Below are 56,633 nucleotides of genomic sequence, written 5' to 3'. Positions count from 1 at the left end.
CCAAGAGGCCTTATTGGTGACCTCTATTTCCGATTTCTGTTCTTTTAGGTAACCAAGAAGATTTTCTGATCATTTTACCTCGAACCTGCCCCGCCGGAGCCTTGCAATTTCCGCTCAGGTCATGATTTGTTAATAAAATTCATTTCAAAACCACAATCATTTAGAAAAGAGTCCATATATTTTTAGCCTGTCTTCTCCTTCACTTTTTCAACAATTAATTTATTAAGTTTCGGTGCCAATTGGAACAGTATGGTTCCGATAAAGGCAATCACCAAAATATAGATGCTTGCAAACATTTTTAATTCTCCAGTAGCTAGTGCCGCAATAATCACTGAAAATTCTCCCCGCTGTGTCAAAGATAAACCTGCTTTCAAAGAATAGCTCCTTGGCAGGCCATACCATTGGCCGCCAAAATATCCGACAATCAGCTTGTGAACCAATGACCAGAGAATAAGGACTGCAAGTAAACCAGCATGAGGTATATCAGTAGTCAGTTCAATATGGAGCCCGAAATTCAGGAAAAAGAAAGGAAGAAAAATATTCCTTACTGGCAAAGCGACTTTTTCAACCTTATCCTTAATTGATAACTCTGAAAGCATCATTCCTGCAAGGAATGCACCTATTACTTCAGATAACCCCAGAAACATGGCGATACCACCATACGTTAAAGCAATCCCTGTGATTAAAACGATGAAAATATCATCCTGCTTTATCTCCTTCAATAACGGTTCGGCTTTCTTGAACGCTACTCTAGCAAAGAAAACAGCCACTCCAGCTAGCAGAGCAATTTTCAGGATGATGAATAAGAAATCTTTTACTGTAAAACCTTCCCCGGTAAGGCCAATCAGTACAGTAACAAGAATGGGTGCAATCAAATCTTCAAAAACAAGAATAAGGAGCATAAACTCAGATTCCTTATTTTCGGTTCTGTTTTTATCCTCAAGCAGTTTAGCGGTTATAGAAGAACTTGTCGCGTAGACAATCCCTCCTACTATTAATGATGAAATCCAATCAAGGCCGAAAAGGTAACTTATTCCTGCTGTTACAAGGATCCCAAGAACAGCATCAAGCAAACCGCCCTTCCATACTTTCCCGCTGTTACGAACTAGTCTGTTGACGGAGAACTTCATCCCTAACAGAAAAAATAACAGAACCAAACCAATCTCTCCAGCTGCCTCTATAACCTTGGATTCATCAAGAAAAGTGGATAAAACGAGGCCGAGCAAAATATATAATAATATATCAGGGATTTTAATAATTTTGATGCCGATGATGCCAATTAGAAACAAAACCAGCAGGAAGAGGCCGATGGCCAATGTCAGGTTCAAAAAGCAACAACACCTTTTCAATAGTTATATTAATCCTAAGATTAACTTCCCTTTCTTCTACCCTTTTTATTAACATTCAACACTGATAGTTTGCCTGCTCTCAAGCTTTAGTTCGATTAGGAACAAGAAAATATGATAAAATTAATGTAAGATCACGTACTAATTAAGCACATGATTACCAATATAGAAATATTTAAGGGGGAAAAAATGAACAGTATTCCAGAACAAGTTCTTGTCCAATATCAGCATAAGGGCATTTCAAAAACGAAACTGGCTAAAAGAATCTTTTTTATCATACTAGGTGCGATTCTTATGGGAGTTGGAATTGAGGAGTTCCTTGTCCCGAACAGAATTCTTGATGGTGGAATTGTAGGGATTTCAATTATCCTGTCTCATCTGTCTGGATGGAGTCTGGGCCTTTTTATCTTTATCCTGAACATCCCTTTCTTTTTCATCGGTTATAAACAAATTGGAAAGACCTTTGCCTTATCTACCCTTTTAGGAATCACGGTGTTATCCTTGACCACCAGTTTCCTTCACGAGGTACCTGTATTTACCGAAGATCTGCTTTTGGCTACTGTTTTTGGCGGCATCGTCCTTGGTTCAGGTGTAGGGATTGTTATCCGCTATGGAGGGTCTTTAGATGGAACGGAGATATTAGCAATCCTGGCAAATAGAAAATTGCCTTTCTCAGTAGGTGAAATCATTATGTTCTTTAATATCTTCATTTTTGGAACAGCGGGTTTCGTCTTTGGATGGGATCGAGCAATGTATTCCATCCTCACTTATTTTATCGCGTTTAAAACGATTGATGTTGTGATGGCCGGATTGGACGAATCAAAAGCAGCATGGATTATCAGTGAACAGCATAAGGAAATCGGCGAAGCGATCCTGGCACGCCTGGGCCGTGGGGTTACATACTTGAATGGTGAAGGAGCATACACGGGGGATGACAAAAAAGTCATTTTCTGTGTTATTACAAGGCTTGAAGAAGCAAAGTTAAAATCGATTGTTGAAGAGCTTGACGATTCAGCTTTCCTTGCAGTCGGCAACATCGCAGAAGTCCGCGGGGGAAGGTTTAAGAAGAAAAATATTCATTAAAGGAAAAGGAAAGATGCATGAGAGCATCTTTCCTTTCTTTTATCCTCTAACCTTCGAATAAATATATGTATCATATGAAACCCCGTTCTGAATTATGTAGTTCTTTAAAATACCCTCCTTCTGGAAACCCAATTTCACAAGTAATTCATTTGATTGACCATTCTCGAGAAATACAACAGCACCAATTCTCATTAAATCCATTTCATTCAAACCAAATTCTAATGCCCTGCTTATGGACTCCTGAGCATATCCCTTTCCCCAGTAATCAGAATGGAGCTCATAGCCAATTTCAGCCCGCCTATTTTTTGAAGACCAGGCATGAAAACCTACTGTACCAATCAATCGACTTTGACCCTTTATTTGAATTCCCCATCTGAATCCTTTATTTTCAATATAATTCATTTTAAATGAATGAATGAGTCCAACAGTTTCTTCAATCTGAGTCATCTTTTCGGAGCCATAGTGCTGCATAACTCGATCATCTGAGAAATTTTTAAATAGGTCCTCTGCGTCATCCTCCTTAATTTCTCTAAGTATTAGACGGTTTGTTTCTAATTCTGGAAATTCCATACATCCTCCTGTTATGATCACTCTATTTTCTTAATACTTATTTCTTTTCCAGGGAGTAAATATCCTGCTAATTCAAAGAAAAAGTCGCCCTTTAAGGACGACCAATGAATTCATTCTTCTGCTGGCGCAGCATTGACAGCTATTTGATAGGCTTCAAGCAGATAAGTTTTTTCTATGTCGTTATTCAAACCAACCAAATACTGCTCGTCTCCCTTTTCTTCTACCTTCATCAGGACAGTGCCCTCTGGATCTCTGAGCAATGCAAATGATTCGCCTTTCATTTCAAATAGTGCTTCTACTTCATATTGCCTTTGTATTCCATTTTCATCCACGACAGTTACTAGGTCCCTGATTGAATCTTGATCCAATTATTCATCACCTCCAAGTATCATTATAATTTTCCCTTGCATTCTCTTTGTTATGAAAAGAGATTACATTATTGCCATGAAGAATGGTAAACATAAATTGTCTGTTGTTTTTTCTCTCATGCTTGCTAAATCAAAATTGTTCATTAATTTAAAATAAACTTTTAAATTCAATTCTCTTTTTTCATCTATATAATATTCCTAACGAACTTGTTTTTTGGAGGGTACGCTTGTGAAAACAGCAGGAATCGTAATTGGATCTACGATCGTTTCATTCGCATTTAATCTTTTTCTAATTCCTCATAGTATTATGAGCAGCGGCATAAGTGGCCTTTCAATCATTTTATCTATGCTTACCTCCTTTAACACAGGTATATTTAATTTTCTTTTAAATCTGCCATTACTGATCCTTGGCTATTTAAAATTAGGACGTAAATTTATTTTCTATACAATCCTTTCAGTTATAACCATTTCAATAACCCTTTATTTAATTCCGGTTGTTGCTCTTGCGGAAAACGCAATACTATCTTCTATATTTGGTGGTGCAATTGCTGGATTAGGTATAGGAATTATCTTCCGTTCATCGGGATCCTCTGGCGGTTTCGATATAGTCGGAATGCTTCTGGCAAGACGAAAAGATTTCCCTATGGGCACCTTGTTATTCGCGATGAATTCGATCGTTATTCTGTTATCAGGATTTTTATTTAGCTGGGACGCTGCATTAAATACACTTGTTTCGATTTATGTCCTTGGTAAAGTAATAGACAAAGTACATACCCACCATGTTAAACTCACCTTAATGATCATCACCAAAAAAGGTGAAGAAGTAAAACAGCATTTGTTAAAGAACGTTTATCGAGGAGTAACAGTCATCGACTCAGTTGGTGGCTACTCAAACGAAAAAAGCAATGTAATCATTACAGTAATCTCCCGTTATGAGCTTACCGAAGTTAAAACATTGATTGAAGAAATCGATCCGGAAGCCTTTGTGAATATTACTGAAACTTTAGAGGTAATGGGACTTTTCCATAGAAAACAACATTAATCTAAAAACATTCAAGAAGGAGAAATATACTCTTCTTGAATGTTTTTTCATTTTCCACTAAAATTCATCTTGTAATGTTTTTCATTTCATCATATAATAATTGAGTCGTCAAAATTATATCATGTCTCAGTAGCTCAGTAGGATAGAGCAACAGTTTCCTAAACTGTAGGTCGGAGGTTCGAATCCTCTCTGGGACACTAAAAATAAAGCCTTTCTCTTTTTGAGAAAGGCTTTATTTTTTGGGGAATTGGAACTAAAGTGTTTATTTTGTCGTCTATATAGATGAAATATCGTGTTCGCGTTTTATATATCTGAAAAGTGTTATGATCTTCTTTTGGATTAAGATTGATAGTTTGTGGTATTTATACACCATGACCAATTAAGTTAAAGGGGAAATGATATGAGAGCTAAAATGAAAGACATTCCTTATTTATTATTTTTGCTGGTGATGCCAGCATTAGGATTAATATATAAACTTTTAAATGCGAATCCTCGTGATCCGGTAATCCTTTCTACACACATAGATACTATGATTCCTTTTTTACCTGTGTTCATACTGCCCTATATTATCTGGTACGCTTTTATTTTGGGCTACCTGATTTATTTTTGGTATAAAGATATCAGTGTCTATCTCAAGACTTTGAGTGTCATTGTTATTGGTGAATCAGTTTGTTTCCTGATTTACTTTTATTTTCAAACGACAGTGCCTCGTCCAGATGTGTCCGGGGATGGAATGTTAGCGAACCTCGTTCGAATGATTTATAGTCATGACCAGCCTTATAATGCGTTTCCTAGCATCCATGTTTTAACGACATTCGCTATCATTCTTGGCTATATTAACATTCGGAATAAGCATTTATTTCATTCTGTTTTTGTACCGGTGATTGGTTCTTTGATTATTGTTTCTACTCTTTTTGTAAAACAGCATTATATCCTCGACATGTTTGGTTCGATGTTCTTAACCTCATTCATTTATGGAATTGTTTTTGAACTTTATGAACTGAAAATTGCAGAGAAAACCAATACAATATATTTAAAAGAATAGCGAAAGAAGGGCCATCAGGTTTGATGGTCCTTTTTTTACTTTTATACAATGTCAATGTTTACAGCTGATGATCGCATTCTACTGATAAGGATGATGATTTTCCTGAAAGTGGAATTCCTCTATTTATTACCTCTCGAAACCCCTTCCCACATACTTGTAATAATAGTATGTGATATGCTCAACTTTCTTTTATCCATATCTTTTTTTGTAAAACAAAAGAAATTATACCGATTATAACGACCACAAATAAACTAACGAAGAAACCCATCCGGATGGTTTTTTCCATTAGTGTTCCACTTACAGCGGCAAGAATCAATGCAATGCCTATGAAAGAAATGAATTTACCCCAAGCTTTCATTTCCAATAATTTCAGTGCGGAAAGGATGATAAATGCCCAATTGTATAAAATCAAGATTCCGGCTGCAGTAGTGATATACTCATAAATTTTTCCTGGCAGCAGCAGTGCTGTTACAATGGACGCAATTAATCCAACAACCGCAAGTAATAGTGAAGGCAAAGGGAGTTGCTTCCACTTTTCGAGTTTTTTTGAAAAAACATTTGGTGCATCTCCATCTTTCGCAAGTGTAACCAGCAATGTGGTCACTCCGAATAAAGAGGCAGTCATTGTTGAAAAACCAGCAATTATAATGGCTGCATTAAAAACATGTGGGAAGAAGCTGAGATGATATTGGTCAAGTGCTGTAACAAAGGGGCTTTCCTTTTCATTGAATGCACCATGTGAAGCCATGATTACCGCAAGTCCAAGAGCAAGAACATATATGATCATTAATAAAATCAGCATGATGATCCCTGCTTTTGGCGCATCCTCCTTCTTCTTGAGTCTTGTCGCCATTAGGCCAATTACTTCTATTCCGCCGTAAGCGTAGAATGCATAAATCAATGATGACCAAAACCCCTTAAAGCCTTCAATAAATAATTTATTAGGTTCTTTTGGAATGAGCAGTTCTTTCGGTTCTAACTTAAACCAGCCCATGAGCGCCGCAATGGCAATTATAATAAACATGATGATGGCTGCAGTTTTAACAATAGCAAACAAATCCTCTACCTTATCAAATCCTTTATTTCCGGTTAGTACAACTCCTATGGACAATATCGCAAATCCCGATGCAAATATCCATAAAGGCACTCTAGGAAACCAAAATTGAGCTAATATCGAAAGTGCTGTTAATTGGCTTCCCATGATCAGGATATTTGAGCTCCAATAATTCCATCCGCAGCAGAAGCCAGCCCATTTTCCGTAAGCTTGATTGGCATAATAGCAAAAGGAACCTTCTTGCGGATCCACTGCAGTCATTTTAGCTAATAAATTATAGACCACATAAGTTCCGATTGCTGCCAAAATAAAAGAAAGTACGATGGATGGTCCAGTTATTTTGATTCCAATGGCAGACCCTAGAAAAAAACCTGTACCTATCGTACATCCAACTCCAATTAATGAAAGCTGCCACCATTTTAAATCCCCTTCTTTAGGAGCAGACCCTTTGCAAGAGTTACTTGATGGGAAAAAGAAATCCAAGCCCATTACCTCCTTCAACACGTATTATCATTCGAGAATTGAAGTTTATTTATGTACGAAACTTCTATATTTGACTAATGATTAAAAAAAGCCGACTCGTAAAGAATCGACTTTGCAAATTTATTTTTTGCTTTTTTCGGAATCTGAATTATTTTTAAGGCCTGTCATTGTCCTGTACATTTGAGTGTACATGCTTCCTTGGACGATATTTTCCAGGAAGAATTCGCCAATCAGCTTTTTGTATTCTTCATCCTCAAACATCTTTTTATTTTGCAGTTCCATTTCCGCTAATCCTTCATAAGTTGAGATTAATGCATACGTATGATCTTCCCCTGAAATCGGCGATAACAATTCAATCCGATGATCATACTGTTCATTTCGGAAGCTTTGAATCAACCGTAAATTTTTAATTGCAGCAGGAAAATTTTCCTGCTTGATTTCAAATGTTTGAATAACAATAACAGACATAGCCTATCCCCCTGTAGATCATAGATAGGATTAGATTTTTCCATTGTTAGACAAACTATTCATACCTTGTATCGTTTTAAATCTGCTGCTCAAATAATGTATTGCGATCATTGTATTTTGTCATTATTTTTAACAGCACGAGATTTAAAATCAGCAGCACCAAACCAATTAGTGATAGAACGGCCGGTTTCATGACTAAAAATCCAGTTGCCTGGCCAACAAAAAGTCCCATGATCGGAAGGATCAGAAGTCCGCCAAGCTGTTGTGCTTCCTGAAAGCCTTTCGCTCTTGCGGATACAAAGACATTTACTAGAATCGTGAGGATTGTAATCATAGGTACGACCCATAGAATCAAAATCAGCCAGTTTGCGTTCGGGAAAATCAGAAAGCCAAACATATCGAAAGTAAGACTAATCGTGATAATTCCAAACAAAACGAAGCTTAGTAAAGTTATTCCGATGGCAGGAATAAATGCCGACAGTACTTTTCCTAAAAATAAATCCTTTACCGTGATCGGTGAAAACAGCAAGGTTTCCATCGTTCTTCTTTCTTTTTCGCCGACAAAGCTGTGTAAAGCAATCATCATCGCATTTAGACAAGGTATAAGCAAAAAGATGGAGCCGAACATATAATTGATGACCACATAGATGATTTGGTGCTTCATGCTTGGCAGGCTGCTGATGAATTCTCCCGCTTTCGTTTCCTGCAAGCCCTTCAGTACTTTATCGACCAAATCAGTGAACTCAGGTGAAGAAAGAGGAAGATATTTTATAACTAAAATAAATGCTAATGGAATGATGACTGAAAAAATAACAGGTAGTAAAATCAAACCGAGCCATACCTGTACAGAGCTTGTAATTGCTTTTATATCTTTTGTTGCAATAAGCCAAATCAAACGTTTATTCATTTTTGTCACCTCGAATCTTAAAGTAAATCGATTCCAGATCGTTATTTTCGATTTCTACGTGGTGCACCCATGATTTTTGAATGATCTTTTCAAGCAGTGGAGAAATAGATTCCCTCGTTGGTAATAGGAATTGCAGTGTATTCACGCCCACCTTTTTGACAGGATGGCCGCCATATTGAGTTCCGACAGGATTAAGGTTTGTCACAACTTTTAGGGTAATCTGACTTACATGCCGTGATTGTAGTTCAAGTAAACTCCCCGATTCAATGATTTTTCCTTCATTCAGGAATAAATATTGCTGGCATACGTTTTCAAGCTGATGCAAAATATGCGAACAAAGAAAAATCGTCGTTCCTTGCTTCTCATTCAGCTCTTTTATAAATTTCAGGACTAGCTTAATTCCTTCCGGGTCTAATCCATTTGTTGGCTCATCAAGAAAGAGAAGCTTTGGATGATGCAAGATGGCCTTGATAATCCCAAGTCTGCGCTTCATCCCTGTACTATAAGTGCCAACCTTTTTATGCTGATGATCTGAAAGCTCGAACTCCTCCAGCAGGCTTTCAATTTGTTTTTTATCATAAAAACCATAAAGCTTAGCGAAGAAGATCAGGTTATCAATACCAGACATTTCATGATATAAGCCTGCGTTTTCAGTGAGAATCCCACTGATTTTTCGGATTGCATCACCATTTTTTTGAGGGTCCATGCTGCATACAGAGAGACGGCCGCTTGTAGGCGTGATGACACCATTCATTAACCGGATCATGGTGGTCTTTCCGGATCCATTAGGGCCTAATAACCCAACAATTTCCCCTTCCCTAACCTTCATTGTTACATCTTTGAGGACTATTTGTTCAGCAAACTTTTTTGATACAGAATCAAGTTCAATTATATTACCTGCCATTCACTTACCTCCATTGAATAATGCTGTTAAATATAAGACGGATTAAACAAATTTTCGTTCAAATTTATTTAAAAAATAATAGATTATGAGCTTAATTGATTTTATCAATTTCATCGTTAAATTCATATAAAATTTTCCTTCTAAGGGAAATAAAAGAAGAACCAGTATTCATTCACTGGTTCTTGGCAGTTAAAGTTCTCTTCTCATTGCTTGTAATACATCTACTTTTGTTGCACGCTGTGCTGGACGTAAGCCGGAAAGGATGGTCACGATATAGCAGATGATAAAACTGATGATAGGTAGTGATAAAGGAATATAACTGAACATCAGTCCTTCTGGCGGTTTCTCGCCGAATGCTTGCTCGATAATCATAGGAAGTGCGAAATTGACCACAAAACTTATGATATAAGCCACCACGGTACCTATCGCTGCACCTACTAAGCCGATATAACTGCTTTCGAGCAAGAAAATCTTCTTTATCGTTTTTGGGTTTGCCCCAATAGCTTTCATGATTCCAATGTCGGGTGCCCTTTCAGTAACAGCCATAGTCATGGTGTTATATATGCCGATGGAAGCAATCAGGACAGCTATTGTGCCGATGAAAATTAGTCCTGTTTTGACGATTGTGAACATGATATTTACTTCTTTCAATTCATTTACAACGGAGTAAACTCCATAATTCTTATCCTCTATAGTATCAGAGATTCCTTTAACGGACTCTAGGTCCTTTGCATAAACTTTGACCAGATCATATTGGTCATTCGTAATTTCAGGAACTTTCATATCTGGGTTATTTGGATCTTTCAGCATTCCTCGAGGCGTGCCTGTGAAGTTCTCAATTTGTGATAGGATTCCTTCTGATACGAAAACACTATTATCGTACATCCATTCCTTTGTTGGCTTTTTACGAATTCCTGCTACAATAACCTTCAGTTGTTTTTGTACTTCCTTATCTCCCTCAAGTTTGACAACATTCATGGTGATTTCTTTTCCTATTAGACTTTCTTTATAACGGGATTCTTTTTTAACTTCTCCTTTTTCATCATAAAGATTTTCTGGATCTGCATCTTTAGGAACAAGACTCTGAACAAAATGATAACCAACAATTACTTCATTTTCAGTCTCTGGCAGCTTGCCGTCTGAAAGCTCAAGCCCCGCTTTTGTTTCCGATGGCATATGAGCTACAACGGTCTCTGCAGCAATTTGATGCTGTTCTACTTCATACATCGGTGTCTGTGCTAACCTTTTTTGCCTGATGACTGCCTTGACATCTTCAATTTTCTCAAAGGCACTAACATCTTTGTTCGTCAGCTGTCGATATTCCCCATTTTCTTCCTTTTTTCCATGAACTTCTATTTCGGTAACGATTCTGCGTTCCATCGTTTCTTTTACAATCGATTTATGTAATCCAAATCCGACGGATGCCAGCACTATTAGGAATGTAACACTCATGGCAGTAGCAAGGATCGTCATAAAAAGTCGAGTTTTGTTCTTTTTCATATTTTGCTGTACGAATTGAAATTGATCCTTCAGCTTCATGCAAATGCCTCCTCTAAAACACGTCCATCTCTTAATTCGATGGTGCGATGCCCAATCCTGGCGACCCTTTCATCATGAGTTATGATTAAAAATGTGATGCCAAAATCCTCGTTCAGTTTGATGATGAATTCCAATAAATCCTCTTCTGTTTCAGAATCAAGGCTTCCAGTAGGTTCATCTGCCAAAATGATAGGCGGATTTACGACCAGTGCTCGAGCAATGCTCACCCTCTGTTGCTGGCCACCTGATAGTTCCCCAGGGTAATGATCCTGGTAATCTGATAATCCAACCATTTTCAGCATTTCGTTGGTCCGATTCTTTCGCTCATTTTCATTTATACCTTTTAATATAAGAGGCAGTTCTATATTTTGGTAAGCTGTCATGCTGGGAATTAGCTGAAAGCTTTGAAAAATGAAGCCAAGTTTCTCAATTCTGAAGTCGGCAAATTTTGATTCATTCATTGCGGAAGCTTCCACACCATCAATGATGATTTCACCATCTTTTGGTCGAATAAACCCGCTGACCAAATTGAGCAGCGTGGACTTTCCTGAGCCGCTGCGGCCAACGATCGTAACAATTTCACCTTTCCCCACTTCGAAGGTAACATCCCGTAGTACAGGAATGATTGTTTTGTTTCCTCTCTTCCCGATTTCAAAGTCGTGACTTAAATTTTTGATCGAAATCATATGGCACCCCTTTTTATTCTAAAAAATTGAATATTTATAAAGAATTTCCAGTTGCTTTAAAGAAAAAAATAGGCGATTTCTTTAGAAATCGCCTAAATAATTAGGCAGGATATTTTTCTGTCATGACCTTTTTCAGCTGTTTCCTTGCACGATGAAGTCTTGTTTTTACTGTTCCTGATTTTAAGTTCAATTTGGATGCAATCTCTTCCTCTTTTAAGCCATATTGAACTCGTAAGACTAACACCTCTTGATATTCATTTGTCAGCTTGTAAAGCAGATGTTGAATATCTTCCTTAAAAAGAATGATTTCTACTTCTTTTTCGATTGAAGGATTGATATCCTGGTCACTGAAGATTTGCTCCATCAAGGATTGGTCTGAAGGGAGCCACTTTCTTCTCTTTTCAGCCCGTAAATAATCAATGGCAGTACGACCGGCAATTGCAGCAAGCCAGGCGCCAATTTTATTTGTTTCTTCAATCGTTTCAATTTTTTTAAAAGCTTTAATAAAAGTCTCCTGCACGACATCCTCAGCAAGGTGACTGTCTTTTGTTATACTGAAAGCGATATGACGGAGCTTTTTCTGATGTTTTCTATACAGCTCGTCAAAGTCAATGTAAGCCATTTTTCATCCCCCTTGCCTTGCTACTTAAAGTGCTCCCTAATAAAGTCAGGAACGTATTTTTCGTTAAAGCTGCGAATTTCTTTATAATTCCCGTTTTTGTATACAAAGACTGCTGTATATGGTTCTTCATTTAACCAGCCGTAACCAGCATTTTCTATGGCAGCCTGGAGCTGATCGTGTTCGGTTATTTTAAATGCATGATTATTGGATATAATTTTTTCTAAAATTTCTGGCTCAGGGTATTCCTTCAGCTCCTCTTGCTGGATGACTTCATTGGTGACAACGATATAGTCCAGATCATCAGCAGTGACCCAAGCCTGATCAAGCATGTCTTTTTTCTTAAGCCAATCTATAAAATACGAATAGGATTGTTTTAGATCAGTGTGTATATAGTCGTTGTAGCCAATTTTTATTTCTAAAGTTGAGCGATTCCCGCGCATGTAAAAATCAGGTTCATAAGGATCGTTCTCGACTTCCTTTATCAATATTTCCAGAGCTTCTTTTAAATCATCAGGATCTGTTATATTTAAGCTGCTATCTTGGCTGCTATCCATGATTCTGATTGATTGGACTTCATTACTATGAATCTTGAAAATCGGATCCGTTGCGTGCTTATATTCAAGGGATTCATTGATTTTCCTTAGCTTGTCTTCGAAATCCAGTCTGTCAATGCTGTATTGACGAATAACCTTTCTTCCATTTTTCAACTTATAGTTAAACAGAACAACCTCGCTTGATGCCATATCAACTTCGTTAATCTTTTCATTTTTTATAATTTCAGCATGAAGGTCCCTGACTGCTTGTATGTTCACTTCTTGTTTTAATGGTTTAGGGACAAATTCCTCGTCAGAGTAGTAATAAACAGCGTTAGAAAGTGTTACATTCTTTATTTCATTTAAGTCAGGAATGCGTTTTTCATACGGTGCCAGCGATTGGATGATCAGGATGAAAGCCACCATGACAGCTGCGAAAATGGCGAGTCCTCGAATGCTGCCAAAAACCCTCCATGATTTCTGTAACACCATTTCAGCAGCGAAGTATCCTATCGTGCCACCTAAAGCATATCCGAACAACATCCAGCCGAACTGATTTTGCATCGCTTCGAAATACATTCCGCCAAGGAGCATTGAACAAAACGCAACTCCATATTTAAAGATTACCTTTAAACTTTTAAAGGAGATTGCTTCAGTAGCTGATTCAATTTTCCTTTTTTTATAGATAAATAGGGAGAGTATATATAAAAATATTAAAATGACCGTATAAAGCAAAATCGCTTTCACAGAAAGGTTTTGTGATTCCATCCTTACTAGATGTGTGATGGGTGTCAAATTCTCAATATTTCTTGTTTGGATGTAATCACTTGGGAAGCCATAAAGCATCATTCCCAGGTTGTAGACTACTAAGAGTGAAAATCCTGCAGGGAAAAGAAGCAGAATATAAGTTAAGACACCCTGGACTGCAGAAATCCCTGTAACCATTGCTACGAATACTCCAGCCATATAGAAAATGGCGTTAAATAGTGCCACGGTTCCCGCCCAGATGACTATATCTGAGAGCTGGAAATAAATATTTAAGTCATAAAGACTGTGTACAATTATCGTTAAAAAAGCAATTAGTAAGACGGGAGCGAGCAAAAAGGCCAATCCCATCAAGGTATAAAAGTGATAAATTTTCTCGCGTTTTAGCGGCAGGCTGTGCATTAAGTCGGCTGCCTGCTTTACATGCAGGAACCTGTAAAGAAATACGGCAAGGATTACGGGAACTGACAAAAACATAATTAATTGAATGCCGAATTCAAAATTGAATAAGCTTCTTACCGGAGACAAATATCGATGATGATCTTCGGTGTATTCCATCATGATCTTGAGAGGTAAGGCGAAAAACAGTCCGAGGAAATAGATCACTGATATCCATCCTACACTTCTGCTTACCTGAAGAATCATTTCTTTATTAAACAACGATGTTCTTGATGGCATAACCAATATCCCCCATTTCATAAATGAATATTTCCTCTAATGTCAATGGGAGCATATCAAAGATGACTGGCTGAGTATTACGGATTACTGTTTCAATTTCTTCTTCCTGCCCTCTTATGATGCATAAAATAACGCTTCCCCTTTTATCGCAATGCAGCATCCGTAAATTTTCCTGGAGCTGCACAGGCGTTTCCCCTTTATAAGCGATTTGGACCTTATGAATGTCCGATTTAAGATCATCTAGATCCTTTTCAAGCAAGAGAGTACCATTATGTAAAATCCCGATATGATCACAAATATCCTCTATTTCCCTCAAATTATGGGATGAAATCAGAATTGTCATCTCTCTGTCTGCAACTTCCTGAATCAGCAGGTTCTTCACTTTTTTCCTTGCTACTGGATCAAGTCCATCCATAGGTTCATCTAGGATCAAGATATCTGGCATCGTCGACAATGCAAGCCAAAATGCAGCCTGACGCTGTATTCCTTTTGAAAAGGTTTGGATTTTCTTTGTCATGCTAAACTCGAACACTTCTGCCAATTTATTGAAGCGATTTTCATTCCAGGATGGATAAATGCTTTTATAAAACTGGGCCATTTGTTTGACAGTATATTGCGGAAAAAAGTATGGCTGGTCGGAGATATATAAGATTTTTTCTTTCAATGCTTCATTTTCATAAATTTCTTTTCCATCAAGTAAAACCTCTCCGGAATCCTGTTTATAAATCCCAGCCAGCAATTTGATAATGGTCGTCTTCCCTGCACCATTAGAACCAATCAGTCCATAGATGGACCCTTTCTCAACCGTTAAATTGACATCTTTTACAGCTGAATGTTTTTCAAAAGTTTTATTAACATTTATCATTTGAATCATTTACTCGCCTCCCCCTTTTGAAGCGTCTAATTCGTTAATTAAAGCATGAAGCTCATCTGCTGGGACCCCAAGGTATAAAGCTTCCAGCAAGAGCTTTTCCAGTTCCAGCTTCACTTGCATCATTTTATCGGCGTCCCTTCCAAGGTCTATAGGATTCACAAAGCTCCCTTTGCCTTTTTGTGAATAAATAAACCCTTGTAACTCCAGTTCCCTGTACGCCTTTTGTATTGTATTCGGATTAATCGTCAGCTGTTGAGCCAGCTGGCGGACGGATGGCAATTGTTCATCAGGTTTGAGCACTTCATTTATGATCAGCTCTTTCATTTTGTCAACAAGCTGCTCGTATATCGGTTTACGGCTTCTCAGGTCAAGCTCAAACATAATGACCCCCAATCTGTACTAAGTGTACTATTATTGTTAATACAGTTTAATTATATGCCAATCTATTCCAAAAAGAAAGATGGTATTTTCTTAATAATTTCTTAAGAAAAATTAAGAATATGCTGATTGGTGTTTATATATAAAAAGCAGGGTTTCATGTTGGGGTTCGGTCGGCAAAAAAAGTGCTCCTAAAAGGGCTTTAGGAACAACGATCACAAACATTAGCCTTCATCATCACTTCACAGCACATAAAAAGCACTCCACCTTTCGCCAAACTATTTCTATCTCCTTCGATTTTTCCATAAAAAACCACCATTGTTTAAACACATTAAAAACAATCAGCTAATGCATAATAAATTGGGAGGTGAAAACGTTGAAATTTTTACTGATTCTTGGCTTGATGTTTACCACAAGTAATATTAAAAATGATGATAAAATCTCTATTTATTGGGATGGGGAACCTGTAGCGGAAGTGCACCGATCCGATTTCTCTATACCTTGGTTCGGATATCCGATATTAAATAACACAATGCTAGAAACGTTAAATAATCAGCTCGCAAGGCAAGTCACAAAGCAGCCCGTCAATGCAGGTCTGGATGATTACGGGAGAATCATTCCGGAAGAGGTTGGATACATTTTAAATCAAAGAAAGTTTAAAGAACAATTCACTTACAGTTTTTTCGATACTCGAACATCAAAGATTCTTGTTCCAACACTGCCGGTACATCCCAAAGTTGACAGTGAAATAATCGCCAATATCCGTACTAGACTAATTGGGCATTACATAACTTATTTTAACAGCGGAAATATGGAGCGATCTCATAATATTGCTTTGGCATCTGAAGCCATAAACAACCATGTTGTTTTTCCAGGGGAAACATTTTCTTTTAATAAAGTGGTCGGCAAGAGGACAGCATCAAGGGGATACCAGCCTGCACCGATCATAGTTCGAGGAGAACTTTCCGAAGGAATTGGCGGAGGCATTTGCCAGGTTTCCTCAACCTTGTATAATGCAGCTGATCGATCAGGCATGAAAATCCTTGAGCGATATTCGCATTCTAAGCAAGTACCATATGTCCCGCCAGGACGTGATGCAACCGTAAGCTGGTATGGTCCAGACTTTACCTTTAAAAACAGATACAATCAACCTATTTTGATACGAGCAAAGTCCTACCATGGAAAAATGGTAGTAATGATTTATTCGTCGGAAGAAATTAATATTGAAAAACGAAAAGTACCTAGTACAAGCAGCCTAATATCAATCCCTGAAGAAGCTTATTAGAAATACACTGGAATCCTTCTGGAATAGGATTCCTTTTTCTTTACAACTTATGGAAATTTTATATAGACTATTGGTAATGGATGGTAACGAAATATTTTCATAGGATGTGAGATGCTTGCCAAAAAAGAAAAATCTTACCCCGCTCCGGGTAAATATATTATTCTTTTCAGTATTTGTACTTTTTTCGCTCTTAATTCTTAGACTGGGGATTGTTCAGATCGTACATGGAGAAGATTATAAGCGAGAAATAGACCGTAAAGAAGATGTGACTGTCAATAATCCGGTTCCACGCGGCAAAATGATTGATAGAAATCTTAAAGTGATCGTAGACAACAAGCCCATTAATGCGATTACTTATACAAATGAGGGTGCATCACAAACAGATATGCTCATGGTGGCAAAGAATCTTGCTAAGCTTATCAACCAGAAGACGGATAAAATCAGAGAACGCGAGAAAAAAGATTTTTGGATTATTAAAAATCCTGAAGCAGCTCACAAACTGATTACAAAGAAAGAAATGGATTTATTTAAAGATAAAAAACTTAAAAACAAAGACCTATATAACTTACAGCTTGATAGAATTGGAGAGAAACATTTAGCTGAACTAACTTACGAGGATCTTGAGGAATTAGCTATTTTCAGGATCATGAACAGTGGATATAAATTCACGCCCCAGGTTATCAAAAATGAAAATGTAACCCGCGAGGAATTTGCAGCAGTAAATGAAAACCTTGATATGCTTCCGGGAGTGAATGCTACCACAGATTGGGACAGGGAGTATAAATATAATGATACCTTTAAACCAGTCCTCGGCAGAGTTACCACCACTATTGAGGGACTTCCAGCTGATAGAATCGACTATTACATGTCAAGGGGCTATACTCGCAATGACCGAGTAGGAAAAAGCTATTTGGAGCTCGAATATGAGGATGTCCTGCAGGGCAAAAAAGAAAAAGTGATCAACGTGACTGACAAGGCAGGCGAACTGTTGGAAAAGGAGCTTGTATCAAGAGGACAGAGAGGCAAAGATTTAATATTAAGCTTGGATATCAATCTCCAGATTGCTGTAGAGAAAGTAATCGAGAAAGAATTATGGGCGGCAAAAAGTTCGCCAGGAACTAGTTTATTAGACAGAGCTTATGTTGTATTAATGGATCCGCACACTGGAGAAATTTTGACCATGGCGGGTAAAAGAATTGTTAAAGATCAGGAAACCGGAGAAATGTATCTTGAAGATGATGCCTTAGGAAATATACTTAACACTTTTAACGTGGGTTCTGTTGTTAAAGGAGCAACCGTACTGACCGGATACAAAACCGGAGCAATAAATTCAACGACCAGATTTGATGATGGGGCTCTTGAAATTGCAGGTACACCAATTAAGAAATCCTATAATTATTTAGGTGTTCTGAATGATGTTGATGCGCTGAAAAAGTCCTCCAACGTATATATGTTCCACACAGCCATCAGAATCGGCAAGGGAGTATACCAATATAAAAAACCTCTGAATCTTGAGCCAGAGGTTTGGGATACAATCCGTAACTCATTCGCTTCATTTGGCCTTGGGATCCGTACTGGGATTGATCTCCCAAATGAACAAACCGGTGCCAAGGGAGTGAATTATCCTATTGGAAAAGTGCTGGACCTTGTAATTGGACAGTATGATACGTATTCCAATATGCAGCTTGCCCAATATATTTCTACCATTGCCAACGGCGGCTTGCGGATGCAGCCAAGAATTGTGAAAGAAATTCGCGAACCAGCAAGCAATAGCAGCCAGCTTGGACCTGTTTTTATGGCATATCCCCCTGTAGTCCTTAATGAAGTGGGTATGGAGAAAGAATGGTTCAACCGTGTCCATACAGGATTTGAGAAAGTGATGCAGGAACCAGGTGGTACCGCATATCGATTTTTTGGTAACGCCCCCTACTCTCCTGCAGGAAAAACAGGAACTGCTGAAGCGTTTTATGACGGTCCTTTGCGCAAGAAAAATGAACCTCTTGTCCAAACGATGAATTTAAGCCTTGTCGGCTATGCCCCTTCGGAAAATCCCGAAATCGCTATGGCGGTCATGGTTCCATGGGCATATCAGGGAGCAGTAGATCATCGGGCAAATCTGAAGATTGGGAGAGCGGTTCTGGATACGTATTTTAATATGAAGAATTCGAATTCAGCAAGTATAATTAAGGAAAAAGATATAGAAGAAATACCAGAATAAAAAAAGCTGTGCCATAAAAATGGCACAGCTTTTTTTGCAAAGTTAAATTACAGTTCTTTTGACAATACAGGCTTATTCATTCCTACGCTTTCAAATGCAGCGCCAAGTTTTTCTTCACCTTGGGCGAATGTCGCATCAGCAGCTTCCATGTTTGGAGCATCTTTCTTCAGCTCTTCCGCTTTTGCATTGTAAGATGCCGCAATATCCTTAATTGCAGCTTCAAGATCTGCTTTTTGATCCTTCAATTCAGCTGGTACTTCCAAACCTTCAACATTTGAAGCAACTGCTGCTGCAGACGCGCTTGCTGCTGCTTTTAATTCTGCTTGAGCTTTAGGGTCTTCTTCTCCTTCGTATGCACTTAGGTCAGCGTCAGCCTCGTTAATTGCATTTACGACACTCATATAGAATTTGTACATTGCACTCTTAGGATTTGCTTCTGGCTTAGCAGCCTCTTCTGTTTCCTTCTTTTCAGGTTCAGCTTCCTTTTCCTTTTCTGCTGAGCATGCTGTCAAACCGATTGCGAATGTGATCGCTGAAAGTAAAATCCAAAACTTTTTCATCTTTGTTCTCCCCTTCATTCTATATATATTGCTTAATGTGTTTCCAAAACAACTTGGAATTTCACACAGCTTTTTCATTATATAGGGAGTATTTAACATTTTCAAATAATTTGTTAAGCTTTTTGAAAAAAAGTCCCCACTTGCTATAACGCATTACTTTTTTAATTCTTTACCATAGTTATGAACGCGTTTGCACCACTTTGGAATTCTCCTTCTTTAATGAAACCTATATTTTCGTACAATTTTATAGCCCTTTCGTTAAAAGCCGCTACAGTAAGCCGCTTATTCATATCAGGAAATAATTTATGGAGTTCGCGCAAAACAAACGTAAAAAAGAGTTTTCCGTTCCCTTTTCCGGTCAGCTCCGGGTTCATTCCAATACCAACATCTAAGGCAGGCAGCTTATATGCACCTGCAAGTCGCCCGGCAGGCACCTGTGAGGATACACCGTAACAATAAAAACCTGTTAAATATTCTTTTTCATCTAATACTGCCGTATAAGGATTCGCCAGCAGTTCATTTAGTGACTCTTCATTGACTTCATTGTTATACAGTTCATACGGTTTCTCATATTTCCAATTTAATATTTCTAAAGCTAATTCGCGGTCGATTTTTTGGCTTTTTAAATGTTGCATGATTTTTTCCTCCATGTTAAAAATGTATTTTCTTAAGAAATTTTAGTTTGTTTGGATATTAAAATGATACTTTTAAAATTCTATTGTCTGAACCTAAATCCTTTAAATAGTAGTTTGAAAATTCTCCTTTATTACTAAAAGCTGTTTAATTAATTTATTTTGTCATTTTTTTGTAATAAGTGGTTTAATAGATTTCTAATCTGGGAACAATAGAAATAACTAAACAAAATTAATTTTTGACAGGAGCGATTACATAATGATAACTACATTTGTATTACTCGGAGGAGCTTTCGCAATCGCCGCTGGACTTAATTTTTTCGCTATTAACGAAGAAGCATTTATAGATGACGAAGCAATGAACTAAAAGACGCTGAATAGAGCGTCTTTTTTTTGTATATTTATGTTTTACGGGTATTTTTGATAACTTGCAGGAAATACTAGAGTTAAAGAGAATTAATTATGCATAAGATTCTAGGCTCAAAACCTTTAAGGAGGTCCTGGAAAATGCAAAGTCCGGACGTTTTGCCTGGTGAATTAGTTTATTTGTGCAAGCTTACTGAAGAGGATTTGGAAGTATGGTGGGGACTTATACACAAGGACGAACATCCAGAATGGAAAAAATGGGATGCTCCTTACTACCCTCTTAAAAGAATTGAACTTGATAAATTTAAAGAGCAGATGACAAATCTGATCCATCAAGGGTATGACCGTAAATATCTGATTAAAGTCGATGACGATATCATTGGCATGGTAACTTATTATTGGGAGCATGAAACCTCGCAATGGCTCGAGATCGGTATCGTAATTTATCTCCCCGAGTATTGGAATGGTGGATATGGAACGGATGCTTTGCGTGTGTGGATCGAGCACCTGTTTACTACATTTCCTATTCCGAGGATCGGATTTACGACATGGTCGGGAAATGCAAGAATGATAACAGTCGGGAAAAAACTTGGGATGGTAGAAGAAGGCCGTATCCGAAAATGTCGACTTTATAATGGTAAATATTATGATTCAGTTAAAATGGGACTTTTAAGAGAAGAATGGGAAGCCCATCAACCATAAGAAAACCAGCACGTTTTTCCGTGCTGGTTTTCTATGTCTCTATAAAAGCTTTGACATATAATACTCATCGATATATTTTCCATCTACTATAAGGGAATGCCTCTTCGTACCCTCAACTTCAAAACCCATTTTCGTATATAATCTCTTTCCAGCTTCGTTATGGCTCATAACCGTAAGTTCCAGCCTGTGAAGGTTATGTTCTTTTGCCCAGTTAAATAGTTCTTCAAAAAGCTTCGTGCCAATTCCGGTGCCTCTTTGGTTTTCAAGGATACCAATCACGAGATATGCGGTGTGTAAATTCCTTTGTGCACTTCCTCCCTTGGCAATTAAAAAGCCCTGAAGTTCTTCTTCTTTTTCCGCGACAAATATCGCGGAATTATTCTCAGCTATAAAAGCTGTGATCATTTTTTTCTTGCTATCAGGATTAAAGGTTCTCTCCCCTGGTCCATAAAGCATATACTCAGATGTATTTTCTACATCCCGTATGAGTCTGGCGAAATTCTCAGCATCTTTTTCTTCCGCTTGCCGAATTCTCATTAATTAAACTCCCCCATTAAAATTATCTTAATGTTCTAATTCTTACATTATAAATGAAAGCTGAATATAGAAAAATAAAAAACAGAGGATTAGTCCCCTGTTTTATAATTGCGACATTACGCGGATTATAGTGTTGCAATAGCAACTGAGATGCCTAGAGCCTATGAAAAAATATTTTTAATGCTCTCAAATAACTCCTTAAAGAAACTAGATACTGATTGCAGGAATCCTTTATCTCCAACTGTTTCCTCGATCCGCTTTTGAATATCATTCGATAAATCCTCTAATTGGGACTGAACGTTATCAAAGTTGATGTTCAGGTCACGCATTTTATTGAACAGGTCTACAAGCAGCTGCCTATCTTCAGGGCTGAGCTGGATTTCCAGTGTCTTTAATTTTTCATCGATGATTTTCTCGATTTCTTCCTTGGTTGCCGGATTTTGTGCAGCGATTTCTTTTTTGATCTCTGTCAGGAGCTCACTGACTTTATCCTGATCAAGACCTTCCTTTTTCGCTAAATCGGTCGCAAGGTTTAACTCTTCATTCGCTACCTCAGTACGATCTTTATTTAACGCTGTTCCGTCTCCTTCATCATAGGCCTTGTAAATACCTACTAATGCTGAATGTCCGCTAACCTTTACTGGTGAAGCGACATCTACGACTGCATCCTGGATACCCGCTGTCAATAATGCATTCGCATACATTTCATCTGTTACTTCCGTTATGTTTTCAGGGGTTACCTGGTTGATGACCAAGCCCTCGCCTGTATCCTTCCTTGTGATTTTTGCAGAAGAATACATATTGGAATGTTCATCACCTTTTATATAAGTAACTAGGTCCTTACCGGTAACAGTAATTTCTTTAACCTTTGTTGGATCTTTAACACCCAGTAATTCACGTACCTCACCTTTTTGCTTTTCTGATAAAGCTTCTCCATAAACAACGATCGGAAGGCCGTATTTTTCATTGATGCTATCTTCATCACTATCGCTGGAAGCGAAGGCCGGCATGGAAAATCCCAATGCAAGTGAAAATAAGCTCACAATGGCAGTTAGTTTTATTAATCGTTTTAATAACATTTATGAATCTCCTTTTAATATGAAATCTAGATCTTTGCTTAATAACATACACTTTTGTTAATAAAAGAATCTGCAGGTAGTATTCAGCATTTGCATACCATTATGTGGTTGCCATCGGGGTCTCTGAAATTAAACCAATGTTCATGTTCAATTGCTGTAGCCAAATCGACTTGTTTGGCACTTAAATATTCATATGCCTCTTGAATATCAGCTGCGTTTAAATGAAATGCCGGGGTACGAAAAATAGTTTGTGCTGAATAAATCTTGCTGTCTAATACTATGCCTGTACCCTTCATTGGCAGAACATATAGATGACCAAATAATATTTCTCTATCATTCGGAAAACCTAGTATATCACAATACCAATCCCGTGCCTTTTCAATGTCGCTGACTGGAATGAAAATGGTTCCTACTTCATTTAAGATCGGATTCATGCTATGCCCCCCACTTATTTTCATGTTCAGATTGAGATTTTTCAAGTTTATTGACCTTATGCATTAGATTGTATAGTAGAGTAGTAATAAAACTTAATTGGATAAAAAGAAAAATACCGATAAAAAATGATGAGTCAATATTCAAACCTGAAAAAAGGAAACTTAGTGAATAAAATACAATGATTCCGCCTAATATGTTCGCGATAAATACAAATAGCCAATTATCCATGATTCCCCACCTTCTTTTCTTTTCATTGAATAATACGAATTTTAACGCTTAAAGGTTTCAGCAAAAATAAGAGGTCTCCTAGAATGGTGCCTGTATCTGCTCAATCTTGTGAAAATGGATGCTTAAAACTTTTGCCCATTTATATTCACTTACCTCTTTAGTTTCAATATAAATCTTCCTTATCTACATATCTCATAAACTCTATTGAATTATCCCCCGTACCGAACCCGTTATTATTTTTAGGATACGGCGGATAATCCTCAGAACCATTCTTAGACTTCGAGTGCCAGCCAAAGTAGTGTTGAGGAGGCTGGAACCAGTCTATAAAAAGTGGTTCTGTACTTTGACTTTCCATTAGACGGCGTTCTGCTAAGATATAATCTTGCCATGCGTTTGGTATCATAATACTTCCATAGGATGGTTTATCTTCTAAATTAGTATTGAAGTTCATTTCCACTTCCGGCTGGTAGCTTTGTTTTCCGTCTGAAAAAGAATAACCTCTTTCTTTCATTAAGTAGAATGTTAGGTTTTTCAATTGATTATCGGGGTGAAAATTCCAGATGATATAAGTCGACGCAGGATTCTCAGGTTCCATTGTCCATATTCTCGGAGTGGATCCTGTATCGATACTTACAAATTGCCATTCATGCTGCTTCCATTGCCAAAAACTAGATCCATATCCCTCATCATTAGTGATAAATGGTACATAAACATGTTTTGTGTCAAGAAATATGACGTCCTGTATCTCTTTTATATCTGCTTCAGGAAAGGTATTCATCATTGCATCAATAGCCTTTTGCTTGTTTGGAAATTTTCCAGGAGGTGACAGGTAAAACCAGTATCCTAAACAGCCTGCCAAAAAAATCAAAACAAAAAATGATATGAGAATAAGCTTCTTCTTATGATACATCCTACCTCGCCTCCTTTAATATGGGGGCATCAAGACGGAAATATAATTGTTCTTGGCCATGGGAAATTAAGATTCCTTTACCATTCTGTTCTATAAAAATCATGAAAGAGATTCCGCTTCCCTGTTTAGGTCTGACACCAGTAAGCTGATAGGGGAATCGTTCGTCCGTTTTGGTTTTATTTTCTACGTTAACATATGTTTCATAATACCATTTCTCGCTATAGACAGGTTTCCTGGTTGCTTCTTTTAACTGTGAAAGCAGTGCTCCCTGATCCAGGCTAACGTTTTGGCCGGTAGGGTGTATCTTAATAATCGAGGAATCATGTAAATCAGAAATATAAGTGGAAATTTCATCTTTCGGGTAGATCCATCCATGGATAAAAATAATCAATAAACTCATGAGGAGAAAAAAGTAATTCGCAATAAATCCAATCCAGGCATATTGACGGTACCTATTCCAGCTCCTGCCCTCGTTCCTTCTTGAGTAAATCCAATATATTATCCAGACACCAAGCGGCAGGATGGCTAATTTCACCTGCTGCTCCATAACTGAGATATTAATAGAAAATGAGAATAAACCTACAAAAACCACTATGAGCATTTTCCAGATTTCCGGCTTTATTTGCTGCTTTTTATAAACTGTCCAAATCATGATGAGAAGGGCCAGCCAGGTTATAAAATTCATGATGACGGCTATAGCATTTATCAATTCACCTCGTTTAGTTGGAATCTATTCATACTTGTATATGGCAGTATTATCATGAATCTATATGGTTGTGTTCTCTATATTAAGGTCTTTAGATAATATTTTGTTAAGGCTAAGTATTCACGGATGTATGATTTTAATAAGGCCTGTATTGGAGTTTTAGCAGGAAGACCGCCTAAATCAAGACCTTCATTAACAGCAATCATTTTAGCTCTGAAAATGTGGAAATCATTTGTCACTAACACTCCTGACTTCGCATGTTCAGGGATGAGCTTTTTTGAAAAACCGATATTTTCGTATGTGTCGGTTGACTGATCCTCTAATATGATTCTGGATTCATCGATGCCATGAGCAACTAATTCTTTTTTTATTGATTCGGCCTCAGAGATGTCTTCACCAGGTCCTTTGCCCCCAGATGCAATGGCAATGGTGTTTTTATTCTCTTTCAAATACTCTGCAGCACTGTCGATCCTTTCCTGAAGTGCCAATGACGGAACCGTACCCTTCACACGGGCACCAAGCACAATAATATAATCTGCGTTCTTAGGCGCCGCCATATTTCCATGGTGAACTATGTTAATGTGTAAAAATCCAACATATATAAGTCCGCAAATGACTGTAATGATTACTGGCTTGCTAAATAACATTTGAAATTTCATGTTTATCTCACCCTCTTCTCCGTTATAACAATATTACCATCCTTTGCCAGAAAAAGTTTCGCAATTTTCGTTTAAAATTTTTCTAAAGACAAAAAAGATCCGTTAACGTGGTCTGATAATGTACAGAATTAGATAAATTACCCAATTATCTATTTTATAATTTCATGTACATTATTAAATTGGGGTTCAGAAGTTGGCGAGAAAATCCTGTTATATATGCACTTTCTTTGCCGAATAAAAACTAGTTTTGTCACCTGTACAGGATAAAAGAAATCAGCAGCGAAACCTTTTATTAACAAGGAGGGATCAGGATGAATACTAGCGCAGTGGCAAAGATGCTTGGAGTTTCACCGAGTACCATTCAACGGTGGGTAAAGCAGGCGAACCTTCAGATGGAACGGACTGAATTAGGGCATTATCAATTCTCAGAGGAAAGCATTGAGGTACTAAAGGATATTCAGGAGCAGCTGAACAATGGAGTATTGTTGCAGGATTTAAAGTTGAAAGGAAAAAAGCCACGGATAGCGACAGTAGCAGCACCCCAAAGTGATGCTAGAGTTGAACAGCTTTTGCAGAGGATGGATTACCTGGAGAACAAATTAAACGGAAAAGCAGATGATGTAGTTTCCTATCAGATTCTGCAGCATAGACGGGAAATTGAAGATCTGCAGTCTGAGATCGCTAGATTAAACGAGATAATCGATGGCATGCAGCAGGCGGCAGCACATCTTGAAGAACCGGCCAAGGAGGAAAATAAAGCGTTATTTTCTCCAGTATCCTCTTTTAGAAAATTAAAAAAGCGGAGTTTTATAAGTTCCTTTTTTGGATTATAGTTGGGACACATACATGATGTGTTCTTTTTTTTCTGATAAAGATTTTTGACAACAAAAAAACAGACTCAGCAATGTGAGTCTGTTTTAGGGATCCTTAGTTAGGCTTTCTGTACGTTTGTCGCCTGTGGGCCACGCTGACCTTGTTCAACTTCAAAAGTAACTTCTTGACCTTCATCTAAAGATTTGTAGCCTTCGCCCTGGATAGCTGAGAAATGTACGAATACATCCTCGCCGCCTTCACGCTCAATGAAACCAAAACCTTTTTCACTGTTAAACCATTTTACCTTACCACGTTCCACAATTGTTGCCTCCTAGCCTTTTAAAAAAATTGCAATTTAACCTTGCGTGATTATTATATCCGTATAAATGTATTTTAAACTTAATAAGAAATATTTTTTACAATTTAAATAAAAATAAGAACAAATGCCTACCTGCTTATTTTTATATACGTTTCTTCATCACAAATAACAAACATTTTTGTCCCATCCGGAATTTGTTCGTTATGCTTCCTTGCTACATCAAGAGCATGGCCATCTGAAATGAGTGTGGCTCCTAAATCAAAGAGTTCCATAGCGGCTTCTTTATACGTATTCCAATGAGGTCTTTTAACGATTTCGTACAGGTTTTCCCCCTCTGTATTGCTGAGTAATTGTTTAAAAAGCCTGCTTGACCCAGGGAAGATCGCAGCATGTGCCATCAGCTTAGAAACGGATTCGTTGGATAAGATAAATTCATCAACATTTGCATGTTCAAATAGTGCGATATGTTTTTCCTTCATGATTTCAGCAATGGTATATAAATTTTTATGATAGTGCTTAGAAATATGTTCAACTCTTGAGGCAATTAAAAGTGTTTTGCCATCTGCGTATTCAGGCAAATCAATACGATCGTCCGTAAAGACCGCTACGGATTTCGATTCAAGAATATTAGCCTGCATCAACACTTCTTCCTCGGCTGGATTTCCGCTTACAAAATGGACACGATCGTGCTGTACAGGTGATTCATTGCTATGGTCAACGATTACAATATCGCACTTTTTGTTAGCACTAAGTATTTCATCGACGACATTTTTCAATTTATCCCGTGAGGACCCAATGAGAATATAATGCCCATTTCCTTTATAAGCCAACTTCCCTTCCTCCTTCATTTTTTTATATAGGGTTAAGCTTTCGAAAATTTTCCCAATAATGACGCCCATTGCTCCAATGCCAATGGTATAAAGGAGCAGCATTGTAAAAATCCTGCCTAAATCGCTGCTCGGTGAAAAATCCCCATAACCCACGGTGACAACGGTTGTCATTGTCCACCATAAGGCATCCATGAACCTTGGGAAGGTTTCAGGTTCGAGCGTTTTAATGACCAGGCTGCTTAACAATATCACCAAGGCTGTCATCAAGATAACTTTCCATAGGCTGATTTTCATTAATTTAGAAAAAAACTTTTGCAGAATCCACATCTGTGATCCTCCTTACCCTTTGGTCAGCCCTGCCGGCAAATAGCATGAGAGGTTGTTGGTAATCTCACCGCCAACTCGAAAACCAATTGCAGATGGCTTTCCATTTATTAAGAAGCTTCCTATAAGCTGATGGCCAATTTTCCTTCCTTTTTCGCTTTGATAATTGGTTCGAGGGAGTTCAACGTATTTTTGATAAATAGATGGAACTTCTGAATAAGTTTTTTGTTGTTCTTCAGCCAACACATTTCCACCGGGACCAAATATTTGGACTGTGTCTCCTTCCCTTCCGAAAATCGGCTTTTTAACATATGAAGTCTGTTTATTAATGAAGGGATTCGCCTCTAAAAAAGTTGGCAGAAAATATTCCTGAATCCAGGTATGTTCTTCTTCCGTGAAAAAATCATCATTATTTTCATGCAGTCCCCAAATTACGGCCTGGACTGCTTTGTTTTGAAGCAGAAATGCAGAAGGCGGATTAATGATTGCTAGCTTCTTTCCAAGAACAAGCTGAAGCAGCCATTGTCCAATTTTATTCCCCGAACTGTCTTCATCGACTATTAAACTTTCGATTGGGAAGGTTTGGCGATAAACGATATCTATTTTCCTTCCTTTTTCATCATAAAGACCTTTTCCAGGTTCGATTATCAATTTATGTAGAGGAATGAATTTTGCAGGAAGACTATATAATTCCTGAAGGTATAATACGGTGTTTTTATCTTCAATATTGTCCTCATGGGCTGTGAAAACCACATAAGGCTCCACCTCTTGTAGCCATTTTGCTGATTCTGCGATGCTCGTTCGGACAGCCTTTCCTAAGTGCTCCGCCATCCCAGCATTGGGATCATCCAGATTGAATTCTTTCGCAACAAGACCGTTTACGTAAAACAACTCTTTAATAAATGTGGGAGTATCTGAATTAATTTCAATGCATTTATAAGAATTACCGTTCTTTACCAGGTCGAGCCTGGCAATCACGCTTTCAAATGGAATGGTTTTAAGCCTGATGAAAGCAAGCGTTTCTGCTGGAAACCCCATATCTATCAATGTTTCATCATCAACGTTTCTTAACAGTTCAGATGCTTTGAAATAAATCCTGCCTACTCTGTGTGTGCATAGCCTGATCTCTCGGAGATCAGGCTCGTCAATGGTTGAAATATCATAAAGAGCGTATTCTTCTCCATACAAATCAGGCCAGAAATTTTTTATTTCATGATAAAAATGGCTGCGTTCTTTTTTATAGCTATCCATGGAAGACCCTCCTATTCCGCGCTTGTTACATTGAGGTCTTTTACATAAAGCACATATACACCCCGATCCTCATCGATTTCTGTAGAGGTAACCGCCATTTGGCCATAACCAGGAATATCTGTAACATCCTTTAGGAGATATCTGATTACGTCGAGATGTGTTTTGCAGGGTACGGCCGCTAGCAGTCGATAATTCTCACTTTCCTTGTACAACCGGAACTCTACATGAATCCCATGTCCACGGTACGCTTTTTCATCTACGACCGCATTATTCCTTCCTCTTTCCTCCAGGACAAGTATGTCTTCATCCCCATCCATTTCATTGGAAATGAGCTCATACTGGCTGCCTTTTAATATAAAATACGTGCAAAGCTGGCGGGCATATAACTCATCAATCCCGACATTCGTTGCAGAGTATTCATAAAATGGGTCATAATTTCCAGTTCCATCATGGATAAAATAAGTCAGTTTTTTCATAGTTATTGATCCTACTTTCTAGTAAGAGAGGCTTTTTGCAACAATCCAGCCTACTGCCAGGGATAAAGAGAACAGGATCACACCTACTGAACGGTTATCTTCCTCAATCGCTTTTTGAAGACTGTACCGGACAGTCAATAATTCAGCAACGAAGAAGACAATGATTTGAGTGAAAATCCCAATGGAGCCCCAGATTGCCATATCTTTCAGGGAAATAGAATACTCTGCTGCTGCACCTAATACTATTGCAAGTCCTAGCATTTTTCCGCCGAGTGATAACGCTGCAGTAACATTTCTCTGGCCGATTAACGCAAATTCCTTGATTTTTGGAGTGGCAAGCACGAACAAGCCTACCCCAGCTGACAATAAAAGCAATCCTAAGCCTAAATAGGCCGCAAAATTTAAATACAGATTCATGTTAAGCCTCTCCTTTTAACCGCCAGTCGTGCTTCTTGATCCGCTTCCGAATCCAGAGCTTCCACTTGGCGAAGTATTTTTATTTTTGCTGTCAAGTCTTGCGCCTTTAAAGGTTGAACTATTTTTATAATTCATGTAATCATTGCTTTTATATAGCAAGGAACGGTTGGCAAAAAACATCCCGCCAAAAAAGTAATGTCCAAAATACGTTGATCTTGAATCATCACATTCCCAAACACCATCCTCTGTATCCCACTCCCAGTCAGAACAGTTTGTGCCCTCGGGGACAGGGGGGATATCCTGGCTATCACCCGTGCTCCAGTCCTGTTCATCTGATGATGAATCGTCAGGCTCCCAATCACGATCTGGTGCGACTTGCTGATTGTTGTTACAGCCTGCGAGTCCCATCATTAATGCAGTAGCAGATATCCCAGCCATAACCTTCTTCGTTTTGCTCATTTTTTTCACCTCTTTCGATTTGACTTTAGTATTTACGGAAGCAGCAGGGAAAAGTTTCAACTATTATTAATTACTTACCCTGCCCACCTTCAATAATATTCTGCTCCCTTTTAACTTTTCCTTTTTTTGATTTTATTTTGATAAGAAACATGCCTTCGAGATAAGACACAATAAAATTTCGGGTTAGCCTATATGGGGAATTTCTTTTCACGATGGTTGCTATTGAAAAAACGCTGCCAGTAATACAGCAGCGTTCTTCCGCCTGTTCCTTATTTTTTTCCTGCTCGATGAAAATCATAAAATTCGTGGAAATTAAATTCTTCGATTTTGCTATTTCCTAAGGCGATCTCTGCTAAAATAATCTCTAATAAACATAAACCAGCAAGCATTGTTAAACCCGAAAGCATGGAAAATCACTCCTTTTAGTTACTTAAGAGCAACTTTAATCTGTGAAACGCGTTTCAGGTCAAGCAATTTATAAATTGAGTGAGGTTTTGGAAAATGGCTAATATCCGAGAAATTGCACGAATTGCAGGAGTTTCAGTTACGACGGTCTCCAGGGTGCTTAATAACCATCCGTATGTAAGTCCAGCAAAGAGAGAAGTTGTCTTGAAAACAATTGAGGAAATGGGTTATAGCCGCAACTTGAATGCTGTACATTTATCTCAAGGAAAAACAAATATGGTCGGGATCGTGTTGCCTACGATCAACCACCCTTATTTTTCCGGGCTTCTAGAAGGAATTGCCGTAGAAGCAAAGAAGCATAACATCCAGCTGGTGCTTTTTCAAACGGATTATAAGCGTGATAAAGAGTTGGATGCATTAGAACAATTGCGTGGTGGACTGATTGATGGGGTCATTTTTTGCTCACGTGCCATTCCGTTTGATTTTCTATTACAATATAAAGACATTGGGCCAATCATTTTATGTGAGGATGCAGACCAGCAGGAATTCCCTTCCGTGTCGATAGAACATGTAAAAGCCTTTAATCTTGGCTTGGATTACCTGGTTTCAAAAGGGCATCGGAAAATGGCCATATGTCTCGGCCGATTAGAAGGAACAAACAGCCAGAAACGAATAGCTGCATATAAACATAAACTTAAGCAAATAGGTGAGATGCTTCGTAGTGATTGGATTCTGGGTCAGTGTTTGAGGATAGAGGATGGGAATAAAGTGATTACGAAGTATACAGAGTGGGATGAAAAACCCACTGCTTTCCTCGTTGGGAATGATCAGGTGGCTGCGGGATTAATATCTGAAGCAGATAGAATAGGCCTTAGGGTTCCAGATGACATTGCGGTATTAAGTTTTGATAACCATCCAGTCTCGGAAATCTTGAATATCACAACGATTGAAATTCCTGCTAAGCAGTTAGGTATTTCTGCTTTTAATGCATTTATAAAAAAAACCAAACATATAGATTTCGCTGATAAAATAGTGCTCCCGTTTCATTTGATAGAACGGAAATCGGTTTAGTAGGACTTCGTAAGAAAAGAGCATCTGCATCAGATGCTCTAAATTTATAATGATCGTTATTCTGCTTTAACTTTGTTTCTATTTATTATACTAATGGAATCATCCGTCATATAGTAGTCATGGCAATCAATTAAGATATCCTTTAAGGTCTGTGGGACTCGGTTTGCATCATAAGCGCAGAGTGTTGTGAAATCAGTATCCTGAAGCATTTGATCTGCCTCTTGCTCATACTCTCCAAGTGTTTGGAAAATCTCTTTTTGATCTCTCCATTCTACATGTGCCCAGGTCTTGATGGGTAGTTTCTTTTCCTGGTAAGGTGCAATCATATTTTTTAAATATTTTAATATCGTTTCATTATGAAAGTTACCGCGGTAGCAATAGAAGTCATAATTATTAATTGTGTGGATCATGTCTATTTGATCTTCATTAAACTGTTCATTGATTTTTCCCTGAATGATTGGCATGAACCGATCATTCTCAATGATCATTACGTGATTCCCTAACTCCAGTGAAGACGTGACGTATGCCATCACATTATTAATATAGCGATCCTGATCGTGAAAATAATAAAATATTTGTGCACCGGTCGTGTTAACTTCATTGATTAAGCTCTGAATCTCTTTTTGCATTGTTATCAGTCTCCTTTTGAATCCAAGGAAAACAAACAATGAATTCGCGTATTAAATGTTAACCTTAATTGTATCATGGATACACTGTTTTAACGATTTATCTTGTTTCCATTGTGAGTAACAGCCAATAATGTTATATATTTAAACGCTAAACATAGAAAATCTCCTGATTATTTTTCTTCTTGAATGATTCCTTTTTTTGTTTTATTAGTACTAAGATAAATCTATTACATGGACATTAATAAAAAATCATCGGACACATTAGCATCCGATGAGAGCACTTCTATTTTATTGAAAAAGGATTCAATTTATTCGCATTATTGGTTAATTTATTCAGGGCCTCATTATATTCTGTTTCTAATTGCTCAATAATTTCGGCAGCTGACTCGATTTTTTGAATGGCTCCTACACCCTGTCCAGCTGACCATATGTCTTTCCAAGCTTTTGCGTTTGTGTCCTTTTGCATCGCATCAAAATCAACTTTGTCTTTTTTCGCTAGCTTCTCTGGATCCAAGCCCGCCTTTATAATGCTTGGCTTTAGCATATTGGCTTTTACCCCGGAAAAAGCATCAGTCAAGATTAAATCTTCCTGGGTAGAGTCAACTAGCATATTCCGGTATTCATCATTTGCCATGCTTTCAGTCGCAACGATAAATCTTGTTCCCATATAGGAGAGATCTGCCCCTGCAGCCTGGGCAGCTAAAATTCCTCTTCCAGTTGAGATCGAACCTGCCAAGACAATGATTCCATCCCAGAATGTCCGGACAGAGTCAACAAATGCGAAGCTGTTCAGTTCCCCGGCATGTCCGCCTGCCCCGCTGGCTACTAAAATAAGACCATCTACTCCAGTTTCTGCCGCCTTCCTTGCGAACTTTACATCGCTGACATCAGAAAATACGAGTCCGCCATATTCATGCACTATTTCCACTACCCTTTTTGGGCTGCCTAAAGATGTAATGACGAGTTGTGGCTTATGTTTTTTCAACAATTCTAATTCATCCTCAAGCCGGCTATAAGAGCTATGTACTACTATATTCATTGCCCAGGGAGCTACCATCCTGTCAGGCTCCATTTCTCTTGTCTCTTCCAATTCTGAATTCAGTCTGCCCATCCATTCATCAAGGACTTCTATTGGCCGAGCATTAGGAGCTGGAAACGATCCAATCACGCCATTCTTGCAGCAAGTGCTTACAAGATCTGGCCCTGAAACAAGAAACATCGGTGCAGCGATTGCGGGTACTTTAAGCTGGTTCCACCAGTTTTCCGGAATAGCTTTTTTCATAAATTCATCTCCTTTAATTCATTTCTAAATTTTCTGAATATCTTACTTAATCTTAATTTAATCAAGCCTAAAATTCAATAATAAAACCATGCAAATTATATTAAAAAAGAATCCTGCACATTAATGCGAAGGATCCTTCCTGTATTTTCGCCTAAACACTCTAGCTTTTGCCATAAAATCTGACAATCTTGTACTCTTCTTTTCTGTTGGAATTCTTAAATATCTGCGCCAAATAAATTGGCTTAACTCTTCAATTAACAAAAAAGCAGCAAGTATCAAGACCAAGACTGCTATCCAGCTCCACATATTAAGGCTCCTTTCGAATTGGATAATTTATCCTATTCTTTCTTTTACCTCAAAATGTGTCATCGATAAACATTTTGCATATACTTAATTCGGATTTTTATAAGTCATTGCCCGTTCGCTATCCTTTAGCCCTTTAGTAGTGGGGTCTTGAACAATTCCAAGCATTGAGAGAATGATGAAGATACCATTTACCAGCATCAATACATCGTTTTGAACCTGTTCCGATAGGCTGAATGAAGTCCAGCCCAGCATATTCATTCCTTCTAAAACCATCTGCGCCACAATCATAATCTGAGATACAAAGGCGATTACCCAGGTTTTATTCCTTAACCTCACGCTCCAGTTAATCAAAATAACCCTTCCTTCCATTCTTAAAATGTCTGCTTGTTTCACTATATGCAGTCATATGAAATGGTTGTCAGCGTTTGTCCTGCCTATGACGGAAATTATTTAGGATTGTTATCTAATCTTTCTTTAATATCTTCCAGATGTACGTACAATATAAGTAAAACTAGTATTCCTGACATGAGAAAAATTCCCCAGCTGCTTTCAAGGAAAAACAAAGTGAATGGAATAAGAATGAACGCCCCTAAGCCTGCGAAAGTAAAGCTTTTTACTAAAGGGTACAGCAAAAGAAAGCCTGCAATAAGGACGATTGCTACTAATGGTTCAAAGGCAAGCATACCTCCAATAAATGTTGAAATTCCCATACCGCCTTTATACTTTAGCGTGATTGGCTTGATATGGCCTAAAAGAGCAAATCCTAACCCTGCCAGGACCATTTCATCAGTAAAGTCAAAGTATCTACCTGCAAGAATGACAATTGCTCCTTTTAAGGCATCTCCTAGGAAAGTTAGGACAAAAGATGTCTTGCCATGCACTCTTCCTGCATTCCTGGCACCTACATTCCCGCTTCCCTCCACTCTGATATCCTTATTGCCAAGAATTTTTATAACAAAAAATCCGGCCATCAAGCTGCCAATCAAATAAGCAAGGAGAAAATATATTATCAACATATCTCTGCACAACCTGTCCAATTTAATTATTTTAGGTTTATTCGCCAATGAACGAATTAATTCCTTTAATTACTATCTCCTTTTGACTTCATGTCATTAAAAAATTCCCGGCCTGAGGATTAGGCCGGGAATTTTTTTAATTCTTTCCAATCATGATTGCCTGTGCCAGTAATTCTTTGTCAAATTCCTTTTCAAGCAGTTCAATATTCTTCCTGAAATGATCAAGGTTTTTCGTTCCGATTAAAACAGAGCTAATGCCCTTGTTTTCATACAGGAAATTTAATGCCAGCGTTGAGAGAAGCTCTCCATCATTATGGACAAGTTCAAGCATTTGTCCAAGCTTTGCTGGTTTGAACTCTGCCTGTAACGCCTTGGATGTCAGCAGTCCTCTGCCAAGTCCTGTCCGGATTAAGACTCCCAGTCCTTTTTCTTCACAAAGCTTGATGTTATCTTCATTTTCCTGGTTCAATAAATGATATTCCATCTGCATAACATCAAAATCCCCAGACAAGATGCATTGCTTTGCGAGTTCGCCATCAATCGAGGCTCCAAGATAGCGGATTTTCCCTTCTTTTTGGGCATCCTTCATCGCTCTGACTGTCTCACCCTCAGCAATCACTTTTTCAGGTTCTGGTCCAAAGTGGATTTGCATCAAATCAATGACATCCGTTTTCAATAAGGTTAAACTTCGATCAATAGATTCCTTGATTGCCTTATAGGAAAAATCGTAGAAGGTAGAAGGTTCATCATTATGTTCACCGCATTTTGAAGCTAGAATATATTCACTACGCCTGTTTGAAATCGAATTGCCGATACGCTCCTCGCTCCGGTGGTAAGCACTGGCTGTATCAACAAGGTTGATTCCAAGATCGAGCACCGAATTCAATACGATGCCTGCTTCTTTTTCATCCGGACGCTCTTTATCCGCCAATCCCCAGTCTCGTCCAATCGATAATGCGCCAAACCCAATGAATGTTACTTCCTCATTCATGGTGTTAATCTTACGTTTTTCATGTGCTTTTCTCATTGGTATCACTCCAGTATGTATGTCTTCTTCTGTTTCAATAGATTATAACAAATCCCAACTAATATCCCTAACAAGATGATATCACTAAAATGGACGTTTTTCTGATGGCTCGACCATCCCGACAATATGAACAGAGTCGCTGTTAAGAATTCCCTCTATCACCCCTGAAGAAATCTCCTCATTTGTTAACCATCTTGACTGATTTCCTTCTATTTTAAATCCCAATTGCACTTGTCGATAAATACAATCATCAGGAATGGGCAGCTTTTTTTTCGTCTCGGAAAGATTCCGGCCGCTCCCCAGAATGTGTATTAATTCCCATGTATACCCAGGGACTGTATTTAATTGAATCGTGGTTTCTAGAGCCTTTTCTGCATCTGTGCGCACCCATGCTACGATTAAATCCAACATGCCATTTTTCTGTATGCTCATGGCAATTCTTTTTTCAAGTTCCCCTATATTTCGATAATCTACATTTATCGGAGTAATATCGGTATGACTCGATTTTTCTTTTAATCTTTCAAAACGATTTGGATTCCGACCAATCACTGACACCATATACCCTTGATCCAATAGCCATAAAGAGACTGGTGCAAGCATCCCAGTTCCACCAATCACTAATGCATGTCTCGTGTTCATAACACTCCCCCTTCATAATCCAAATAGCCCACTATGAATTTATTTCGTGATTTAAACCACTACTGTATTTTTAAAATAAATTTATAAAATTAAACAGTGAGTATTTGTACCGGTCAATGCTAACAAAGTAATAGCATATGCAAGCAAAATTCTATCCTATAAATATTATGATGCCAGTTTGAGTCTCTCCTTTGTTTTAAAGATACCGGAAATGGGATTTAAGTTCCCATTGATGGCCTTTCACTGCTCGAAAGCTAACTTATTTAAAAGTGTAAGTTGAATTTGAATTTTCTTCCTATTAAGAACTGAATTTCCTTATTTTATTATATAATATCATTAATACGATTCTCTTCGTTAACGCGAAAAGGTTCATGTTTGTAATTAAAAAATACTTAAATTTCGCGAGGCAGGTCTAAGATGGATAAAAATATACTTTATTTCAAAGATAATTTTTTTTCTGCTGGAAGAACGGATATCTATAATGAAGCAAAGGAAATTGTCGGTGAGCTCGATTTAAGGAGTGCGTTCAGTTCAGGAATAGACGTACTTAATTCTAACGGGGAATTAATGATTAGCGGAAAATTTCCGATGTTGGGCATCAAATGGAGGATATACGACAGTCAGGGAAACGAGTTGGGTTCTCTCGGTTCGAAGTTCTCCCTTTTTTCGAAGAAATTTGAATATGATGCATACGGCCGCGGTGTTTTTACTATAACCTCTGAGGCTTTTTCGAATGAATACGAGATTTTAGAGGGTGATGTCGCTGTTGCAAGATTTGAGTGGTTTAGCGGCTTCTTTGCTTCCCCTGCTTATCAGCTGAAAAACGATACAGATTTGTTATCAAATGAAGAACTGATTGCTGTCGTCATGGGAGTGAATGCCATACAAAAACGACAGAGAAACAATGCAGGCAGCTGATAAAAAAAGATGTTAGATATATACATTTTCATATATAGAAAGAAGGAGCCAGATTTATGGCTCCTTCTTTTATGTTCTTTGTACAGCGATCTTGTTTGTGAAATATTGCTTTTTCATATATAGGAAGAAAAATAGAAAAACACCGCCGCTTAATGCACGCAATCCAGACGCGATGTTCATCGCTGTTTCAACCGAACTAAGGTGGAGCAGGTATACACCAACCTGAGGTGCGATAAAGCCTATTATGGCAAGCAAGATATTGTACTGTGCGATGAAACTCCCACGGTTTTCCTCCCTTGTGACTTCAAGAAGCTGATTAAACAGCAAAAGTACTGTACCAGAAACGAATAACCCTGATGTAAAGTTAACAAAGGTTAAATAATACATATTTGTTGATAGGATGGTCAAGAACGGTGCACTTGCCATTCCAAGCGCTGTAACTGCCAGCATTTTCGCATTGCTGTGCTTGTCAGCCATCCTTCCCCACCATTTAAAACTTATAATTTGGCCAATCTGATTGGCGACCGTGATGATGCTGATCCAGAAACCGGTCATATGAGCTACCTTTATATTGTAAATATTGAACAGCGGCCATGCCAGCTGCCATGCAAAATTAAAAAACAATCCGCAAATCAAAAAGTAGATAAATGGTTTGTACTTGTAGGCATCCCACCCGAAGTTGAATTTACTTTTTTCGGTTTTTAATTCCCTCTGGGGTTCTATATGTCTATTTAAATAAAAAACTTCCACAACACCAAACACGAACGCCATCAAAAATAAAATCTGGTACGGGAGCGGGTTCACTTTATCAAACCATTTCAGAGCAATGCCGATCATTAGTGTCGTGATCATGCCGGCAATTGTCAGGACTCTGTTTCGCTCACTGAAAAATCCGCTTCTTCTGCTGTCGGATACTAAATCTCCTATGAAGGACTGCCAGCTAAGCATTGCGAATGAACCAGGCAAATTCATTAAACCAACCAGCAATACGAACGTCCATGCCCTATATTCGACTGGCAGATAGATAACAAAAAACATGCCAATCAAAAACAAGCGGGTAAAAAAAATGGAACGTCCTGTGAATTTCTTCTTTTCCTGAAGTCTGCTCATGATGGCAGTTCCGAGGATCATGGCGAACATCCCAATTATTTGCGGCAATGAACTGATCAAGCCGACCTGGTAATTCGTAGCTCCAAGGACACCTATTGCAAACAGCGCAAAATAGTTATTACTCATACTCATGACAATAGTGGAGGCTACACCATTAATGATGCTGTTCTTTTCATTCAATTTAATAATCTCAGAAGGACTTTGCATACATTCCTCTTCTTTCAAAATAGTAAAATTATTTTGGATTTCGAAATATCCACCTAATTTTACTCCTTCTGGTTTTGGCTGACAATAGGTATTTTATTGATAATTCAAACTAAGAAAATTCTGAAATTTACACAAAAAAAAGGAGCGTTTCGCCCCTTTGAAGATTTGTTTAAACATTGTTTAAAACTAAGTATAATCTGTTGTTGCGTTCGCTTTTTTCTTCCTCTGTCACAAGGTCATACTTTTTTAGTAAATGAAATACTTCATTCAATATGTCCTGGGTATGTTCCTCTTTAAAAAACTTGTTGAACAAAGTACTCATATCCTGAGGCAGAAATTCCATCTGGGACTCGTATTTCTTCTTTACATCTTCATGGCTGTGATCAATTTTACACTCTCCCATGCCTATTCCCTCCTTTTTGTTTAACATCATTAGAATACCAAACTCCTAAAGTCTTTACCCTAATTTTAATATTTTATCATTATCGTGATTATAGTGAGACTCTGGCTGCACATGATGCAGAGCAATAAATACTGCAAGAAAAAGGAATATCATTCAGAAGGTTCCTTTTTCTTGCTATATCTGTCTTTTCCAATATTCCCATGCATTCAAATATTCATCAAAATCCCCAGGGTGATGTTTAATACAAGTTGCGATGCGAAGGTAAAGTCCTATCAGTACATTTTCATACAAATTCTTGGTATCTTCCAGGAGAGCATTGGCTGCGGCCTCAATCGTTTCTATTTTCAGGTCATCTGTTGAAGAACAGAATGCGTAAATCAGGTCGTAAAGTCTTGGACCGATTACCGGTGTTGGATCAATGACACCGGTCAATTTGCTCTCTTCAAATATAAAATTATGCACACCACAATCGCCATGAAGCAGATTTGGCTGAATATTACTATCGTTTTTTCGATTTTTAATCAAGGTGTAAACAAAATCCCTATCTTCATCTTGAAGGTAGTTTTGGAGTATGTCACTTGCTTCATGGGCTCTCTTGAGTAAAAACTCCGTCCAGGATTTACTTGGATCATCGGCCCAGCCCCAACCTGCAGTAGATTCGACAATTTTATATTGATTGAAGACATTTTGTACAAGTTGAATCAAAACTCCGCTTTTGTTATTTCTCTGGTATGCTGTCTCGCCTTCAACAAAAGAATAGACTATGTAATGATTTAACGGTTGCTGGTATATAAGTGTTGGAAATAAATGAATCTCTGAGTACTCTTTGAGAAATATAGCTTCTGCCTCAAGCACCTGTGGTTCATTTTTTTTAATTACATAGCGAGATTGAACCAAGAATAACTCACTAGTCGTTCCGCCACTTAGCATAGAAAAATCTGTATCACCTTTGACGATTTCTTTGTTTTTTAATTCCAGAATGATGTTTTCAATATTCATCCTTATAACCTCATTTTTATTGTTGAAAATGGTATGGAGCCGAACTCTGAAGCAAGAATTCTACTCCTTCAGGATGGAATGGCATTAATGCATTCGCAGTCTGCAAATCAACCCATTTAATCTCCGAAATTTCAGCTGCATCGTTAATGGCAATATCTCCGCCTATAATCTTTGTATTGAAAGTGAAAAATACTGCATGTACACCTTTATCCTCCTGGAACATTTCATTGATTGCTACAATGTTAACAGCTTCTAAAATCAAGCCTGTTTCCTCGTTTGCTTCTCGTACGACTGCCTGTTCCAGTGTCTCACCAGGCTCAACTGCCCCGCCAGGTAAAGACCAGCCGCTGCCAACATTATTAACCATCAGTATCTTCTTTTCGTCTTCTAAATAAATGAGAGCATATGCTACATCTACTCTTTCCATTGTTATCCTCCGTAATTGGTATCTATTGATGACCTCTCAGTATTCTATCTCCCGTCAGAACTTACTAAAAATCCTTTTCATCTAGCTCCAATTGTGCAAGGAATTTTTCTAGATTGTCTTTATTAATCCAATTGGTACCCCAAACATCATCGTTCCTTAATAAGGTTCCAAGAAACCAGATTCGTCTTAAGGCAACGAACTGTGGCAAAAGCTTAAGTCCAGAATTGTTTATGTTTCTTTCGCTTAGATATCCTTCTAAGAATGCTTTCCAGCAATCGGGTTCCAAATGAGGATAGTTCTGTTTTAGATTCCACCAAAACACGGCAAGGTCATAAGAACGATACCCATTTCCACAGCAATCAAAATCGAAGGCCTCAATCCTATCGTTATCTATATGCATATTGAAATTATGGAAATCTCCATGGCAAAAACCAATTTCTAGATTTTCACTTAACAGATCCGATTCAATCCGATCAGTTATTTGCTGTAAAAATCGTAACCTATCTTCCCCTGCGAATTTTTCTATAATTGGTGCAATCAAGAACATAGGCTGATACAGTAAATGTTCAAGGTTTATTTCATAGGTTCTATTATAGCCTGAGTCAAATGGTGTACCATCTGAAGCTTTATGTATATTCCCTAGTGCCTTTCCAATCAAAGTGCAATTTTTTTGATTTATTTCTGGTCTGTCCCCGTTTGAATAAGTAAACAACGCACCATATCTGATTCCTTCCGGAGCGGGTACTTCAATCAGCCACTCACCAGCTTTATTTGGTTGAGGTACTGACACCGGGCATCCGAATTCGGAAAGATGGCTAATTGCATGTAATTCAAACAGGATATCTGATTTTGTTCTCCAACCGTTTCGATAAAGCCGGAAAATGTATTTTTTATTATCAGCAACAACCTTATAAGTATCATTCAATCCTCTTGTTAAAAACGAACAACTTGTCACTGTCCCAAATTCATATTCTTGCAAAAGGCCCTGAATGTACTTATTGCTCACTAATGAATGTCTCACTGTTAAAGGCATCATTTGCTATATCCTTTCAACGATAAATTATCTAACCTCTAATTCTTTATATATTCTTTTGAAAAAGCTCATTTCCTTCCCATATTGCCAAATAAAAAACGGCCACTTTAGATGGGCCGCAATTATATTGAAGTCTTTTTCATGAAATATATGATTACACCGCTGATGAAACTACCAAGCGTTGCCGTTCCCAACAGCATGGTATAGATGATTTCGCCCAACACAGCCATTTCAGCGGCTGGAAAAAGTAAAACTTTTACCCCCATCCCCAATGTACAAATAAAAAATATCACTCCGGGCAGCCATTTGAGCCATTTTGCTTTTGCTTTAATGAAAATGAAAGGAAAAGCCATGCCAATAAGAAAAACAATTGAAAACACCATCTTCTTCATTCCAATCCCGTAATTTGACTTGCTCAATGTATTTAAGTAGACGAAATATTTAGTTGTGCGTTACTTGTCTATAAAAAAGTAATAATGAGTATATTCTTTTTATACAAATGAAAAGAGCTTTATTCTTGTTTACTGGATTGTACTTTGTTTTAAAGCTCCTGGATTAAGTACTTCATTGCCATCGTCTCCGAAAAACGGTTTATTATCTGGTATCTGCTTATGCAATCCTCAGGATTTAAAAGTATTTTTGCCCATTTGCCAGCCTTCCAGACAAACTGTCCTATTTCCACATCCGTGCCATTTGTCAGTTCCACAAAAACAATCATATAGTACTCGCCATCGTTACCAAGAAAGCGAAAGTATTTCATAAAGTCTTTTTCTACCATCGGATAACTTTGTTTAATCATGTGACACCATTCACCATACCTAATATTGACATTAGCCTCGGCATCATGAGCCCACCCATGGTAAGCAGCGCACAGGAAGTCCTCACCTGTACGAGTTATCTCCTCAATTTTGAAGCCATCCAAATCCTTCACTGTTTTAATAAAACCATAATAATAACCAAAATAGGTGATTTGTTTGTCTGACCCCTCTATGGTTTCGATTTCATAAAAAAGCTGGTTATCGGCTATAGGGATCAATTTCAGTAAGTTAATATGGCCTATTCCCTCGAAAAGTTTAAGGAAGTCACTATAACTTAACTTTGTCTGGAAATCTTTTGATAAAAATTGATACGCGATTGGAAAAGGCTCTTTTGCCATTCCCACCGTACCGCACCCACCTATTTTCCCTGGAAGCAAATTTTCTGCTTCACGGATCACACTGAAGAAATGGATTACTGTCTCGTAAGGGCTTTTTATCAGTTCCTGCAACTGTAAAGGTGAACTTGTTTGCACAAATCTTCTTATATTAAGTGCTGGACTTTTTGATGGCCTAAAATACTTTTCATTCACATTCATTGTGATCCCTCCTCTCTATTGTAAGATGGAGCGATTAAAAATGTGCAGGCTAGGGAATGAAATATAAATTTTAATACACAATAACAAATGTTTATTTTAACCATAAAGGAGACGAGATCGTGAGAAAACTATTTTTGCAAATGATAGTGATTATTTTGGCCATTGGTATTGGGTTTCCCCAGATTACAGCGAATGCTGAGGGAAACGAAAGAGCACACCAACATTGCAACTGGCACGCAGTTGCACAATTAAAGGGCGGAATGAGAAAGCTTTGGATTGACCATGTCATGTGGACGAGGGATTATATTAAAAGCAACCTGGCTGGCCTGGAGGATCAGGATCAAGTTCTTGCTAGGCTGATGAAAAATCAAGAGGACATCGGAAATGCCATTAAGCCATACTACGGTGATGAAGCGGGAAATAAGTTAGGAGCTCTATTAAAGGACCATATTGCCATTGCTGGAAAATTGGTTGAAGCCGCGAAAACTGGTGATCAGGCAAATTTTAAAAAGTTTAATACTGAATGGTACAAAAATGCTGATGATATAGTTCAATTCCTTAGCAGTGCAAACCCAAATTATAACGAAAAAGAACTAAAAGAAGATTTGTACATCCATCTGCAATTTGTTACTGATCAAGTAACTGCACGATTGAAGAAAGACTGGGCTGCAGATATTAGTGCGTATGACCAGGGTGAAGATCACATGGTAAAATTTGCTGATACTTTATCAATAGGGATTAAAAAGCAGTTTCCGGAAAAATTTCAATGCCAGCGGAAGCATGGGATGAAGAAAAAATAGTAAAAAGAGATTTGTGATGGTTTCGTTTAAAGGGGCACGAAATGGTAAATATCCGTGCCCTTTTCCTATAGGAAATGATTACGTGATCTGTTAGTACTTTTCGAACTTGAATTTTGAAAGTAAAACCCGACGAGTGAGTGCACTTACTTTTTATTTTTCCAGTCGACTGCTAATAAACTGTATGTAACAAGATCCTCATAGTGGTCATATAGCCATTGTCCATCCTTTGTGATCCCTTCATTGCAAAAACCTAATTTTTCTGGTATCGCTATACTTTTGGCATTATTGACGGCGCATTGAATTTGAACCCGATTAAGATTCATATTAGTGAATAAGTAATCCAATAAGGAAGATACCGATCTTGTGATGATCCCATTCCCTTGTGCATTTTCTGATAAAAAGTAGCCAATGCTCGTGCTCTTGTTTTTCCAATCGATGTAGTGAAGTCCTAACATCCCTACTAAATCTCCATTGTACCGAATACCCGCATCAAAGCCATTATTATCAGCGTAATTTCTTATCCAAATTGGGATGATCGGTTCGAGGTCTTCAGCAGCTTTTCTTTTATCCACCCACAACAGCCATTTCCTAAGATGTTCACGATTAGTATCGATCAATGCATACAATTCTTCCTTGTGATGCTGCTGCATTAATTCAATCTCGATTTCTTCATCGACTTTAAATGAAAACATCGCTTTTCCCCATTTCGATTTTTTTATAGGATTATACAATAATATGTAAGAGTTTAGTATTGTATTTTTGAAAGAAAGTCTCTGATAAAATGGATGTCTACATATTGATTTAACAGAAGAACAAAGTGCTCATGTAAGGGCTCTACTTTTCCCGTATGTTAGAGTTATACACTTAGATTGATAGAATGATCCGTTTATTTTAAGGAGCAACCAGCTCCACTTTTATACGATCTGGATCTTCAAAAAATACCGCATAGTAATTCTCGCCACCTGCGTAGGGATGCTTGTCCATATAAAGAATAGGAACACCCATATCTTTCAGTTTCAGTGTTATTTCGTCCACTTGCTCCCTTGATTGCGCATGGAATGCCAGGTGATTCAACCCTATTTTTGACCTGTGATAACCTGATTCAAGAAATCGGTCTTCTGTTTGTACGAATACAAGGTATGTATGCTCAAATATCCAGCTTATCCCTCTATCCCACTTTTGAAATTTTTTATAATTCAAATCAGATAAAAACCATTCCCAAAATTCTATCGTTTTGCTTAAGTCCGAAACATTTATTTCTATGTGATGCAGCATCTTTCTTCCTCCTTAATTGGTCACTCAGTTGCATTGATAAGTGATTTACTGGAAAAAATATCGTGATAAATAAAAAAGTCTTTATAGCTGAACCATACAATAATTGATTTGATTTTCATTTATAATCATATCAGCTATTCTTGATTTTAAATAGATAGTAATAAACTATGAGAATAATTTCATTTCCGCAGGAAAACTGATTGGGAGATGAAACCTTAAGGGCTCTTGCTGTTCATTATTCGCCAATTTTTATAAGATAAAAGAAAAAAAGCTAATCAGGAGACGATATGATTCGAACTATTGCATTTAGCCAATCACATGAAATAAGGACTGGCATGAGTATACCTGAATTGATATCAGGTGATTATCGGTGGTACTGGATTGATTTTAATGAGCCCACTCCAGATGAAATAGAATTTCTGAAGGAGCCGCTCAGGTTCCACCCCTTGGCAATCGAGGATTGCATACACACGCTTCAACGGCCAAAGCTCGATTATTACGATGATTATAACTTTTTTGTTGTCCAGGCGCTTAATGCTGATTCAATGGATAAGGAAGAGGTCGATTTATTTTTGGGCACAAATTACATCATTACCTTTCATATGGAAATGAATCGTGAAATCGATGATGTATGGAGCCGTCTTGAACTGACTAAAACGCCTGGTAACTGGGACCCTTCGCTTGTCCTTTATCATGTTATAGATAAAATTGTAGATAATTATTTTCCGCTTGTATATAAGATCGAGGATTTATTAAATGAGATAGATGAAAATTCAACTGGACGATCCATGGAAGAATTACTCGAAGATTTATTTGATACGAGGCATGAGCTGCTATCATTAAGGCATACGATTACTCCGATGCGTGACCTTGTTTATCGGATGATCAATTCTCACAGGCTGGCAGATATTTTGGCCAGAAAGGAATACTTTGCTGATATTCATGATCATTTATTAAGGCTGGGAGAAAAAGTTGAGGCCAGCCGCGAACTTACCACTGATATTCGGGACAGCTACCTTTCCATGAATTCTCATGAAACAAATAGGGTTATGAAGGTTCTTACCGTAATCACAACGATTTTCATGCCTCTTACCTTCATTGCTGGAATCTATGGAATGAATTTTGAAAATATGCCTGAACTCGGCTGGCAATATGGCTATTTCGGTGCTTTGTTCACGATGTCTTTCATTGGTCTCACAATGTTTTTATGGTTCAGGAAAAAGGGCTGGTTTAAATAGCGAGAGAGCTTTTGAAATGAAAAACCATTGTAGGTGCGCCAAAAGCACCTCAATGGTTTTTGGTTTTTATTCTCTCGTTCCATCCTCGTTCACTTCTAAATAGTCATCAATCAGGCTTTTACAGACCAAGGCAAGGCCTGCCAGGAAAAAAGCAATCGTAACTGTCAGTGACAAAAATAAATAGGATATGAATGTAGTTGAACTCATCCAAATCAGCCATAAATACTTCTCAAGGTTATTAGCCATTTACTTTTTCAGCCTTCCAATAGAGTTGGCTGATCGCTTCTGCTAATGCTTCTACTGTATTTTTTAACTCCTTCATATTATTATCTACACCGCCTACTTCGACAACTAATGAGTTTCCGCTTAGGTCCTGATTGTACACTCCGTCTACGCCTATCCCTTTTTTAGGCAAAACTCCCTTGCTTATACCAGGATAATTTTTATTCAGAAACTGATGCAGTTCATTGGCAAATTTTACGTTTCGCTGAAAGTTTTTATTTTCTTCCCCTATGACAAAAACAAGTTTTGCATATGGTTTATTGTTGATTATTGCCGTTGTGGAGTCTTTTCTGAAAGAGTCACGGTGCAGGTCGATGAAATATTCTAGGTGATCGTTACCAGCCATCGCGCTTTTAACTAAAGTTCGTGAGACATCATAAGATTTCGGGGAAAGCCATCCCCTTTTATTAAGCTCCTGGCCAATATTTGTCTTATCAACAGTTGCACCTATTCCCCTTCTCTCCAACTCCTTACCAAGTAACTCACCTACTATGGTGATATTTGTTTTTCCATCCACCGCATTGTTCTCATTCTCTGCCCCATCTAGCCCGAGTAAGGGCAAATATGATTCCCAGCTATGTGTGTGATAGATGAAGACGGATTTTTCAGAAGGGGGAGCTCCAGTTGGTCCATTGCCGCTGTTCAGCTCCTTCAGTTCATTAGCCGCCATATTTCTTTCCTGCAGCAAAACATCCATCGGTGGAGCCGATTCTATCGGTATATCTGTAAAATCTACACCTTCATCTGCAATCAGGAAGTTCGAATCAAAAGCCATGAACCCAGGAATTTCACTTCTTACCAGGCTCCTCAGGTCATTCATCTCTATATTCGTTATAAGCTTGAAACCTGTTGAAATGACAGAAAAATCGGGAGTGGATCCTGTTAACGCATGTCCAATCAATGGGTTTTCATAGCTGATGATCCTAAGGAAAATATCGGCTCCGATATTTCCATTTACCTTGAATTTAAAAAAAGTAATATTTGAAGATGAAATAAATCCAGCTAGAAGAAATAAACTCAAGGTACAAACAATGATGATTATACCGCTCAACATCTTCTTATAAATATTCAATAAAATGGCACTCATCGCATCACCCTAATCATTTTGCTTACCAAATTAATATGTTAATAGAGAGGTTTTTAGACTAAAAAACGCCTGGACAAGGATGTCCAAGCGCTGCTCAGTGTTAAAAATATTTCTTCTTCCAAAACACGAATGCAGTTAAGCCAGCAAGAAAAACCGCAAGGCTCAAGGCAAAAAAGAATGCCATGGGGTGGTGTTGGAATGGCAAGTCAACGTTCATGCCAAAAAAGCTGGCTACCATGGTAGGGAAGGAAAGAATAATCGTAATGGAGGTCAAAAATTTCATGACCATGTTGAGATTGTTTGAAATGATAGAAGCAAACGCATCCATCATCCCGCTTAAAATGGAGCTGTAAGTTTCAGCCATTTCAATCGCCTGTGTATTTTCGATAATGACATCTTCAAGCAAATCCTTATCTTCTTCATACATCTTTAAGTAATTGAAACGCATGATTTTCGCCAATACAACTTTATTGGACTTCAAGGAAGTCGTAAAGTACACAAGACTTTTTTCCAGTGCGAGGAACGCATACAGTTCTTTATTCTTCATTGACTGATGGAGCTCTCGCTCTATTTCATTGGTCTTTTTATTGATTTGTTTCAAATAGCGTAAATAATAGATGGAAATGACATATAGAATCTGCAGCGCAAACCTTGTCTTTTTGAATGTGAAGAATTCCTTCATTCTATTGCTTCTAAATTCATTCAATACCGGAGTCTCTTTTAAAGACACTGTAATAATGCAGCCTGTAGTCAGGACGATTCCGACTGGGATCGTTTCGTAAATTGGAAATCCAGATTCATCGTGTGTAATGTATGGATAGTCGACAATGATGTAAACATTGCCATCTTCCTTTTCGATCCTCGGCCGCTCTTCATCATCAAGTGCGTCACGGATGAAATCAATGGCAATACCAGTTTCATTAGCTACCCTTGTGATTTCTTCTTCAATAGGGTGTACCATGTTCACCCAGCAGCCTTTTGAGATTTCCTCTACCGATTCCAGCTGCCTCTCTTCATTGCTTTTAAAAATCTCGAGCATTCTACAAACCTCCTCATTTCTTATTGAGGAAGCCAACTACCTTTTACAAGAGTTGATAGTTTTGCAGCATTCAATAATATCAATTCTAAGAGATGATCGACTTCCCCGCGCCTCTCGGGATCAGGCTCTATTGAATAACCCAACAATACCAACTCCTCTCTTTTTTCACCTCTTACATCTTACCCCTGCTTGCTAAAAAGCACAATCCTAATTTTCTTTAAACATATTGCAAAAAAAGTCAGGAACTGGACATCCGTCTTGTCTCTAATTAGCTTATGTAATGGATTAAATGAATGCCACCTTCCGATGGGAAATATCACCTTCGAGTAGAATTTTGGGCTCTTCGCTGATTTCAATCACAGTAAGGCTTGTATCATGAATGTACGGTGGCTCCCATAACTTTTCCAGCGGGAGATTTTTATAAAAGGCAAGCAAGCATTTGATGACCACTGTATGGGTAACCAATAAAATATTACCAGTTTGATGTAAATTCTTGATTTCATTGATTGCTTCCACTACCCTATGCTGAACCTCCAGAAAGCTTTCACCTTTTTCAGCAATATACAAATGAGGAGTATTCCAAAAGGAGTGGAACGAATCTGTATCCAATTCAGCAACCTCAGCGTGGGTACGGCCTTCCCAATTACCCATATGAATCTCTCTTAACTTTTGCTCCAAATGAAATGGGATCTCCTGGTCACCCATAATCAATTTTGCTGTATGGACAGTTCGTTCACTTGGGCTTGAATACACCGATTCAAATACGGTCGTCTTTAGAGCTTGTCCAAGGGCGATAGCATTTTGAACTCCACTTTCCGTTAATGATGAATCCTTCCATCCCTGTAGCCGTTTTTCAACATTCCATACCGTTTCTCCGTGCCTTGTTATATATAGTTTCAGCATAAGATTGCCCTCCTCTTTTTAGTGAATTTCTCATTCTATTAAATATTTAATTGCTATGGGACTTCCACAGCAAAAGGCAGATGCAGTATCTACAGCTGCAGACGTTGTTGTAAAAGTTGGCCAAATTGGCGCGGATTCATACACAGAGCCTGAACGGCGTCTTATATACAGTAGATCAAATTGGCGGGATGGCAGACAGAATTCTTTGGACTGAAGATCAGATTGGCATCATGGCTGACAGAATCGTGTATGTCACGGAATTTTCACAGGACAATACCATTAAGGTCATCTAAATGGTTACATCATTTTGGCCAACAGGTACAAAGGATGGCGGTTATACTTACAAAGTGTTCTTGACACCAGTAGCAATGCTTCCTGCAGGCTGGTAAAGGTGGAAAAAAGGATGAATCATTCAGGTTTCATCCTTTTTACATTTGATTAAATCACAGACTGAACATCTATTTTTTTGGTAATATTATTAATTTCAAACTCTTCCTTCAGGATAGAATACATCTTCAAATCCCAATGTTTCCCTTTGATGAGCATCCCTTTCCTAATAATGCCCTCAAAGCTCATTCCAGCCTTCTCCATTACTCGCTCGGATCCGATGTTTTCCAAGAAGCATTTTGCCTGTATCCTGACTAAATCCATTTTTTCGAAACCGAATTGGATCAGTTCCTTCGCTGCTTCTGTTGTAACACCTTTTCCCCAAAAATCCCGGGCAATTACGTAGCCAATTTCAGCAAATTGATGATTTGTATTCCATGAGACGAAGTCAATCGTACCAATTAATCTTCCTGTTTCTTTATACTCGATACCCCAAGGGGCAATTCTTCCAGCCTCATACTGGTTTAAGATAAAATCGATAAACTCTTTCGTATCCGACAATGTTTGATGCGGGCTCCAAGTTACATAAGTTGATACCTCTAGATCTGAACCATATACAAACATGTCCTCTGCATCTTCATCAGTTATTTTTCTCAGTAAAAGTCTTTCGGTTTCTAAAATCGGTAAGTCACTATAAATCTCTGAGACTTCCAAATGAATGCACCCCCAATGATTTTTAAACTATAATAGCTTAATAAACAGCTAACATGCAATAATTTCCATTGGGGTTTGCCGAAATAGTCAATGATTCGTATTTTTCGACAGTTAACATAATATTATAATGTTAACTGTCGATTATTTCGTCAAATATTATTAGGGGTATCCTTAGCTATAGATAATAGCTTAGAAAAAGAAAGAGTAAGAATAAGCACTACAGCCATGCTTATGAGACTTGCAATGAATAAATCATCATTGTATTCTTTGAGTTTGAAAATAAGTGATAATGGTGCCCCGTCTTCGTAACCAGTTGGCAAGAAGTAAAGAAAGTGGTCAATCGCAATGTCTGCAGCACCGAAAATCCAGCATAGCCCTATTACCGCTGTGCTCACCACTTCTTAATAAGACCATTGTGATTCGTAAAATAACTAAATGTTACTGATATGCAGGTTATAGCAGCGATAATCACTATGAGCTCTGCCCCTTCAACATACAGCGATTTTGTGCCTGCCAGCAGAACAACCAAGACCAATCCAAGCCCACTGATGAGTATTTTTTTCATTCGCTTCCTCCTAATTTTTTATTGGATTGCCATGAAGGCGACCTTCCATATACCATCTGGGTCTTTTATCATCCTAAACCCTTGAGAACCATTTGCATTTTCAAAGCTTATATACCCTTCAAAATCGCTTGTTTCAACAAACTTTCCATCCTGGATGCCACCAAGAGCAGACAGCTTTTGTGCAGCAGTTGTTCGATCACTATCGCTGAATTTAATATGCTCTTCCTTTGACCACATAACATATTCTGGTCTTGTCGTATATAATGCATATTCCGTTTCTGCATCTCCATCAATGCCTGATTGAACGTACAGCTTTGCTATACTTATTGGAGAGAGTTTTTTTAAGCTATCGAAATCATGATCGAGTTTAAACCAGTTATAAGCAGTTTTTTCTGCTTCAGTCAGCTGGAATGCTGTCGTGTCATAAATGATTTCGCCTGCTTTTTGTTCCATTTCAGTCAACGTTCCGTCGGGTCTTAAAGTTTTTATCATCACCTTCCCTTTCTGAGTATAGAAGATGGACATTTTCAAAGCTTTATTATCTGGTGACCAGCCAATTGAAAATAGTACACCGATTTTTTGGTTTACAAGGCTTGGAAAGTCTACCATAAAATCATGTTCCAGGTTGCTGATTGTCCCTGGCTCGACCAAATATTGATAAGTCCAATACTTTTTTGTGCCATCCTCAGCATCCGCGTTTTCAAACTCGTTGAATTTTGAACCAAATACCTCTTTAGCTGCATCCTCTGATAAGCCTATTTTGAAAGCTTTCTCTATAAATTCCACCTTTTCTTTCACCAATTGATCTTTTTCCTCGTTGATATCAGCTGGAGAGACAGCATCACTAATTTTTAGGTCCTTTGAGTCCCAGTTGTGAATTAACAAACGTCTTCGTACTTTTTTGCCTGTTTCTGAATCAGTATAGGAGTAACTAACATTTAAGATATCGCTGTCGTCTGGATAAATGGTTTCTAATGCGAGAGTCGAAAAATCTGCATTTTGATAATACTTAATTACTTCCTCAATCGGCTGGTCATAAATTTCAAAGGTTAATTTTTCTTTAAGATAATCCTGATCTCCCTTTTTCAAAGCATCGAAATAATAAATGAGCTCCTTTCCTGGTGTTTGCCCGCCAACAATTTTGAACACCTGTTGATAGATGGTTTGGTAAGCATCATTATTGGCAAATAATTTATCAATATTTCGTTCCTTTTCATTAGCACTTTTGTCTTTATCGTTATCTTCGCTAATTACTTCTGCTTTATCAGCGATTTTAGATTTTTCTTGATTTGAATTTACCCCTATGAATGATGCAGCCAAAACGGAGAATACCATTACAGCCATTGCCATTGGCACAAGAATCGGCCATTGCCATTTAGGTTTGATGTTCAGTTTTTCCTGATTTTGTCCCTCTGTAATTTCAGCCCTGAGCTTTTCTACAAAGTTTTCATCTGGCTCAATGTCTTGCCGGTTCTTTAAGGGCGCGAGGAATCTTTGGTCAAACGACGCATGTTTACGATTGTCCATCCTTCAGTTCCCACCCTTCCTCATCTTTTAAAACCTGTTTTTTCAATTGCTCTAGCGCCCGATGATAATCCACCCGGACCTTGGTCTCACTGCAGCCAAGAATATCAGCAGTTTCCTTAATGCTAAGTTCCTTTAACCCTCGTAAAATAACAACTGTCCTGTAATGCTGTTTTAATTTCAACAAAGCGTTCTGAAGCTCAGTCCATTCTCCTTTTCGAATAAGCTTTTCTTCAGGGGTGACACTGTCTTTCTCATTATCAAATATCCATTCAGGAAAGAGGCTCACAAACTTCCTTTTACGGTGTAAATCCATTGCCGTATTTCTGGCGATGGAAAGAATCCAAGTCTTCAGCTTTTCTGGATCCTTCAGACTTGAAATCGACTTCATGATTTTAATGAATGTTTCTTGTGTAATATCTTCTGCTTCCTGTTTGTTGTTTGTAAAATATAGCGCGAAATGATAGACATCCCGATGATAAAGATCATAAATTTCATTTATAGTAAGCCTGCTGTCTTCCACATATCACTCCCCCATTCCGTAATAAGTCGCCCAAATTCAATTTTTGTTTCAGTTTTACTTAAATTTTTTTCGTTTTTTACAAATACTAAATATCAAAGCAGTATTTGGTAGAAAGGCTTCCGCTTTTGCTGAAACGGGAAAATCATTTATAATAAAGAGATAAATTCGGTTTATAACCTTATTTTACCAGCAGAGAAGGCTACACAAAAGCTTCATATTAAAAGGAGATCGACTATGCATTTATTGAAACGATTTTGGGAGGCTGTTGTCCGATTTTGGAAAAGACGCCACCTTACACAAATTTTGTTATTAATCTTATTAGTTTTTATACTACTTTCCATTCTTTGGTTTGCATTCATTGCAAGCAGAGCCAATGTCCAATCATTAAAGGATGGTCTTAGCCAGGCAACAGTCATTTATGACAAGGATGGCGATGAAGCAAGCAAGCTTGCGACAAATAGGACTGGTGGAATTTCAATTAATGAAATTCCAGAATATGTACCTAATGCCGTCGTAGCGATTGAAGATGAACGCTTTTATAAGCATGGTGGGTTTGATATTAAAGGTATTGCACGAGCCTTCTTTGGGAATTTATTTGCAGGCAGGATCACTGGAGGCGGCAGTACGCTTACACAGCAGTTAACTAAAAACGCACTACTGTCACCTGAACGGACGTACAAGCGAAAGGTAGAAGAATTATTTTTAGCTGTAGAGCTTGAAAAGGTATATACTAAGGAAGAAATCATTGAAATGTATCTTAACCAGGTATATTTCGGCAGCGGTGCTTTCGGGATTAATAACGCAAGTAAAAAGTACTTCGCCAAGGATGTTGAGGATGTGACGATCAGTGAGGCGGCGATGCTTGCCGGCCTGCTTCATGCCCCTTCAGCATTAGATCCATATAATAATTATGATGGTGCAATGAAACGAAGGAACGTCGTTTTGGCAAAGATGAAAGAACAAAATATGATTTCTGATGAAGAATATAAAAAGGCTAAAAAAGAGAAAATCGAACTTGAAGATGGCGGTGGCAGCCTTGCGGACCGCAAGTTTCCATCTTATGTTGACGCGGTTCTCGATGAAGCGACAAGCAGATACGGCCTTACGCAGGATGAAATTATGACGAGGGCCTACCGTATCCATACAGAATTGGATCAAAACCTTCAAATAAGTCTTGAAAAGGTGTATACACAGGACTATCTGTTTCCTGACCGTGCAAGCGACGTACTCGTACAAAGCGGCTCGGTCCTGCTTGACCCAGGTAACGGCGGTGTACGCGCATTGGTTGGCGGCCGAGGTGAAAAAGTGTTTCGAGGTTTCAACAGGGCCACCCACTTAAAGGCACAGCCTGGCTCCACAATGAAGCCGCTGGCTGTTTATACACCTGCACTTGAGGAAGGCTACGATTACGATTCAATGCTTGTAGATAAGAAGATGGACTTTAAAAACTACAGTCCAAAAAACTTCTCTGACACCTACCAGGGGGAAGTCCCGATGTATGAGGCGATTGAGAAGTCAATCAATCTGCCGGCAGTCTGGCTGTTAAATGAAATCGGCCTCGAAAAGGGAATCGATTCAGTGCGAAGGTTTGGCATCAAGGTTGAAAAGGAGGACCAAAATCTTGCACTGGCTTTAGGCGGAATGCATAATGGTGTCTCCCCTCTTCAAATGGCGGAAGCCTATTCTGTTTTTCCTAACGGCGGCAAGCGGCATGATGCTCATATAATTACAAAGATAGTTGGTCCTACTGGCAAAATTATTGCTGAGCATGACGGAGCTACCACACGGGTCACATCAAAGGGAGTTGCAAATGAAATGACTTCAATGCTGCTGAATGTCGTTGAGACTGGTACTGGGAAAGGTACAAAGTTAAAGGATGCCCAAATCGCAGGAAAAACGGGTTCTACGCAGCTTCCTTACTCAGACGTTGACGGAACGAAGGATCAATGGTTTGTTGGCTATACGCCAAACCTGGTTGGTGCAGTCTGGCTCGGTTATGATAAGACAGATCGCGAACATTATCTGTCAAGCAGCAGTTCCAAGGATGTTGTTCCGATTTTTCGTGCGATTATGGAAGAATCTGTTCCCCATATCAAGCCTGAGGAATTCGATGTCGAATCGGTAAATACTCGCATATCTGGCAAAACGATCGATTATAAAGAAACAGAACAAGCAATCAGAGAAAAAGCGACTGTGCTTGAGAAGGAATTGAAGGAGCGGGCAGGCCAGGTTGAAGAAAGATTAAAAGAGCAAGCTCCAAAATGGAAGAAGGTCTTAGACCAAATGCAGGAAGACGCCGGCAGAGTTGGCGATAAGGTCATAGACAAACTAAGGGATTGGCAAGGGCAGTAAACATGATAAAGAGCAGCCAAAAATGGCTGCTCTCAGACTGTAGACAAACTAAGGGATTGGCAAGGGCAGTAAACAGATAAAGAGCAGCCAAAAATGGCTGCTCTTAGACTGTAGACAAACTCGATAAAAATCGGGCTTGTTTACAGTCTTTCTTTTGTTTGGAGGAGAAATGGGGCTGTTGCTTTCCGTTCCAGGCGCTTCGCTTACCGCGGAAGAATTATGGAAAAACCCAACTGCCAGCTTTAAATGTGTTAGCATTTTCGGCGGAGTCTATGCGCCTTCCACTCCAAGTAACAGGCCCCTTTTTTAGGTAGCTAAAAGCACTAATTGGTGACCTCTTTTTCCAATATTTGTTCGTTCAGGTAATCAATAGAGCTTATTGGTGACCTCTTTTCCTAATGGTTCTTTCAGGTAACCAAGAGGACTTATTGGTGCTCTCTTTTTCCAATATTTGTTCGTTCAGATAACCAAGAGAGCTTATTGGTGACTTCTTTTCCAATATTTGGTTATTTCAGGTAACAAAGAGGTCTTATTGGTGCCCTCTTTTTCCAACATTTGTTCTTTCAGGTAATCAAGAGAGCTTATTGGTGCCCTCTTTTCCCAATATTTGGTTCTTTCAGGTAACCA

The 56,633-nt window shown here is 38.3% G+C and carries 67 protein-coding genes and 1 tRNA gene; 14 read left to right on the top strand and 54 right to left on the bottom strand.

All coding sequences use genetic code 11. From position 1 onward, the window contains the following. Positions 1–182: 182 nt before the first annotated feature. Positions 183–1,328, bottom strand: a complete 1,146-nt coding sequence (locus V7654_RS15635; RefSeq protein WP_335431495.1) for a cation:proton antiporter — start codon at positions 1,326–1,328, stop codon at positions 183–185. Positions 1,329–1,535: 207 nt separating this feature from the next. Between V7654_RS15635 and V7654_RS15630 the strand changes: the two genes are divergently transcribed. Beyond that, a complete protein-coding gene (locus tag V7654_RS15630; protein WP_335431493.1) occupies positions 1,536–2,429 on the top strand; it encodes a YitT family protein in 894 nt (297 codons plus the stop codon). A gap of 39 nt (positions 2,430–2,468) precedes the next feature. Here the strand turns inward: V7654_RS15630 and V7654_RS15625 are convergent, their stop codons facing one another. Both V7654_RS15625 and V7654_RS15620 read right to left on the bottom strand, forming a co-directional pair. Continuing rightward, the gene (locus tag V7654_RS15625; RefSeq protein WP_335431492.1) at positions 2,469–2,999 is read right to left on the bottom strand and encodes a GNAT family N-acetyltransferase; all 531 of its coding nucleotides are present in this window, start codon (positions 2,997–2,999) and stop codon (positions 2,469–2,471) included. Positions 3,000–3,109: 110 nt separating this feature from the next. Beyond that, a complete protein-coding gene (locus V7654_RS15620) occupies positions 3,110–3,367 on the bottom strand; it encodes a DUF1292 domain-containing protein (RefSeq protein WP_335431490.1) in 258 nt (85 codons plus the stop codon). 229 nt (positions 3,368–3,596) lie between these two features. On the opposite strand from V7654_RS15620, the gene V7654_RS15615 reads away from it, so the two are divergent. The 3 genes from V7654_RS15615 to V7654_RS15605 all read left to right on the top strand — a co-directional run bounded on the left by V7654_RS15615 (position 3,597) and on the right by V7654_RS15605 (position 5,454). Next, positions 3,597–4,409, top strand: a complete 813-nt coding sequence (locus tag V7654_RS15615) for a YitT family protein (RefSeq protein ID WP_335431488.1) — start codon at positions 3,597–3,599, stop codon at positions 4,407–4,409. A gap of 123 nt (positions 4,410–4,532) precedes the next feature. Beyond that, positions 4,533–4,606, top strand: a tRNA-Arg gene (locus V7654_RS15610). A 203-nt stretch (positions 4,607–4,809) separates the two neighbouring features. After that, positions 4,810–5,454 carry a phosphatase PAP2 family protein gene (locus tag V7654_RS15605; RefSeq protein WP_335431487.1) on the top strand — a complete coding sequence of 215 codons (645 nt, stop codon included), beginning with the start codon at positions 4,810–4,812 and terminating at the stop codon, positions 5,452–5,454. Between the two features lie 178 nt (positions 5,455–5,632). On the opposite strand, the gene V7654_RS15600 is transcribed toward V7654_RS15605, so the two are convergent. The 10 genes from V7654_RS15600 to V7654_RS15555 all read right to left on the bottom strand — a co-directional run bounded on the left by V7654_RS15600 (position 5,633) and on the right by V7654_RS15555 (position 15,348). Beyond that, positions 5,633–6,991, bottom strand: coding sequence for an amino acid permease (locus tag V7654_RS15600; RefSeq protein WP_335431486.1), 1,359 nt, complete (start codon positions 6,989–6,991; stop codon positions 5,633–5,635). Positions 6,992–7,111: 120 nt separating this feature from the next. Beyond that, positions 7,112–7,459 (bottom strand): hypothetical protein, encoded by a 348-nt coding sequence (locus V7654_RS15595; protein WP_335431485.1) that lies wholly within the window; start codon positions 7,457–7,459, stop codon positions 7,112–7,114. 76 nt (positions 7,460–7,535) lie between these two features. Beyond that, a complete protein-coding gene (locus V7654_RS15590) occupies positions 7,536–8,366 on the bottom strand; it encodes an ABC transporter permease subunit (RefSeq protein ID WP_335431484.1) in 831 nt (276 codons plus the stop codon). Then, positions 8,359–9,270, bottom strand: a complete 912-nt coding sequence (locus V7654_RS15585) for an ABC transporter ATP-binding protein (RefSeq protein WP_335431483.1) — start codon at positions 9,268–9,270, stop codon at positions 8,359–8,361. The genes V7654_RS15590 and V7654_RS15585 overlap by 8 nt, the downstream gene beginning before the upstream one ends. 189 nt (positions 9,271–9,459) lie before the next feature. Further along, complete coding sequence (locus V7654_RS15580; RefSeq protein WP_335431482.1) at positions 9,460–10,809, bottom strand: ABC transporter permease; 1,350 nt, start codon at positions 10,807–10,809, stop codon at positions 9,460–9,462. Then, positions 10,806–11,495 carry an ABC transporter ATP-binding protein gene (locus tag V7654_RS15575; RefSeq protein ID WP_335431481.1) on the bottom strand — a complete coding sequence of 230 codons (690 nt, stop codon included), beginning with the start codon at positions 11,493–11,495 and terminating at the stop codon, positions 10,806–10,808. The genes V7654_RS15580 and V7654_RS15575 overlap by 4 nt, the downstream gene beginning before the upstream one ends. A 100-nt stretch (positions 11,496–11,595) precedes the next feature. Continuing rightward, on the bottom strand, positions 11,596–12,117 hold the full coding sequence (locus V7654_RS15570; protein ID WP_335431480.1) for an RNA polymerase sigma factor: 522 nt from the start codon (positions 12,115–12,117) through the stop codon (positions 11,596–11,598). A gap of 20 nt (positions 12,118–12,137) precedes the next feature. Beyond that, positions 12,138–14,093, bottom strand: coding sequence for a DUF6449 domain-containing protein (locus tag V7654_RS15565; RefSeq protein WP_335431479.1), 1,956 nt, complete (start codon positions 14,091–14,093; stop codon positions 12,138–12,140). After that, complete coding sequence (locus tag V7654_RS15560; protein WP_335431477.1) at positions 14,068–14,967, bottom strand: ABC transporter ATP-binding protein; 900 nt, start codon at positions 14,965–14,967, stop codon at positions 14,068–14,070. The genes V7654_RS15565 and V7654_RS15560 overlap by 26 nt, the downstream gene beginning before the upstream one ends. After that, positions 14,968–15,348, bottom strand: coding sequence for a GntR family transcriptional regulator (locus V7654_RS15555; RefSeq protein WP_335431475.1), 381 nt, complete (start codon positions 15,346–15,348; stop codon positions 14,968–14,970). A gap of 400 nt (positions 15,349–15,748) precedes the next feature. On the opposite strand from V7654_RS15555, the gene V7654_RS15550 reads away from it, so the two are divergent. Both V7654_RS15550 and V7654_RS15545 read left to right on the top strand, forming a co-directional pair. Next, positions 15,749–16,630: a VanW family protein gene (locus V7654_RS15550; RefSeq protein WP_335431567.1), complete on the top strand. Its 882-nt coding sequence runs from the start codon at positions 15,749–15,751 to the stop codon at positions 16,628–16,630. Between the two features lie 115 nt (positions 16,631–16,745). Next, complete coding sequence (locus tag V7654_RS15545) at positions 16,746–18,848, top strand: peptidoglycan D,D-transpeptidase FtsI family protein (protein ID WP_335431473.1); 2,103 nt, start codon at positions 16,746–16,748, stop codon at positions 18,846–18,848. Between the two features lie 47 nt (positions 18,849–18,895). On the opposite strand, the gene V7654_RS15540 is transcribed toward V7654_RS15545, so the two are convergent. Both V7654_RS15540 and V7654_RS15535 read right to left on the bottom strand, forming a co-directional pair. Further along, on the bottom strand, positions 18,896–19,408 hold the full coding sequence (locus V7654_RS15540; protein WP_335431472.1) for a hypothetical protein: 513 nt from the start codon (positions 19,406–19,408) through the stop codon (positions 18,896–18,898). A gap of 161 nt (positions 19,409–19,569) precedes the next feature. Beyond that, positions 19,570–20,043: a GNAT family N-acetyltransferase gene (locus tag V7654_RS15535; RefSeq protein ID WP_335431471.1), complete on the bottom strand. Its 474-nt coding sequence runs from the start codon at positions 20,041–20,043 to the stop codon at positions 19,570–19,572. A gap of 504 nt (positions 20,044–20,547) precedes the next feature. On the opposite strand from V7654_RS15535, the gene V7654_RS15530 reads away from it, so the two are divergent. After that, on the top strand, positions 20,548–21,108 hold the full coding sequence (locus V7654_RS15530) for a GNAT family N-acetyltransferase (RefSeq protein WP_335431470.1): 561 nt from the start codon (positions 20,548–20,550) through the stop codon (positions 21,106–21,108). Positions 21,109–21,147: 39 nt separating this feature from the next. Here V7654_RS15530 and V7654_RS15525 read toward each other — a convergent pair whose 3' ends face one another. The 7 genes from V7654_RS15525 to V7654_RS15495 all read right to left on the bottom strand — a co-directional run bounded on the left by V7654_RS15525 (position 21,148) and on the right by V7654_RS15495 (position 25,668). Then, positions 21,148–21,645, bottom strand: coding sequence for a GNAT family N-acetyltransferase (locus V7654_RS15525; RefSeq protein WP_335431468.1), 498 nt, complete (start codon positions 21,643–21,645; stop codon positions 21,148–21,150). A 161-nt stretch (positions 21,646–21,806) separates the two neighbouring features. Beyond that, a complete protein-coding gene (locus V7654_RS15520; RefSeq protein WP_335431466.1) occupies positions 21,807–22,724 on the bottom strand; it encodes a DUF1002 domain-containing protein in 918 nt (305 codons plus the stop codon). Between the two features lie 83 nt (positions 22,725–22,807). Beyond that, entirely contained in the window at positions 22,808–23,158 is a 351-nt protein-coding gene (locus V7654_RS15515) for a VOC family protein (RefSeq protein ID WP_335431465.1), read from the bottom strand. A gap of 1 nt (position 23,159) precedes the next feature. Next, on the bottom strand, positions 23,160–23,387 hold the full coding sequence (locus V7654_RS15510) for a hypothetical protein (RefSeq protein ID WP_335431464.1): 228 nt from the start codon (positions 23,385–23,387) through the stop codon (positions 23,160–23,162). Positions 23,388–23,550: 163 nt separating this feature from the next. After that, a complete protein-coding gene (locus V7654_RS15505; protein WP_335431462.1) occupies positions 23,551–24,297 on the bottom strand; it encodes a hypothetical protein in 747 nt (248 codons plus the stop codon). Between the two features lies 1 nt (position 24,298). Continuing rightward, complete coding sequence (locus tag V7654_RS15500) at positions 24,299–24,982, bottom strand: hypothetical protein (protein WP_335431461.1); 684 nt, start codon at positions 24,980–24,982, stop codon at positions 24,299–24,301. A 98-nt stretch (positions 24,983–25,080) separates the two neighbouring features. Continuing rightward, entirely contained in the window at positions 25,081–25,668 is a 588-nt protein-coding gene (locus V7654_RS15495; RefSeq protein WP_438825314.1) for a YdcF family protein, read from the bottom strand. A gap of 305 nt (positions 25,669–25,973) precedes the next feature. Here V7654_RS15495 and V7654_RS15490 point away from each other — a divergent pair, with 305 nt between their 5' ends. Continuing rightward, positions 25,974–26,495, top strand: coding sequence for a MerR family transcriptional regulator (locus tag V7654_RS15490; RefSeq protein ID WP_335431458.1), 522 nt, complete (start codon positions 25,974–25,976; stop codon positions 26,493–26,495). Between the two features lie 98 nt (positions 26,496–26,593). Here the strand turns inward: V7654_RS15490 and V7654_RS15485 are convergent, their stop codons facing one another. The 8 genes from V7654_RS15485 to V7654_RS15450 all read right to left on the bottom strand — a co-directional run bounded on the left by V7654_RS15485 (position 26,594) and on the right by V7654_RS15450 (position 30,958). Further along, positions 26,594–26,794, bottom strand: a complete 201-nt coding sequence (locus V7654_RS15485; RefSeq protein ID WP_023614065.1) for a cold-shock protein — start codon at positions 26,792–26,794, stop codon at positions 26,594–26,596. Between the two features lie 128 nt (positions 26,795–26,922). Next, positions 26,923–27,951 carry a potassium channel family protein gene (locus V7654_RS15480; RefSeq protein ID WP_335431457.1) on the bottom strand — a complete coding sequence of 343 codons (1,029 nt, stop codon included), beginning with the start codon at positions 27,949–27,951 and terminating at the stop codon, positions 26,923–26,925. Positions 27,952–27,963: 12 nt separating this feature from the next. Continuing rightward, positions 27,964–29,199, bottom strand: a complete 1,236-nt coding sequence (locus tag V7654_RS15475; RefSeq protein WP_335431456.1) for a glutathionylspermidine synthase family protein — start codon at positions 29,197–29,199, stop codon at positions 27,964–27,966. An 11-nt stretch (positions 29,200–29,210) separates the two neighbouring features. Further along, positions 29,211–29,675, bottom strand: coding sequence for an RNA helicase (locus V7654_RS15470; protein ID WP_335431454.1), 465 nt, complete (start codon positions 29,673–29,675; stop codon positions 29,211–29,213). A gap of 18 nt (positions 29,676–29,693) precedes the next feature. Next, the gene (locus V7654_RS15465; RefSeq protein WP_335431452.1) at positions 29,694–30,092 is read right to left on the bottom strand and encodes a DUF350 domain-containing protein; all 399 of its coding nucleotides are present in this window, start codon (positions 30,090–30,092) and stop codon (positions 29,694–29,696) included. 15 nt (positions 30,093–30,107) lie between these two features. Continuing rightward, a complete protein-coding gene (locus V7654_RS15460) occupies positions 30,108–30,551 on the bottom strand; it encodes an aminotransferase yhxA (RefSeq protein WP_335431450.1) in 444 nt (147 codons plus the stop codon). Between the two features lie 70 nt (positions 30,552–30,621). Next, positions 30,622–30,849 carry a hypothetical protein gene (locus V7654_RS15455; protein ID WP_335431449.1) on the bottom strand — a complete coding sequence of 76 codons (228 nt, stop codon included), beginning with the start codon at positions 30,847–30,849 and terminating at the stop codon, positions 30,622–30,624. After that, positions 30,821–30,958, bottom strand: coding sequence for a hypothetical protein (locus tag V7654_RS15450; RefSeq protein WP_335431447.1), 138 nt, complete (start codon positions 30,956–30,958; stop codon positions 30,821–30,823). Before V7654_RS15450 ends, V7654_RS15455 begins: the two co-directional genes overlap by 29 nt. 94 nt (positions 30,959–31,052) lie before the next feature. Here V7654_RS15450 and V7654_RS15445 point away from each other — a divergent pair, with 94 nt between their 5' ends. Then, positions 31,053–32,027, top strand: a complete 975-nt coding sequence (locus tag V7654_RS15445) for a LacI family DNA-binding transcriptional regulator (RefSeq protein WP_335431446.1) — start codon at positions 31,053–31,055, stop codon at positions 32,025–32,027. Positions 32,028–32,083: 56 nt separating this feature from the next. Here the strand turns inward: V7654_RS15445 and V7654_RS15440 are convergent, their stop codons facing one another. From V7654_RS15440 to V7654_RS15415, 6 genes are all read right to left on the bottom strand, one after another. Then, positions 32,084–32,656, bottom strand: a complete 573-nt coding sequence (locus tag V7654_RS15440) for an MEDS domain-containing protein (RefSeq protein WP_335431445.1) — start codon at positions 32,654–32,656, stop codon at positions 32,084–32,086. Positions 32,657–32,939: 283 nt separating this feature from the next. After that, positions 32,940–33,938 carry an NAD(P)H-dependent flavin oxidoreductase gene (locus V7654_RS15435; RefSeq protein WP_335431443.1) on the bottom strand — a complete coding sequence of 333 codons (999 nt, stop codon included), beginning with the start codon at positions 33,936–33,938 and terminating at the stop codon, positions 32,940–32,942. A 390-nt stretch (positions 33,939–34,328) separates the two neighbouring features. Beyond that, positions 34,329–34,637: a phage holin gene (locus tag V7654_RS15430; protein ID WP_335431441.1), complete on the bottom strand. Its 309-nt coding sequence runs from the start codon at positions 34,635–34,637 to the stop codon at positions 34,329–34,331. 53 nt (positions 34,638–34,690) lie between these two features. Beyond that, positions 34,691–35,260, bottom strand: coding sequence for a glycerol-3-phosphate acyltransferase (locus V7654_RS15425; RefSeq protein ID WP_335431439.1), 570 nt, complete (start codon positions 35,258–35,260; stop codon positions 34,691–34,693). A gap of 136 nt (positions 35,261–35,396) precedes the next feature. Further along, on the bottom strand, positions 35,397–36,287 hold the full coding sequence (locus V7654_RS15420; RefSeq protein WP_335431437.1) for an aldo/keto reductase: 891 nt from the start codon (positions 36,285–36,287) through the stop codon (positions 35,397–35,399). An 84-nt stretch (positions 36,288–36,371) separates the two neighbouring features. Next, a complete protein-coding gene (locus V7654_RS15415) occupies positions 36,372–36,926 on the bottom strand; it encodes a short-chain dehydrogenase (RefSeq protein ID WP_335431435.1) in 555 nt (184 codons plus the stop codon). 417 nt (positions 36,927–37,343) lie between these two features. Between V7654_RS15415 and V7654_RS15410 the strand changes: the two genes are divergently transcribed. Further along, positions 37,344–37,844, top strand: coding sequence for a hypothetical protein (locus V7654_RS15410; RefSeq protein ID WP_335431434.1), 501 nt, complete (start codon positions 37,344–37,346; stop codon positions 37,842–37,844). A 69-nt stretch (positions 37,845–37,913) separates the two neighbouring features. Here the strand turns inward: V7654_RS15410 and V7654_RS15405 are convergent, their stop codons facing one another. The 7 genes from V7654_RS15405 to V7654_RS15375 all read right to left on the bottom strand — a co-directional run bounded on the left by V7654_RS15405 (position 37,914) and on the right by V7654_RS15375 (position 43,377). Continuing rightward, positions 37,914–39,179, bottom strand: a complete 1,266-nt coding sequence (locus V7654_RS15405; protein ID WP_335431432.1) for an MFS transporter — start codon at positions 39,177–39,179, stop codon at positions 37,914–37,916. A 151-nt stretch (positions 39,180–39,330) separates the two neighbouring features. Next, a complete protein-coding gene (locus tag V7654_RS15400; protein WP_335431431.1) occupies positions 39,331–39,564 on the bottom strand; it encodes a hypothetical protein in 234 nt (77 codons plus the stop codon). Positions 39,565–39,738: 174 nt separating this feature from the next. Further along, positions 39,739–40,563 carry an aminoglycoside phosphotransferase family protein gene (locus tag V7654_RS15395; RefSeq protein ID WP_335431430.1) on the bottom strand — a complete coding sequence of 275 codons (825 nt, stop codon included), beginning with the start codon at positions 40,561–40,563 and terminating at the stop codon, positions 39,739–39,741. A gap of 16 nt (positions 40,564–40,579) precedes the next feature. Beyond that, positions 40,580–40,990: an NUDIX hydrolase gene (locus V7654_RS15390; protein ID WP_335431429.1), complete on the bottom strand. Its 411-nt coding sequence runs from the start codon at positions 40,988–40,990 to the stop codon at positions 40,580–40,582. Positions 40,991–41,054: 64 nt separating this feature from the next. After that, the gene (locus tag V7654_RS15385) at positions 41,055–42,011 is read right to left on the bottom strand and encodes a phosphotransferase enzyme family protein (RefSeq protein WP_335431428.1); all 957 of its coding nucleotides are present in this window, start codon (positions 42,009–42,011) and stop codon (positions 41,055–41,057) included. Between the two features lie 134 nt (positions 42,012–42,145). Further along, positions 42,146–42,415: a hypothetical protein gene (locus tag V7654_RS15380; RefSeq protein WP_335431426.1), complete on the bottom strand. Its 270-nt coding sequence runs from the start codon at positions 42,413–42,415 to the stop codon at positions 42,146–42,148. A gap of 149 nt (positions 42,416–42,564) precedes the next feature. Next, positions 42,565–43,377, bottom strand: a complete 813-nt coding sequence (locus V7654_RS15375) for a hypothetical protein (protein ID WP_335431424.1) — start codon at positions 43,375–43,377, stop codon at positions 42,565–42,567. Positions 43,378–43,496: 119 nt separating this feature from the next. Between V7654_RS15375 and V7654_RS15370 the strand changes: the two genes are divergently transcribed. After that, the gene (locus tag V7654_RS15370) at positions 43,497–44,177 is read left to right on the top strand and encodes a glycosyltransferase (protein WP_438825312.1); all 681 of its coding nucleotides are present in this window, start codon (positions 43,497–43,499) and stop codon (positions 44,175–44,177) included. A gap of 143 nt (positions 44,178–44,320) precedes the next feature. Here the strand turns inward: V7654_RS15370 and V7654_RS15365 are convergent, their stop codons facing one another. Further along, positions 44,321–44,869 carry a GNAT family N-acetyltransferase gene (locus V7654_RS15365; RefSeq protein WP_335431423.1) on the bottom strand — a complete coding sequence of 183 codons (549 nt, stop codon included), beginning with the start codon at positions 44,867–44,869 and terminating at the stop codon, positions 44,321–44,323. Between the two features lie 199 nt (positions 44,870–45,068). After that, entirely contained in the window at positions 45,069–45,452 is a 384-nt protein-coding gene (locus tag V7654_RS15360) for a VOC family protein (protein WP_335431422.1), read from the bottom strand. 287 nt (positions 45,453–45,739) lie between these two features. Between V7654_RS15360 and corA the strand changes: the two genes are divergently transcribed. Then, positions 45,740–46,690, top strand: coding sequence for a magnesium/cobalt transporter CorA (gene corA, locus V7654_RS15355; RefSeq protein WP_335431421.1), 951 nt, complete (start codon positions 45,740–45,742; stop codon positions 46,688–46,690). Between the two features lie 66 nt (positions 46,691–46,756). On the opposite strand, the gene V7654_RS15350 is transcribed toward corA, so the two are convergent. The 4 genes from V7654_RS15350 to V7654_RS15335 form a co-directional block, all read right to left on the bottom strand. Continuing rightward, entirely contained in the window at positions 46,757–46,936 is a 180-nt protein-coding gene (locus tag V7654_RS15350; RefSeq protein ID WP_335431420.1) for a hypothetical protein, read from the bottom strand. Further along, positions 46,929–48,059, bottom strand: coding sequence for a stage II sporulation protein P (gene spoIIP, locus V7654_RS15345; RefSeq protein WP_335431419.1), 1,131 nt, complete (start codon positions 48,057–48,059; stop codon positions 46,929–46,931). The genes V7654_RS15350 and spoIIP overlap by 8 nt, the downstream gene beginning before the upstream one ends. A 100-nt stretch (positions 48,060–48,159) precedes the next feature. Further along, on the bottom strand, positions 48,160–49,098 hold the full coding sequence (locus V7654_RS15340; protein WP_335431418.1) for a magnesium transporter CorA family protein: 939 nt from the start codon (positions 49,096–49,098) through the stop codon (positions 48,160–48,162). 285 nt (positions 49,099–49,383) lie between these two features. After that, positions 49,384–50,001: a histidine phosphatase family protein gene (locus V7654_RS15335; protein WP_335431416.1), complete on the bottom strand. Its 618-nt coding sequence runs from the start codon at positions 49,999–50,001 to the stop codon at positions 49,384–49,386. 125 nt (positions 50,002–50,126) lie between these two features. Here V7654_RS15335 and V7654_RS15330 point away from each other — a divergent pair, with 125 nt between their 5' ends. Then, a complete protein-coding gene (locus V7654_RS15330) occupies positions 50,127–50,294 on the top strand; it encodes a hypothetical protein (RefSeq protein WP_335431415.1) in 168 nt (55 codons plus the stop codon). A 145-nt stretch (positions 50,295–50,439) separates the two neighbouring features. On the opposite strand, the gene V7654_RS15325 is transcribed toward V7654_RS15330, so the two are convergent. The 5 genes from V7654_RS15325 to V7654_RS15305 form a co-directional block, all read right to left on the bottom strand. After that, positions 50,440–51,042 carry a GNAT family N-acetyltransferase gene (locus V7654_RS15325; RefSeq protein WP_335431414.1) on the bottom strand — a complete coding sequence of 201 codons (603 nt, stop codon included), beginning with the start codon at positions 51,040–51,042 and terminating at the stop codon, positions 50,440–50,442. Positions 51,043–51,191: 149 nt separating this feature from the next. After that, on the bottom strand, positions 51,192–51,437 hold the full coding sequence (locus V7654_RS15320) for a hypothetical protein (RefSeq protein ID WP_335431412.1): 246 nt from the start codon (positions 51,435–51,437) through the stop codon (positions 51,192–51,194). Next, entirely contained in the window at positions 51,434–51,607 is a 174-nt protein-coding gene (locus V7654_RS15315) for a hypothetical protein (RefSeq protein ID WP_335431410.1), read from the bottom strand. The genes V7654_RS15320 and V7654_RS15315 overlap by 4 nt, the downstream gene beginning before the upstream one ends. Before the next feature lie 18 nt (positions 51,608–51,625). Further along, positions 51,626–53,134 (bottom strand): hypothetical protein, encoded by a 1,509-nt coding sequence (locus tag V7654_RS15310; protein WP_335431407.1) that lies wholly within the window; start codon positions 53,132–53,134, stop codon positions 51,626–51,628. After that, entirely contained in the window at positions 53,121–53,654 is a 534-nt protein-coding gene (locus V7654_RS15305) for an RNA polymerase sigma factor (RefSeq protein ID WP_335431405.1), read from the bottom strand. Before V7654_RS15305 ends, V7654_RS15310 begins: the two co-directional genes overlap by 14 nt. Before the next feature lie 234 nt (positions 53,655–53,888). Here V7654_RS15305 and V7654_RS15300 point away from each other — a divergent pair, with 234 nt between their 5' ends. Then, positions 53,889–56,006 carry a transglycosylase domain-containing protein gene (locus tag V7654_RS15300; RefSeq protein WP_335431404.1) on the top strand — a complete coding sequence of 706 codons (2,118 nt, stop codon included), beginning with the start codon at positions 53,889–53,891 and terminating at the stop codon, positions 56,004–56,006. Positions 56,007–56,633: the final 627 nt, after the last annotated feature.

It is taken from the genome of Bacillus sp. JJ1609 (genome assembly GCF_036967045.1).
In the GTDB taxonomy this organism is placed as follows: Bacteria; Bacillota; Bacilli; order Bacillales; family Cytobacillaceae; genus Mesobacillus.
This window is presented reverse-complemented; position numbering and strand designations above follow the sequence as displayed.

Coding starts and splice junctions, on each gene's coding strand:
- V7654_RS15630 (WP_335431493.1), top strand. CDS start 1,536: ATGAACAGTATTCCAGAACAAGTTCTTGTCCAATATCAGCATAAGGGC.
- V7654_RS15625 (WP_335431492.1), bottom strand. CDS start 2,999: ATGGAATTTCCAGAATTAGAAACAAACCGTCTAATACTTAGAGAAATT.
- V7654_RS15605 (WP_335431487.1), top strand. CDS start 4,810: ATGAGAGCTAAAATGAAAGACATTCCTTATTTATTATTTTTGCTGGTG.
- V7654_RS15595 (WP_335431485.1), bottom strand. CDS start 7,459: ATGTCTGTTATTGTTATTCAAACATTTGAAATCAAGCAGGAAAATTTT.
- V7654_RS15590 (WP_335431484.1), bottom strand. CDS start 8,366: ATGAATAAACGTTTGATTTGGCTTATTGCAACAAAAGATATAAAAGCA.
- V7654_RS15585 (WP_335431483.1), bottom strand. CDS start 9,270: ATGGCAGGTAATATAATTGAACTTGATTCTGTATCAAAAAAGTTTGCT.
- V7654_RS15580 (WP_335431482.1), bottom strand. CDS start 10,809: ATGAAGCTGAAGGATCAATTTCAATTCGTACAGCAAAATATGAAAAAG.
- V7654_RS15575 (WP_335431481.1), bottom strand. CDS start 11,495: ATGATTTCGATCAAAAATTTAAGTCACGACTTTGAAATCGGGAAGAGA.
- V7654_RS15570 (WP_335431480.1), bottom strand. CDS start 12,117: ATGGCTTACATTGACTTTGACGAGCTGTATAGAAAACATCAGAAAAAG.
- V7654_RS15565 (WP_335431479.1), bottom strand. CDS start 14,093: ATGCCATCAAGAACATCGTTGTTTAATAAAGAAATGATTCTTCAGGTA.
- V7654_RS15560 (WP_335431477.1), bottom strand. CDS start 14,967: ATGATTCAAATGATAAATGTTAATAAAACTTTTGAAAAACATTCAGCT.
- V7654_RS15555 (WP_335431475.1), bottom strand. CDS start 15,348: ATGTTTGAGCTTGACCTGAGAAGCCGTAAACCGATATACGAGCAGCTT.
- V7654_RS15550 (WP_335431567.1), top strand. CDS start 15,749: ATGTTTACCACAAGTAATATTAAAAATGATGATAAAATCTCTATTTAT.
- V7654_RS15540 (WP_335431472.1), bottom strand. CDS start 19,408: ATGAAAAAGTTTTGGATTTTACTTTCAGCGATCACATTCGCAATCGGT.
- V7654_RS15535 (WP_335431471.1), bottom strand. CDS start 20,043: ATGCAACATTTAAAAAGCCAAAAAATCGACCGCGAATTAGCTTTAGAA.
- V7654_RS15530 (WP_335431470.1), top strand. CDS start 20,548: ATGCAAAGTCCGGACGTTTTGCCTGGTGAATTAGTTTATTTGTGCAAG.
- V7654_RS15525 (WP_335431468.1), bottom strand. CDS start 21,645: ATGAGAATTCGGCAAGCGGAAGAAAAAGATGCTGAGAATTTCGCCAGA.
- V7654_RS15520 (WP_335431466.1), bottom strand. CDS start 22,724: ATGTTATTAAAACGATTAATAAAACTAACTGCCATTGTGAGCTTATTT.
- V7654_RS15515 (WP_335431465.1), bottom strand. CDS start 23,158: ATGAATCCGATCTTAAATGAAGTAGGAACCATTTTCATTCCAGTCAGC.
- V7654_RS15510 (WP_335431464.1), bottom strand. CDS start 23,387: ATGGATAATTGGCTATTTGTATTTATCGCGAACATATTAGGCGGAATC.
- V7654_RS15505 (WP_335431462.1), bottom strand. CDS start 24,297: ATGTATCATAAGAAGAAGCTTATTCTCATATCATTTTTTGTTTTGATT.
- V7654_RS15500 (WP_335431461.1), bottom strand. CDS start 24,982: ATGAATTTTATAACCTGGCTGGCCCTTCTCATCATGATTTGGACAGTT.
- V7654_RS15490 (WP_335431458.1), top strand. CDS start 25,974: ATGAATACTAGCGCAGTGGCAAAGATGCTTGGAGTTTCACCGAGTACC.
- V7654_RS15480 (WP_335431457.1), bottom strand. CDS start 27,951: ATGTGGATTCTGCAAAAGTTTTTTTCTAAATTAATGAAAATCAGCCTA.
- V7654_RS15475 (WP_335431456.1), bottom strand. CDS start 29,199: ATGGATAGCTATAAAAAAGAACGCAGCCATTTTTATCATGAAATAAAA.
- V7654_RS15470 (WP_335431454.1), bottom strand. CDS start 29,675: ATGAAAAAACTGACTTATTTTATCCATGATGGAACTGGAAATTATGAC.
- V7654_RS15465 (WP_335431452.1), bottom strand. CDS start 30,092: ATGAATCTGTATTTAAATTTTGCGGCCTATTTAGGCTTAGGATTGCTT.
- V7654_RS15460 (WP_335431450.1), bottom strand. CDS start 30,551: ATGAGCAAAACGAAGAAGGTTATGGCTGGGATATCTGCTACTGCATTA.
- V7654_RS15455 (WP_335431449.1), bottom strand. CDS start 30,849: ATGATTTTCATCGAGCAGGAAAAAAATAAGGAACAGGCGGAAGAACGC.
- V7654_RS15450 (WP_335431447.1), bottom strand. CDS start 30,958: ATGCTTTCGGGTTTAACAATGCTTGCTGGTTTATGTTTATTAGAGATT.
- V7654_RS15445 (WP_335431446.1), top strand. CDS start 31,053: ATGGCTAATATCCGAGAAATTGCACGAATTGCAGGAGTTTCAGTTACG.
- V7654_RS15440 (WP_335431445.1), bottom strand. CDS start 32,656: ATGCAAAAAGAGATTCAGAGCTTAATCAATGAAGTTAACACGACCGGT.
- V7654_RS15435 (WP_335431443.1), bottom strand. CDS start 33,938: ATGAAAAAAGCTATTCCGGAAAACTGGTGGAACCAGCTTAAAGTACCC.
- V7654_RS15425 (WP_335431439.1), bottom strand. CDS start 35,260: ATGTTGATAATATATTTTCTCCTTGCTTATTTGATTGGCAGCTTGATG.
- V7654_RS15420 (WP_335431437.1), bottom strand. CDS start 36,287: ATGAGAAAAGCACATGAAAAACGTAAGATTAACACCATGAATGAGGAA.
- V7654_RS15415 (WP_335431435.1), bottom strand. CDS start 36,926: ATGAACACGAGACATGCATTAGTGATTGGTGGAACTGGGATGCTTGCA.
- V7654_RS15410 (WP_335431434.1), top strand. CDS start 37,344: ATGGATAAAAATATACTTTATTTCAAAGATAATTTTTTTTCTGCTGGA.
- V7654_RS15400 (WP_335431431.1), bottom strand. CDS start 39,564: ATGGGAGAGTGTAAAATTGATCACAGCCATGAAGATGTAAAGAAGAAA.
- V7654_RS15395 (WP_335431430.1), bottom strand. CDS start 40,563: ATGAATATTGAAAACATCATTCTGGAATTAAAAAACAAAGAAATCGTC.
- V7654_RS15390 (WP_335431429.1), bottom strand. CDS start 40,990: ATGGAAAGAGTAGATGTAGCATATGCTCTCATTTATTTAGAAGACGAA.
- V7654_RS15380 (WP_335431426.1), bottom strand. CDS start 42,415: ATGAAGAAGATGGTGTTTTCAATTGTTTTTCTTATTGGCATGGCTTTT.
- V7654_RS15375 (WP_335431424.1), bottom strand. CDS start 43,377: ATGAATGTGAATGAAAAGTATTTTAGGCCATCAAAAAGTCCAGCACTT.
- V7654_RS15365 (WP_335431423.1), bottom strand. CDS start 44,869: ATGTTTTCATTTAAAGTCGATGAAGAAATCGAGATTGAATTAATGCAG.
- V7654_RS15360 (WP_335431422.1), bottom strand. CDS start 45,452: ATGCTGCATCACATAGAAATAAATGTTTCGGACTTAAGCAAAACGATA.
- corA (WP_335431421.1), top strand. CDS start 45,740: ATGATTCGAACTATTGCATTTAGCCAATCACATGAAATAAGGACTGGC.
- V7654_RS15350 (WP_335431420.1), bottom strand. CDS start 46,936: ATGGCTAATAACCTTGAGAAGTATTTATGGCTGATTTGGATGAGTTCA.
- spoIIP (WP_335431419.1), bottom strand. CDS start 48,059: ATGAGTGCCATTTTATTGAATATTTATAAGAAGATGTTGAGCGGTATA.
- V7654_RS15340 (WP_335431418.1), bottom strand. CDS start 49,098: ATGCTCGAGATTTTTAAAAGCAATGAAGAGAGGCAGCTGGAATCGGTA.
- V7654_RS15335 (WP_335431416.1), bottom strand. CDS start 50,001: ATGCTGAAACTATATATAACAAGGCACGGAGAAACGGTATGGAATGTT.
- V7654_RS15315 (WP_335431410.1), bottom strand. CDS start 51,607: ATGAAAAAAATACTCATCAGTGGGCTTGGATTGGTCTTGGTTGTTCTG.
- V7654_RS15310 (WP_335431407.1), bottom strand. CDS start 53,134: ATGGACAATCGTAAACATGCGTCGTTTGACCAAAGATTCCTCGCGCCC.
- V7654_RS15300 (WP_335431404.1), top strand. CDS start 53,889: ATGCATTTATTGAAACGATTTTGGGAGGCTGTTGTCCGATTTTGGAAA.